Origin of the sequence: Cellulomonas sp. APG4 (genome assembly GCF_009996735.1) — a bacterium.
GTDB lineage: Bacteria > Actinomycetota > Actinomycetes > Actinomycetales > Cellulomonadaceae > Actinotalea.
On record NZ_JAACYI010000011.1, the window covers coordinates 57,672 to 113,648 of the forward strand.

At 73.6% G+C, this 55,977-nt stretch carries 56 protein-coding genes (2 of these 56 running past the window's edge); 15 read left to right on the top strand and 41 right to left on the bottom strand.

What is annotated here, in order from left to right; all coding sequences use genetic code 11:
• The 5 genes in view from GXB85_RS09805 to GXB85_RS09825 are tightly spaced (at most 59 nt apart) and all read right to left on the bottom strand, a layout consistent with a single transcriptional unit that may run on beyond the window.
• Window positions 1–268 carry the start of a Gfo/Idh/MocA family protein gene (locus GXB85_RS09805; RefSeq protein WP_161917467.1) on the bottom strand. 857 nt of this gene lie to the left of the window's left edge, so only the first 268 of its 1,125 coding nucleotides appear in the window; it begins with the start codon at window positions 266–268; its stop codon lies beyond the left edge, outside the window.
• A 39-nt stretch (window positions 269–307) separates the two neighbouring features.
• Window positions 308–961, bottom strand: a complete 654-nt coding sequence (locus GXB85_RS09810) for a hypothetical protein (RefSeq protein WP_161917468.1) — start codon at window positions 959–961, stop codon at window positions 308–310.
• Window positions 958–1,839, bottom strand: coding sequence for a carbohydrate ABC transporter permease (locus GXB85_RS09815; RefSeq protein WP_370524148.1), 882 nt, complete (start codon window positions 1,837–1,839; stop codon window positions 958–960). The genes GXB85_RS09810 and GXB85_RS09815 overlap by 4 nt, the downstream gene beginning before the upstream one ends.
• Window positions 1,840–1,898: 59 nt before the next feature.
• The gene (locus GXB85_RS09820) at window positions 1,899–2,834 is read right to left on the bottom strand and encodes a carbohydrate ABC transporter permease (protein ID WP_370524149.1); all 936 of its coding nucleotides are present in this window, start codon (window positions 2,832–2,834) and stop codon (window positions 1,899–1,901) included.
• A 46-nt stretch (window positions 2,835–2,880) separates the two neighbouring features.
• Complete coding sequence (locus tag GXB85_RS09825; protein ID WP_161917470.1) at window positions 2,881–4,194, bottom strand: ABC transporter substrate-binding protein; 1,314 nt, start codon at window positions 4,192–4,194, stop codon at window positions 2,881–2,883.
• Window positions 4,195–4,376: 182 nt separating this feature from the next.
• Between GXB85_RS09825 and GXB85_RS09830 the strand changes: the two genes are divergently transcribed.
• Genes GXB85_RS09830 through GXB85_RS09840 form a run of 3 tightly spaced genes read left to right on the top strand, consistent with a single transcriptional unit; the run spans window position 4,377 to window position 9,022 of the window.
• Window positions 4,377–5,588: an alpha-hydroxy acid oxidase gene (locus GXB85_RS09830; protein WP_161917471.1), complete on the top strand. Its 1,212-nt coding sequence runs from the start codon at window positions 4,377–4,379 to the stop codon at window positions 5,586–5,588.
• A gap of 57 nt (window positions 5,589–5,645) precedes the next feature.
• Window positions 5,646–6,974 carry an MFS transporter gene (locus GXB85_RS09835; protein WP_161917472.1) on the top strand — a complete coding sequence of 443 codons (1,329 nt, stop codon included), beginning with the start codon at window positions 5,646–5,648 and terminating at the stop codon, window positions 6,972–6,974.
• Complete coding sequence (locus GXB85_RS09840) at window positions 6,971–9,022, top strand: beta-galactosidase (RefSeq protein ID WP_161917473.1); 2,052 nt, start codon at window positions 6,971–6,973, stop codon at window positions 9,020–9,022. The genes GXB85_RS09835 and GXB85_RS09840 overlap by 4 nt, the downstream gene beginning before the upstream one ends.
• 69 nt (window positions 9,023–9,091) lie before the next feature.
• Here the strand turns inward: GXB85_RS09840 and GXB85_RS09845 are convergent, their stop codons facing one another.
• The 6 genes from GXB85_RS09845 to GXB85_RS09870 form a co-directional block, all read right to left on the bottom strand.
• On the bottom strand, window positions 9,092–9,436 hold the full coding sequence (locus GXB85_RS09845; RefSeq protein ID WP_161917474.1) for an L-rhamnose mutarotase: 345 nt from the start codon (window positions 9,434–9,436) through the stop codon (window positions 9,092–9,094).
• A gap of 254 nt (window positions 9,437–9,690) precedes the next feature.
• Window positions 9,691–10,428 (bottom strand): cupin domain-containing protein, encoded by a 738-nt coding sequence (locus GXB85_RS09850; RefSeq protein ID WP_161917475.1) that lies wholly within the window; start codon window positions 10,426–10,428, stop codon window positions 9,691–9,693.
• Window positions 10,425–11,363, bottom strand: coding sequence for a PmoA family protein (locus GXB85_RS09855; protein ID WP_161917476.1), 939 nt, complete (start codon window positions 11,361–11,363; stop codon window positions 10,425–10,427). Before GXB85_RS09855 ends, GXB85_RS09850 begins: the two co-directional genes overlap by 4 nt.
• Window positions 11,364–11,407: 44 nt before the next feature.
• Window positions 11,408–11,800: a DUF202 domain-containing protein gene (locus GXB85_RS09860; RefSeq protein ID WP_161917477.1), complete on the bottom strand. Its 393-nt coding sequence runs from the start codon at window positions 11,798–11,800 to the stop codon at window positions 11,408–11,410.
• Window positions 11,797–12,237 carry a DUF202 domain-containing protein gene (locus GXB85_RS09865; protein WP_161917478.1) on the bottom strand — a complete coding sequence of 147 codons (441 nt, stop codon included), beginning with the start codon at window positions 12,235–12,237 and terminating at the stop codon, window positions 11,797–11,799. Before GXB85_RS09865 ends, GXB85_RS09860 begins: the two co-directional genes overlap by 4 nt.
• Window positions 12,234–13,262, bottom strand: coding sequence for an aldo/keto reductase (locus GXB85_RS09870; protein WP_161917479.1), 1,029 nt, complete (start codon window positions 13,260–13,262; stop codon window positions 12,234–12,236). The genes GXB85_RS09865 and GXB85_RS09870 overlap by 4 nt, the downstream gene beginning before the upstream one ends.
• Window positions 13,263–13,482: 220 nt before the next feature.
• On the opposite strand from GXB85_RS09870, the gene GXB85_RS09875 reads away from it, so the two are divergent.
• Entirely contained in the window at window positions 13,483–15,030 is a 1,548-nt protein-coding gene (locus tag GXB85_RS09875; protein WP_370524136.1) for a GAF domain-containing protein, read from the top strand.
• Window positions 15,031–15,033: 3 nt separating this feature from the next.
• On the opposite strand, the gene GXB85_RS09880 is transcribed toward GXB85_RS09875, so the two are convergent.
• The 6 genes from GXB85_RS09880 to GXB85_RS09905 form a co-directional block, all read right to left on the bottom strand.
• Complete coding sequence (locus GXB85_RS09880) at window positions 15,034–15,765, bottom strand: DUF624 domain-containing protein (protein WP_161917481.1); 732 nt, start codon at window positions 15,763–15,765, stop codon at window positions 15,034–15,036.
• Between the two features lie 34 nt (window positions 15,766–15,799).
• The gene (locus tag GXB85_RS09885) at window positions 15,800–17,845 is read right to left on the bottom strand and encodes a beta-galactosidase (RefSeq protein WP_161917482.1); all 2,046 of its coding nucleotides are present in this window, start codon (window positions 17,843–17,845) and stop codon (window positions 15,800–15,802) included.
• Window positions 17,842–19,368 (bottom strand): xylan 1,4-beta-xylosidase, encoded by a 1,527-nt coding sequence (locus GXB85_RS09890; RefSeq protein ID WP_161917483.1) that lies wholly within the window; start codon window positions 19,366–19,368, stop codon window positions 17,842–17,844. The genes GXB85_RS09885 and GXB85_RS09890 overlap by 4 nt, the downstream gene beginning before the upstream one ends.
• A 72-nt stretch (window positions 19,369–19,440) precedes the next feature.
• Window positions 19,441–21,099, bottom strand: coding sequence for an extracellular solute-binding protein (locus tag GXB85_RS09895; RefSeq protein ID WP_161917484.1), 1,659 nt, complete (start codon window positions 21,097–21,099; stop codon window positions 19,441–19,443).
• A 93-nt stretch (window positions 21,100–21,192) separates the two neighbouring features.
• Window positions 21,193–22,158, bottom strand: a complete 966-nt coding sequence (locus GXB85_RS09900; protein ID WP_161917485.1) for a carbohydrate ABC transporter permease — start codon at window positions 22,156–22,158, stop codon at window positions 21,193–21,195.
• Window positions 22,155–23,153: a sugar ABC transporter permease gene (locus GXB85_RS09905; RefSeq protein WP_161917486.1), complete on the bottom strand. Its 999-nt coding sequence runs from the start codon at window positions 23,151–23,153 to the stop codon at window positions 22,155–22,157. Before GXB85_RS09905 ends, GXB85_RS09900 begins: the two co-directional genes overlap by 4 nt.
• Before the next feature lie 347 nt (window positions 23,154–23,500).
• Between GXB85_RS09905 and GXB85_RS09910 the strand changes: the two genes are divergently transcribed.
• A complete protein-coding gene (locus tag GXB85_RS09910) occupies window positions 23,501–23,956 on the top strand; it encodes a tRNA (cytidine(34)-2'-O)-methyltransferase (protein WP_202627807.1) in 456 nt (151 codons plus the stop codon).
• A gap of 4 nt (window positions 23,957–23,960) precedes the next feature.
• Here the strand turns inward: GXB85_RS09910 and GXB85_RS09915 are convergent, their stop codons facing one another.
• From GXB85_RS09915 to GXB85_RS09935, 5 genes are all read right to left on the bottom strand, one after another.
• Complete coding sequence (locus tag GXB85_RS09915; protein WP_161917487.1) at window positions 23,961–25,187, bottom strand: MFS transporter; 1,227 nt, start codon at window positions 25,185–25,187, stop codon at window positions 23,961–23,963.
• Window positions 25,188–25,199: 12 nt separating this feature from the next.
• Complete coding sequence (locus tag GXB85_RS09920; protein ID WP_161917488.1) at window positions 25,200–25,844, bottom strand: cysteine hydrolase family protein; 645 nt, start codon at window positions 25,842–25,844, stop codon at window positions 25,200–25,202.
• Between the two features lie 86 nt (window positions 25,845–25,930).
• On the bottom strand, window positions 25,931–26,971 hold the full coding sequence (locus GXB85_RS09925) for an ABC transporter substrate-binding protein (RefSeq protein ID WP_161917489.1): 1,041 nt from the start codon (window positions 26,969–26,971) through the stop codon (window positions 25,931–25,933).
• Between the two features lie 147 nt (window positions 26,972–27,118).
• A complete protein-coding gene (locus GXB85_RS09930) occupies window positions 27,119–28,009 on the bottom strand; it encodes an ABC transporter permease (protein WP_161917490.1) in 891 nt (296 codons plus the stop codon).
• Window positions 28,009–28,851, bottom strand: a complete 843-nt coding sequence (locus tag GXB85_RS09935; RefSeq protein WP_161917491.1) for an ABC transporter ATP-binding protein — start codon at window positions 28,849–28,851, stop codon at window positions 28,009–28,011. Before GXB85_RS09935 ends, GXB85_RS09930 begins: the two co-directional genes overlap by 1 nt.
• Window positions 28,852–29,033: 182 nt before the next feature.
• On the opposite strand from GXB85_RS09935, the gene GXB85_RS09940 reads away from it, so the two are divergent.
• On the top strand, window positions 29,034–29,714 hold the full coding sequence (locus GXB85_RS09940; protein ID WP_161917492.1) for a GntR family transcriptional regulator: 681 nt from the start codon (window positions 29,034–29,036) through the stop codon (window positions 29,712–29,714).
• 66 nt (window positions 29,715–29,780) lie between these two features.
• On the opposite strand, the gene GXB85_RS09945 is transcribed toward GXB85_RS09940, so the two are convergent.
• From GXB85_RS09945 to GXB85_RS09955, 3 genes are all read right to left on the bottom strand, one after another.
• A complete protein-coding gene (locus GXB85_RS09945) occupies window positions 29,781–31,358 on the bottom strand; it encodes a glycosyltransferase family 2 protein (protein ID WP_202627796.1) in 1,578 nt (525 codons plus the stop codon).
• A gap of 94 nt (window positions 31,359–31,452) precedes the next feature.
• Entirely contained in the window at window positions 31,453–32,988 is a 1,536-nt protein-coding gene (locus GXB85_RS09950; protein ID WP_161917493.1) for a serine hydrolase, read from the bottom strand.
• Between the two features lie 174 nt (window positions 32,989–33,162).
• On the bottom strand, window positions 33,163–35,706 hold the full coding sequence (locus tag GXB85_RS09955) for an ATP-dependent Clp protease ATP-binding subunit (RefSeq protein WP_161917494.1): 2,544 nt from the start codon (window positions 35,704–35,706) through the stop codon (window positions 33,163–33,165).
• A 194-nt stretch (window positions 35,707–35,900) separates the two neighbouring features.
• On the opposite strand from GXB85_RS09955, the gene GXB85_RS09960 reads away from it, so the two are divergent.
• Window positions 35,901–36,617, top strand: coding sequence for an ElyC/SanA/YdcF family protein (locus tag GXB85_RS09960; protein ID WP_161917495.1), 717 nt, complete (start codon window positions 35,901–35,903; stop codon window positions 36,615–36,617).
• A gap of 46 nt (window positions 36,618–36,663) precedes the next feature.
• Here GXB85_RS09960 and GXB85_RS09965 read toward each other — a convergent pair whose 3' ends face one another.
• Both GXB85_RS09965 and GXB85_RS09970 read right to left on the bottom strand, forming a co-directional pair.
• Window positions 36,664–37,575 (bottom strand): alpha/beta fold hydrolase, encoded by a 912-nt coding sequence (locus GXB85_RS09965; RefSeq protein WP_161917496.1) that lies wholly within the window; start codon window positions 37,573–37,575, stop codon window positions 36,664–36,666.
• Window positions 37,572–38,333: a TetR/AcrR family transcriptional regulator gene (locus tag GXB85_RS09970; protein ID WP_161917497.1), complete on the bottom strand. Its 762-nt coding sequence runs from the start codon at window positions 38,331–38,333 to the stop codon at window positions 37,572–37,574. The genes GXB85_RS09965 and GXB85_RS09970 overlap by 4 nt, the downstream gene beginning before the upstream one ends.
• A gap of 152 nt (window positions 38,334–38,485) precedes the next feature.
• On the opposite strand from GXB85_RS09970, the gene GXB85_RS09975 reads away from it, so the two are divergent.
• The gene (locus GXB85_RS09975; protein WP_161917498.1) at window positions 38,486–40,168 is read left to right on the top strand and encodes an HNH endonuclease signature motif containing protein; all 1,683 of its coding nucleotides are present in this window, start codon (window positions 38,486–38,488) and stop codon (window positions 40,166–40,168) included.
• On the opposite strand, the gene GXB85_RS09980 is transcribed toward GXB85_RS09975, so the two are convergent.
• The 5 genes from GXB85_RS09980 to GXB85_RS10000 form a co-directional block, all read right to left on the bottom strand.
• Window positions 40,139–40,384: a helix-turn-helix transcriptional regulator gene (locus GXB85_RS09980; RefSeq protein WP_237728143.1), complete on the bottom strand. Its 246-nt coding sequence runs from the start codon at window positions 40,382–40,384 to the stop codon at window positions 40,139–40,141. The genes GXB85_RS09975 and GXB85_RS09980 overlap by 30 nt on opposite strands.
• The gene (locus tag GXB85_RS09985; protein ID WP_161917499.1) at window positions 40,377–41,267 is read right to left on the bottom strand and encodes an ABC transporter permease; all 891 of its coding nucleotides are present in this window, start codon (window positions 41,265–41,267) and stop codon (window positions 40,377–40,379) included. The genes GXB85_RS09980 and GXB85_RS09985 overlap by 8 nt, the downstream gene beginning before the upstream one ends.
• Window positions 41,264–42,214, bottom strand: a complete 951-nt coding sequence (locus GXB85_RS09990; protein ID WP_202627797.1) for an ABC transporter ATP-binding protein — start codon at window positions 42,212–42,214, stop codon at window positions 41,264–41,266. Before GXB85_RS09990 ends, GXB85_RS09985 begins: the two co-directional genes overlap by 4 nt.
• A 147-nt stretch (window positions 42,215–42,361) precedes the next feature.
• Complete coding sequence (locus tag GXB85_RS09995; RefSeq protein ID WP_161917500.1) at window positions 42,362–42,889, bottom strand: O-acetyl-ADP-ribose deacetylase; 528 nt, start codon at window positions 42,887–42,889, stop codon at window positions 42,362–42,364.
• A gap of 41 nt (window positions 42,890–42,930) precedes the next feature.
• On the bottom strand, window positions 42,931–43,542 hold the full coding sequence (locus GXB85_RS10000; protein WP_161917501.1) for a hypothetical protein: 612 nt from the start codon (window positions 43,540–43,542) through the stop codon (window positions 42,931–42,933).
• A 163-nt stretch (window positions 43,543–43,705) separates the two neighbouring features.
• Here GXB85_RS10000 and GXB85_RS10005 point away from each other — a divergent pair, with 163 nt between their 5' ends.
• Window positions 43,706–44,563 carry an aldo/keto reductase gene (locus GXB85_RS10005; protein WP_161917502.1) on the top strand — a complete coding sequence of 286 codons (858 nt, stop codon included), beginning with the start codon at window positions 43,706–43,708 and terminating at the stop codon, window positions 44,561–44,563.
• Window positions 44,564–44,569: 6 nt separating this feature from the next.
• Here GXB85_RS10005 and dtd read toward each other — a convergent pair whose 3' ends face one another.
• Genes dtd through GXB85_RS10035 form a run of 6 tightly spaced genes read right to left on the bottom strand, consistent with a single transcriptional unit; the run spans window position 44,570 to window position 48,885 of the window.
• Complete coding sequence (gene dtd / locus GXB85_RS10010) at window positions 44,570–45,010, bottom strand: D-aminoacyl-tRNA deacylase (RefSeq protein WP_161917503.1); 441 nt, start codon at window positions 45,008–45,010, stop codon at window positions 44,570–44,572.
• The gene (locus tag GXB85_RS10015; protein ID WP_370524137.1) at window positions 45,007–46,038 is read right to left on the bottom strand and encodes an asparaginase; all 1,032 of its coding nucleotides are present in this window, start codon (window positions 46,036–46,038) and stop codon (window positions 45,007–45,009) included. Before GXB85_RS10015 ends, dtd begins: the two co-directional genes overlap by 4 nt.
• Window positions 46,035–46,361, bottom strand: a complete 327-nt coding sequence (locus tag GXB85_RS10020) for a DUF2516 family protein (RefSeq protein WP_161917504.1) — start codon at window positions 46,359–46,361, stop codon at window positions 46,035–46,037. The genes GXB85_RS10015 and GXB85_RS10020 overlap by 4 nt, the downstream gene beginning before the upstream one ends.
• A gap of 9 nt (window positions 46,362–46,370) precedes the next feature.
• Window positions 46,371–47,222: a GGDEF domain-containing protein gene (locus GXB85_RS18845; RefSeq protein WP_161917505.1), complete on the bottom strand. Its 852-nt coding sequence runs from the start codon at window positions 47,220–47,222 to the stop codon at window positions 46,371–46,373.
• The gene (locus GXB85_RS10030; protein ID WP_161917506.1) at window positions 47,219–48,337 is read right to left on the bottom strand and encodes a glycine cleavage T C-terminal barrel domain-containing protein; all 1,119 of its coding nucleotides are present in this window, start codon (window positions 48,335–48,337) and stop codon (window positions 47,219–47,221) included. Before GXB85_RS10030 ends, GXB85_RS18845 begins: the two co-directional genes overlap by 4 nt.
• Window positions 48,334–48,885: an FABP family protein gene (locus GXB85_RS10035; protein WP_161917507.1), complete on the bottom strand. Its 552-nt coding sequence runs from the start codon at window positions 48,883–48,885 to the stop codon at window positions 48,334–48,336. The genes GXB85_RS10030 and GXB85_RS10035 overlap by 4 nt, the downstream gene beginning before the upstream one ends.
• 141 nt (window positions 48,886–49,026) lie before the next feature.
• Between GXB85_RS10035 and GXB85_RS10040 the strand changes: the two genes are divergently transcribed.
• Complete coding sequence (locus GXB85_RS10040; RefSeq protein WP_161917508.1) at window positions 49,027–49,404, top strand: DsrE family protein; 378 nt, start codon at window positions 49,027–49,029, stop codon at window positions 49,402–49,404.
• 31 nt (window positions 49,405–49,435) lie between these two features.
• On the opposite strand, the gene GXB85_RS10045 is transcribed toward GXB85_RS10040, so the two are convergent.
• The gene (locus GXB85_RS10045) at window positions 49,436–50,170 is read right to left on the bottom strand and encodes a hypothetical protein (protein ID WP_161917509.1); all 735 of its coding nucleotides are present in this window, start codon (window positions 50,168–50,170) and stop codon (window positions 49,436–49,438) included.
• A 137-nt stretch (window positions 50,171–50,307) separates the two neighbouring features.
• On the opposite strand from GXB85_RS10045, the gene GXB85_RS10050 reads away from it, so the two are divergent.
• From GXB85_RS10050 to GXB85_RS10060, 3 genes are all read left to right on the top strand, one after another.
• Window positions 50,308–51,072 carry a response regulator transcription factor gene (locus GXB85_RS10050; protein ID WP_161917510.1) on the top strand — a complete coding sequence of 255 codons (765 nt, stop codon included), beginning with the start codon at window positions 50,308–50,310 and terminating at the stop codon, window positions 51,070–51,072.
• Between the two features lie 102 nt (window positions 51,073–51,174).
• Entirely contained in the window at window positions 51,175–52,488 is a 1,314-nt protein-coding gene (gene nhaA / locus GXB85_RS10055; RefSeq protein ID WP_370524138.1) for a Na+/H+ antiporter NhaA, read from the top strand.
• A 23-nt stretch (window positions 52,489–52,511) separates the two neighbouring features.
• Window positions 52,512–53,480, top strand: coding sequence for an alpha/beta fold hydrolase (locus GXB85_RS10060; RefSeq protein WP_161917511.1), 969 nt, complete (start codon window positions 52,512–52,514; stop codon window positions 53,478–53,480).
• On the opposite strand, the gene nth is transcribed toward GXB85_RS10060, so the two are convergent.
• Window positions 53,437–54,156, bottom strand: a complete 720-nt coding sequence (gene nth / locus GXB85_RS10065) for an endonuclease III (RefSeq protein ID WP_161917512.1) — start codon at window positions 54,154–54,156, stop codon at window positions 53,437–53,439. The two genes, GXB85_RS10060 and nth, sit on opposite strands and share 44 nt — an antisense overlap.
• A gap of 125 nt (window positions 54,157–54,281) precedes the next feature.
• Between nth and GXB85_RS10070 the strand changes: the two genes are divergently transcribed.
• Window positions 54,282–54,752 carry a hypothetical protein gene (locus GXB85_RS10070; protein WP_161917513.1) on the top strand — a complete coding sequence of 157 codons (471 nt, stop codon included), beginning with the start codon at window positions 54,282–54,284 and terminating at the stop codon, window positions 54,750–54,752.
• Between the two features lie 73 nt (window positions 54,753–54,825).
• Window positions 54,826–55,503, top strand: a complete 678-nt coding sequence (locus GXB85_RS10075) for a Crp/Fnr family transcriptional regulator (protein ID WP_161917514.1) — start codon at window positions 54,826–54,828, stop codon at window positions 55,501–55,503.
• 10 nt (window positions 55,504–55,513) lie between these two features.
• Here GXB85_RS10075 and GXB85_RS10080 read toward each other — a convergent pair whose 3' ends face one another.
• On the bottom strand, window positions 55,514–55,977 hold the 3' portion of the coding sequence (locus tag GXB85_RS10080; protein ID WP_161917515.1) for a RidA family protein. The gene runs 4 nt beyond the window's last position; 464 of the gene's 468 nt are visible here — the last part of the coding sequence; its start codon lies off the right edge, out of view; the stop codon is at window positions 55,514–55,516.

The window sequence follows — 55,977 nt, forward strand, 5'->3', positions numbered from 1 at the left end:
CGAGCGGCAGGTGGCTGCCCGGCGGGGTGCACACGTGCGCGAGGTCCGGGCGGCCTGCCAGCACCTCGGCGAGGTCGGTGCCCCACGCCGCGATGCCGTGCTTCTCGGCGAAGGCACGCGCACGCTCGGCGTCGAGGTCGACGGCGTGCGTCACCACGGCACGGTCGGCGTGCGCGGCGACGGCACCCGCGTGGGCACCCGCGATCGCGCCGGTGCCGACGACGACGGTCCGACGGCGGTCTCGGGCGGGGTTCGGGGCGTGCGTCATGGTCCTCCTCGGTGGGACGGGCTGCGGGCCAGCCTCTCGTCAGCGGGCGGCGTCGGCGAGCCGGGCCCTGCGCTCCTCGACGCCGAGCGCCGCGAGCGCGAGCAGCCCGGGGGCGATGAGCACGAGCGGCACGAGCATCCAGACCACCACCGCCACCACGCCGACGGCGGCCGCGAGCAGCACCGTGCCGACGGGGTCGCGCAGGCACGCCCGCACCGCTTCTCCGATCGCACTGCGCGCGGCGACGCCCGGCCGCCACGTGCCCGCGAGCCGCAGCGGCACCACGACGGCCGCCACGGCGACCAGGGCGCACACGCCCGAGACCACGGGCCCGCCCGGCAGTGCGCCGGTCGCGGCGAGCCACGCGTCGAACGCGAGGACGAGCAGCAGTGCAGGCACCGCAAGGCCCACGGCCCACAAGCCGCGCAGCGCGGTGACGAGCCGCCGGAGCAGCCCGCCGATCGAGTCTGTCTCGCCGGCGAGGTGCGCGCGCAGGTGCCCCGCACCGGCGGCGAGCGCGGGCACCGCCGTCACGACCGGGATGCTGGCCACCGCGAGCACCGCCCCGCTGAGCAGCACCTCCGCGAGCAGACCGACTGCTGCACCGCGTCGTGGCGCAGGCTGCGCGGGCACGACGTCGTCGTCCGCATGCGTCCCGGCCCCGCGTCCGGTCCACGCCGTCGTCGCGCTCATCCCTTGAGCCCCTGCGTCGCGACGCCCGCCACCAGGTAGCGCTGGAACACCAGGAAGAACAGCAGCACCGGGACCAGGGCCAGCACGGCCATGGCGATCTGCGCGCCGTAGTCCGAGGTCGAGGTCTGGTCCACGAAGATGCGCAGGGCGATCGGCAGCGGGTACAGGTCCGGGCTCTTGAGGTAGAGCAGCGGCCCGAAGAAGTCGTTCCAGCTCCAGATGAACGCGAAGATCGACGACGTGACGATCGCGGGCTTCATCAGCGGCAGCATGATCGCGGTGAAGATCCGCAGGTGCCCCGCGCCGTCGATGCGCGCGGCCTCGTCGAGCTCACGCGGCAGGTTGCGCATGAACTGCACCATGAGGAACACGAAGAACGCCTCGGCCGCGAGGAACTTGCCCAGCAGCAGCGGCACGTAGGTGTTCACCAGACCGAGGCTGTTGAAGACGATGTACTGCGGGATGATCACCACGTGGAAGGGCAGCAGGAGGGTCGCGATCATCAGCGCGAACCACACCTTGCGGCCCGGGAAGTCGATGCGCGCGAACGCGTAGGCGCTCACCGACGCCGACAGCACGATGCCGATCACGGACCCCGCGGCGAGCAGCGTCGAGTTCCAGACGAACGTCCAGAAGGACACGCCGCCGATGCCGTCGAGCGCCGTCGCGAAGTTCGCGAACGACGGGCTCTCGGGCCACAGGCTCACGTTGCCGACGATCTCCGACGTCGGCTTGAAGGCCGACATCAGCATCCACAGCGCCGGGTAGAGGATCACCGCGGTCACGGCGAGCACGAAGGTGTGGAAGAGCACCGAGCCCGCGCGTGACCTGGTGCGCGTCCGGCGCCGCAGCGCGCGACTCTGCTCGTGGGAGGGCAGCCCGGGGCCGGGCTCGGCCTGCAGGCCGCCGGCCGTGCCGACGACGGCGTGGTCGATGCTCACTTCGCCTCCCCGCTGTAGTGGACCCAGAACCGCGAGCTGCGGAAGAACAGCAGCGTGAGGAGCCCGACGACGACCACGAGCACCCAGGCCATCGCCGAGGCGTAGCCCATGCGGAAGTCCTGGAAGCCGCGCATGTACAGGTAGAGCGTGTAGAAGAGCGTCGAGCCCGCGGGCCCGCCCGTGCCGTCCGAGATGATGAACGCCGAGGCGAAGATCTGGAACGAGTGGATGGTCTCGAGCAGCAGATTGAAGAAGATCACGGGCGAGAGCATGGGCAGCGTGATCCGGAAGAACTTGCGCACCGGGCCGGCGCCGTCCACCGCCGCCGCCTCGTAGAGCTCGGTCGGCACCTGCTTGAGCCCCGCGAGGAAGATCACCATCGGGGCCCCGAACTGCCACACGGTGAGCAGGATGAACATCGGCATGGTCTTGCCCGGGTCGCCCACCCAGCCGCCCCAGTCGATCCCGATCCCCTGGCCGATCCGGTCCACCACGCCGCGGTCGATGAACATCGCCTTCCAGACGATCGCGATCGACACGCTCGCGCCGATGAGGGACGGCGCGTAGAAGACCGATCGGTACAGGCCCTGCCCGCGGCGGCTGTTGTTGAGCAGCATCGCGACCGCGAGCGCGGCGACCAGCTTGATCGGCGTGCCCAGGAGCACGTACGTCCCGGTCACCTTGGCGGACTGGAGGAAGCGCGGGTCCTCGAAGAGCATCCGGAAGTTGTCGAACCCCACGAGCTCGGGCGGGGCGAAGAGGTTGTAGTCGGTGAACGCGAGGTAGAGGGAGGCGAGCATCGGCCCGGCCGTGAGGCCGAAGAAGCCGATCAGCCAGGGCGTCAGGAAGGTGTACCCGGCCCGGGTCTCCGCCGCCCGCCGCCGCCGACGTGCGGCGGACGGCGGGACGGCGGAGCCACCCGTGCGGGTCACCGTGGTGGTGAGTGCCACGGAAGGTCCCGTCAGTCGAGTGGAGCGGTCACTGGGTCGCGAGCTGGGCCTCGGAGAACCACGACGACACGAACTCGTCGATGGTGATGGTCCCGTAGTTGAGCTCCTCGCCCAGGCGCTTGAACTCCGCCTCGATCGAGCCGAAGCCCTTGACCGGGATGGGCACGGGCTGGGTCACGTGCTCGGCGACCTCCTCCTCGTACGCGACCACGCGGGCGTCGATCGAGCCCTCCTCGAGCTCCATCGCCTCGCGCTGGGCCTCGTCCGCGGGCACGCCCTTGGAGGTGCCGAAGATGCGGCCCACCTCGGGCTCGGTGAGCAGGAAGTCGATCAGCGTCGCCGCTGCCTCGGGGTGCTCGGTGTTCGCGCCGGCCGCGAGCAGCATCGACGGCTTGAAGAACATCGCCTTCTCGCCGTCAGGGCCCGTGGGCATGGGCATCATCTGGATGTCCTCGGTGCCCGAGTCCGCCACGTAGCCGGCCAGGAAGTTGTCCCAGCTGAACTCGGCCGCGGCCTCGTTGACCGTGAAGCCGCCCAGCGGGAGCAGCTGGACCTGGCGATCGATCGGGTAGAAGTGCCCCGCCTCGCGCAGGTCGGCGCCCAGCTCGAGGAACTCACGCATGTCGTCCTCGGTGAAGCCGAACGAACCGTCGTCCTCGAAGGGCTGGATGCCCTGCTGCACGAGCCACTGCAGGAAGAACCAGAAGGTCGAGGTGTAGTCGGCGCTGCCGTGGATCGGCTCGCCGTTCTCGGCCGTCGCGCCCGCCTCGGAGACCTGGGCGACGAACGCGTTGAAGTCCTGCCAGTCGTAGTCCTCGGCCGGCGCCTCGACACCCGTCTGCTCGAGCAGGCCCGGGTTGTAGAAGAGGGCCAGCGTGTTGGTGCTCGTCGGGATCCCGATCTGCGCCCCGTCGATCACCCCCGACTCGACGAGGGCCTCGTCGAACCCGCTCAGGTCGATCTGCTCGCCGACGTACGGCGACAGGTCGAGCAGGTGGCCGTTCTCGGAGTACTCGCGCAGGTAGGACAGGTCGAACTGCATGACGTCGGGCAGCGAGCGTCCCGCTGCCTCGGTCGAGCGCGCCGTCCAGTAGCCGTCCCAGTCCTGGAACGTGGGCTGCACCGTGATGTTCGGGTGCTGCTCCTCGAAGAGGTCGATGGCCTCCTCGTAGCGGGACGCACGGTCGTCGTTGCCCCACCACGTCATGGTGAGAGTGACCTCCTCGTCCGACGACGAGCCGCCGCCCCCGCTGTCGGGGCCGTCCGCCCCGCTCGAGCAGGCGGTGAGGACGAGGGCGGTCGCGGCCGCGACCCCCACGCCCGTGAAGGTACGTCGCTGCATCTGTGAGCCTCCTTGCTCAGTGGCCGCCCGGTGGTGCGGGTCGGACCCGTGGGTAAGCGCATTCCCAGCGTGGAGATGTGCTGTGGTGCTTGTCGACGGGGTGCAGTGAAACGTTACAATACTGTTGTCCGGGTCACAATGGCCCCCGTCCCCACCACGTCCGAGACCGCAACGGAGCCCTCATGACCCAGCGCCAGCTGCCCCGGTGGTCCGAGCTGAGGCCGCTGCTGCGCGTGCGGCCGCTCGAGCTCGACCCCACCGAGCGCAGGCTCCAGCGGGCGCTGTCGGTGTGGGACCTGCGGCGCGCGGCGAAGCGACGTACCCCGCGCTCGGTCTTCGACTACACCGACGGCGCCGCCGAGGCCGAGCTGAGCCTGCGCCGCGCGCGCTCGCTCTTCCGGGACCTCGAGCTGCGCCCCTCGGTGCTCCAGGACGTCTCGTCGGTCGACCTGACCACGTCGGTGCTCGGCCGCCCCTCCGCGACCCCGTTCGCCTTCGCGCCCACCGGCTTCACGCGGATGATGCACCACGAGGGCGAGCGCGCCGTCGTGCGCGTCGCGCAGCGCCACGGCCTCCCGTACGCCCTGTCGACCATGGGCACCACGTCGATCGAGGACGTCGCCGCGGCCGCCCCCGACGCGCGCAAGTGGTTCCAGCTGTACGTGTGGAAGGACCGCGCCGCGGGCGAGGACCTCATGGCCCGCGCCAAGGCGGCCGGCTACGAGGCGCTCATGCTCACGGTCGACGTGCCCGTGGCCGGCGCGCGCCTGCGCGACGTGCGCAACGGCTTCTCGATCCCACCCGCGCTCACGGTGAAGACCGTGCTGGACACGGCGACCCACCCGGCGTGGTGGTTCAACCTGCTGACCACCGAGCCGCTGACCTTCGCGTCGCTGAGCCAGTGGGACGGGACCGTCGCCGAGCTCCTCGACAAGCTGTTCGACCCGAGCATGACCCTCGCGGACCTCGAGTGGCTGCGCGCCACCTGGGACGGCCCACTCATCATCAAGGGCGTCCAGACCGTCGCGGACGCGCGCCGCATGGCGCAGGCCGGGGCCGACGCGATCGTGCTCTCCAACCACGGCGGCCGCCAGCTCGACCGCGCGCCCGTGCCCCTGCGGCTGCTGCCCGACGTGGTCGAGGCCGTCGGCGACGACGTCGAGCTGTGGGCCGACACCGGGATCATGAGCGGCGCGGACGTCGTGGCCGCGCTCGCCCTGGGCGCCGACGCGACCCTGGTGGGCCGGGCCTACCTCTACGGGCTCATGGCCGGCGGCGAGCGGGGCGTCGAGCGCACGGTCGAGATCCTCGTGCGCGAGATCCGCCGCACGATGGCCCTGCTGGGCGTGAGCACGGTCGACGAGCTCGGCCCGCAGCACGTCCGCCTGCCCTGACCGCCGCCGCACGCGGGGCCGCACGCGCCCATCCGTCCGCACCACCCCGGGACCACCGTGACCGACACCGCGCTGCTGCGCCGGCCCGACTTCCGCCTGTTCGCCGGCGCCCAGCTGCTCGGGAGCACGGGCGTGTGGATGCTGCGCATGGCCATGGACTGGCTCGTGCTCGAGCTCACGGACTCGCCCGCGGCGGTCGGCGTCCTCGTGGCGCTGCAGTTCCTGCCCATGCTCGTGGTGGGGCCGCTCGCGGGCGTGCTCGTCGACCGGCACGACCGTCGGCGCCTCGTGCTCGCGGCGCAGGCGGCCTCGGTGCTGATCGCCGTCGTGCTCGCGGCCCTCACGCTGGGCGACGTCGTGCTCCTGTGGCACGTCTACGCGCTCGCGACCGTGCTCGGCGTGGTCGGCGCCATCGACACCCCTGGTCGGCAGGTGCTCGTGAACGAGGTGGTGGGCGACGGTCGGCTGCGCAGCGCGATCAGCCTCACCAACGCGATCTCCCAGGGCGGTGGGCTCGTGGGGCCGGCGGTCGCCGGGTTCGTGATCGCCGAGGTGGGCGAGGGCTGGTCGTTCGGCCTCAACGCCGTCGTCGGCCTGTGCGTCGTGGCGCTGCTGCTCGCGATCCGACCGCACCGGCTGCACGTCGTACCCCGCCTGCCGCGCGGCCCCGGCCAGGTGCGCGAGGGCTTCCGCTACGTGGCGGCCCGGTCGCACCTGCTCGCCGTCGTCGGCCTCGCGGGCCTCATGGGCGCGTTCGGCCTCAACGGCCCCGTGGTGTGGACGGCGTTCGCCGACGGCGTCTGGGCCACGGGGGCGTGGGGGTTCGGGCTGTACAACTCCGTCGCCGCCGTGGGCGCCGTCGCGGGTGCTCTGCTCGCCTCGCGGGCGCGGAGCCTGCGCGTGCGCGGGGTGGTGCTCGCCGCGGCGCTCTTCGGCGTCGCCGAGACGGTCGTGGCCGTCATGCCCACGCACGCGACGTTCCTGGTCGCGGTCGCCGCCGTGGGCGTGACGACGCTGCTCTTCCTGTCGAGCGCGATCACCTGGGTCCAGCTCACCGCGGACGCGCACGTGCGCGGTCGCGTGCTCGCGATCTACTCCCCCGTGCTGCTGGGCGGCCACGCGCTGGGCGGTCTCGTCCAGGGCGCGCTCGTCGAGCACCTCGGGGTGCGCGGTGGGCTCGTCGCGACGGGCGGGCTCGCGCTCGTGTCCACGGGGACCGTCGCCGCCTTCCTACGGCGTGAGCTGCGCCGCCGGCCCGCCGTGCCGCCCTCGACCCCGCTCGCCTCGACCGCGCACCCCGCCCCGTCCGACCTCGTTCCCACCCCGGCCCACCGGCCCGACAGCACCGCCCGCCAGCCCGACAGCACCACCGGAGGGACACCATGACCGAGCAGCCCACCCGTCCGGCCCCGGACGCACGACCCTGGCCCCTCGGGGTCGAGGGGATCGCGTACGGCGGCGACTACAACCCCGAGCAGTGGCCCGTCGCGACCCGCGTCGAGGACGTCGAGCTCATGCAGCGCGCAGGCGTCAACCTCGTGAGCGTCGGGATCTTCAGCTGGGCGATGCTCGAGCCGCGCGAGGGCGAGCTCGACTGGGGCTGGCTCGACGACGTGCTCGACCGCCTGCACGCCGGCGGGATCCGGGTCGCGCTCGCGACCGCCACCGCGTCCCCGCCGCCGTGGCTCACGCGCGCCCACCCCGAGGTGCTGCCCGAGCTCGCCGACGGGACCGTGCTGTGGCCCGGCGCGCGGCAGGCCTACTCCGTCTCCTCGCCCGTGTTCCGCGAGTACGCGGTGCGGATGACGCGGCGCATGGCCGAGCGCTACGGCTCGCACCCGGCGCTCGCGCTGTGGCACGTCGACAACGAGCTCGGCTGCCACGTGCCGCACGACTTCTCCGACGACGCCGCGGCCGCGTTCCGTCGCTGGCTCGAGCACCGCTACGGCACGGTCGAGGCGCTCGACGAGGCCTGGGGCACCGCCTTCTGGTCCCAGCGCTACTCGACGTTCGACGAGGTGCTGCCACCCCGTCAGGTGCCGGGCTTCGCGAACCCCACGCAGCAGCTCGACTTCGCGCGGTTCTCGTCCGACGAGCTGCTGACGCACTACCGCGCGCTGCGCGACGTGCTGCGCGAGGTCACCCCGCACGTGCCCACGACGACCAACCTCATGCTCTCCACGGGCACCAAGTGGATGGACTACTTCTCGTGGGCCGACGACCTCGACGTGGTGGCCAACGACCACTACGTGCGGGCGCACGACCCGGAGGGCCACGTCGAGCTCGCGTTCAGCGCCGACCTGAGCCGCGGCGTCGCGGACGGGCGGCCCTGGATCCTCATGGAGCACTCGACCTCGGCCGTCAACTGGCAGGAGCGCAACCGCGCCAAGGGGCCCGGGGAGATGCTGCGGAACTCCCTCGCGCACGTGGCCCGTGGCGCGGACGCGGTGATGTTCTTCCAGTGGCGGCAGTCCCGGGCCGGGGCCGAGAAGTTCCACTCGGCGATGCTGCCGCACGCGGGCACGGACACGGACGTGTGGCGCTCGACCGTGCGGCTCGGTGAGGTGCTGCGCGCGCTCGCACCCGTGCGCGGCAGCGAGGTGCGGGCCGACGTCGCGCTGTGCTTCGACTACCCCGCGTGGTGGGCCGCCGAGCTCGACTCGCACCCCACGCAGGCGCTGCGCTACACCGACGAGGTCATGGCCTGGTACCGCCAGCTCTGGCTCCGGGGCGTGACCGCCGACGTCGTGCGACCCGGCGCAGACCTCGGGGCCTACCGGCTCGTCGTCGTGCCGGTGCTGTACAGCGTGACCGACGCCGACGCCGCTCGGATCGCCGCCGCCGCCCGCGCCGGGGCGACCGTGGTGGTCACCTACTTCAGCGGGATCGTCGACGAGCACGACCACGTGCGCCTCGGCGGCTACCCGGGCGCGTTCCGGGAGCTGCTGGGCGTGCGCAGCGAGGAGATCTTCCCGCTGCTCGCCGCGGAGCGGGTCACGCTCGACGACGGCACCACCGCCGACCTCTGGACCGAGAAGACGCACCTCGAGGGCGCGGTCCCGGTCCGGACCTACGCCGACGGCGTCCTCGCGGGGCTGCCCGCGGTGACCCGGAACGACGTCGGGCAGGGGTCGGCCTGGTACGTCGCGACGCGACCCGACGAGCTGGGGCTCGCGCGGCTGGTCGACGAGCTGCTCGGCGAGGCCGGTGTGCTCCCGACCGTGCCGGCCCCGCCGCCAGGGGTCGAGGTGGTGCGGCGGAGGCGGACGGCCGAGGCGCCCGACGGCGCCGCGACGGGCTTCCTCTTCGTGCTCAACCACACCGCCGAGGCGGTTGAGGTCGCGGCCACCGGCACGGACCTGCTCACCGGCGCCGAGGCCCGCGGGAGCGTGCACGTGCCGGCGCACGGCGTCGCCGTCGTGCAGGAGGCCTGACCCGGTGGCGCCGCCGCAGGACCTCGCTCGCCGGTCGCGGGTGAGGTCCCGCGGAGCACGGCCCAGGCATCAGTCCAGCGCCGCGAGCTGGTCCTCGAGGTTGAAGACGAGCGGCAGCGGACGCATGCGCTCGTCAGGGCGCGCGCCGTCGAGCGCCTCGAAGTACGGCGCCGTCGTGGCCTGCCACCGACCGTTGACCTCGGTGCGCTCCATCGCGGCCTGCGCCGCGGCGAAGTCCTCGGTCTCGAGGTAGCCGACGAGCAGGCCGCTCGACCCGTCGAGGAACAGCGAGTAGTTGTGCCAGCCCGCGTCGCGCAGCGCGCGCAGCATCTCGGGCCACACCGTGGTGTGGTGCTCGCGGTACTCGTCGACCTTGTCCCTGCGCAACCTCAGCAGGAAGCAGATGCGCTGCACGGCACTCCTCGTCGAGCCTGGCCCGGGCCGGAGCAGGTGGGGTGCCCCGGCCCGGGACAGGGGCTCGGACGTCGTGGGGGGCGCTGAGCGCGACCGTCGCCGCAGGACTGCTCCGAGCCTAAGCGGGCCCGGCGCGACCGACCACCCCGGCGACGACGGACGCGTTCCCACCCGTCGATGAATCGTTTCATCAGAAACGTAGGCATCCTGCAGAGGTGCGTCAAGCCCGCGGGCAGCACGGTCGCCGCCGGGCGTCAGGCGAGGTCCCACGTGCGCAGGCGTCCGCACATGCCCCAGCGCTCGGGCCCGGGCGCCGCCGTGGTGCTCGCGATCGCGCCGTCCGCGAGGTGCGTGCCCGACGACGTGCTGAGGGTCGCGAGCGCCGCGTGCGTCGCCTCGACCGTGGGCTCCACGCGCTCGGCCCACAGCCCGCGCCACGCGTCGACCCGCGGGGCGACGAGCCGCGCGGCCGCGGCGTGCAGCGGCGCCAGGGCCTCGGGACCGTCGCGCTCGACCGCGGCGAGCATCTCGGCATAGCCCTCGAGGGCGAGGTCGCGGCGCCGGAGGGCCGCCTCGCCGACGGCGGCCTCACCGTGCTCGGCCGAGGGAAGCGTCGCGGCACGTGCGTACGCCTCGGGGTCCGCGAGCACCTCGGCCGGGAAGGTCAGCACGGCGTCGCCCGCCTCGGGCAGGCCCGCGTTCGACATGGCCACGACGAGCTCGAGCCCGCCGTGGTCCACCAGGCGGTGCACGACCCCGGGCGTGAACCACGCGACCACCCCGGGCTCGAGGGACGTCCGGGTCGCGCCGTCGGCGCCCAGCGTGTGCACCTCGCCGGCGCCCGCGACCACCACGTAGCCCTCGCTCGAGACCGTGTGCAGGTGCGGCGTCCCACCGCCCGCCGCGGCCCCGTCGGGCCGTCGCAGGTCGGGCACGGGCCAGTCGTACACCCGCAACCTGCTGACCGACGTGCCGCCCGGGAAGGGGATCACGCCGAGCCCTGCGCCGCGAGCGCCGCGCCGCCCAGGTCGGCGAGCGCGGCGGCCCGGTCCGGGTCCGCGGCGCGGTCGGCCACCACCACCGCGTACGCGAGCTCGAGCGTCGCGCCGTCGGGGAACGCGACCTCCTCGCTGAAGAACGGCGCGGGGTTGACGCACGCGAACGGGTCGGAGCGCACGAACCACTGCGGCGGGTGGTGCGGGTTCGCGTCGTCGTCCACGAAGAGCACGGTCGAGGCACGGCCCTCGGCGTGCTCGCCCGTGAAGCCCATCCACGGCGCGCGCTCACCGCGCAGCTCCTCGGTGCCGGCGCGCCCGGGGGCGAGCACCGTCCCGCCCGTGAAGGACATCGGCCCGCGCCAGAAGAGCCCGCCGTACCCCGCGTTCTCGCGCCCGTGCGTGGTGGGCGAGCCGATGTCGAGCGCCCCGCCGCTCACGTTGGTCAGCCGCGTGCGGAAGGTGAGCACCCACGCGTCGTCGGCCGGCACCGTCGCACCCAGCTCACGCCGCTCGCGCACGACGACGGGCCCGGTGCTGCCCTCGTGCTCGGCGCGCCACAGCAGGTCCTCGACCACGTGCGCCTCGCCGTCGCCGTCCACGCGCGCGAACGACTCGTGCAGCATCGAGCCGTTGTTCGGGAGCTGCCGGTACCCCTCGCCGCGCACGAACGTGGGCCCGCCCCAGAAGTTGTGCGGACCCACGTGCGGCAGCGAGAGCGAGATGCCCTTGTGCCACACGTGGTCCTCGGGCCGGAACACCGTGACGAGCTCACCGCCCAGCGTGCGCACGGGGTGCAGGTACGGCCGGGGCGACTCGAGCTGCACCTCACCGGGCGAGTGCACGTAGGTGGCGAGCGGCCGCCCGCGGTGCACCAGCTCGAGCGCGGTGTCGTCGAGGTGGTGGACCGCGAGCTCGGGTCCGTGCGTCATGGGTCCTCCGTCGTCGTCGGTGACGTGTCGACCCCAGCCTGCCGTCAGAGCCGCCCGAGCGCGACGGCGAGCGCGACGAGCCCGCCCGCGGTGGGCAGGAGCGCCGTGAGCAGCAGCAACCGCCCCCCGGGCATCACCGCACGGGGCACGAACCCGGGCCGGCGACCGGGCGCCGGGCGGCCCGTGAGCACCTCGTGCACCCGGCGGTACCGCGCGATGCTCGCAGCCAGCAGGCCCAGCCCGCACGCGGTCCCGAGCGCCGCGACCGCGACCGCCCCGACCTCGAGCCCGGGGGCCAGCAGCCGCGCGACGACGAGCGGGCCGATGGTCAGCGCGAGGGCCGTGCGGCGCCAGGAGAGCGCGGTGCGCTCGGGCTGCAGGCCGACGTCGAACGGACGGGCCTCGGCGGGTGCGCCGTCGGGCTGCGGACCGGTCACGGGACCAGCAGGCCCACGAGCACGAGGACCCCGGCGACCAGGGTGCCGAGGGCGAGCGGCGCTGCCATGCGGGGCGACGGGAGGGCCCGGCCCATGCGCAGCGCCTGCTCGACGCGCACCCAGCTCCACCAGGCCTGGAGAGGCAGCAGGGTGCCGAGCGCGAGGAAGATCAGTGACGCGGCCAGCCCCAGACCGCGCTGGACCGGGAGGTCGAGGGCCTCGAGGGCGATCCCCGCCGCGAGCAGCGCGAGCGACGTGCGGATCCAGGCGAGGAACGTGCGCTCGTTGGCGAGGGTGAAGCGCACGTCGGGCTCGTCCCCCCGCGCGAAGACCGAGCGCGGGAACCGCCGCCCGGGCGGCGGGGGCGCACCGTCCTCGGACGCTCCGGCCTCGGGCGTACCGTCCCCGGCAGGCGGGGTGCCCGGGGCCCCGCTCACCGGCCCGTGCCGTCGACGGCGTGCTCGTCGATCGCCCGCAGCTCGTCGTCGGTGAGCGGCGGCCCCGCGAGCGCACGCACGTTGTCCTCGAGCTGGGCCACGCTGCTCGCCCCGATGAGGGCCGACGTCACGCGCTCGTCCCGCAGCACCCAGGTGAGCGCGAGCTGCGCGAGGCTCTGGCCCCGGGCCGACGCGATCGCGTCGAGCGCACGCGCCCGGGCGAGGTACGTCTCGCTCACGTTCTCGGCGCTGATCCACCGGCCCTGGGCGGCGCGCGAGCCGGGCGGCACGTCGCCGCCCAGGTAGCGAGAGGTCAGCAGACCCTGCGCGAGCGGGCTGAACACGATCATCCCGATCCCGAGGTCACCCACGGCGTCGAGCAGGCACTCGGTCTCGCCCTCGGCGACCTGCTCGACGTGCCGGTTGAACATCGAGTAGCTGGGCTGGTGGATCAGCAGGGGCGTGCCCATCTCGGCGAGGATCCGCGCGGCCTCGCGCGTGCGCGACGGCGGGTAGTTCGAGACCCCCGCGTACAGGGCCTTGCCGCTCGTCACCGCGGTGTGCAGGGCACCCATCGTCTCCTCGAGGGGCACCGTGGGGTCCGGGCGGTGGGAGTAGAAGACGTCGACACGGTCCGTGCCCATGCGGCGCAGCGACTGGTCGAGCGACGACAGCAGGTACTTGCGCGACCCGCCGTCGCCGTATGGCCCGGGCCACATGTCGTACCCGGCCTTGGTCGAGATCACGAGCTCGTCGCGGTACGGGCGCAGGTCCGTCGCGAGGACCCGACCGAACACCTCCTCGGCCGCACCGGGTGGGGGGCCGTAGTTGTTGGCGAGGTCGATGTGCGTGATGCCGAGGTCGAACGCCCGCAGCAGGATCGCGCGCTGGACCCCGCTCGTGTGCTGGTCGCCGAAGTTGTTCCAGAGGCCGAGCGACAGGGCGGGCAGGTCGAGCCCGCTGCGACCGCTGCGCCGGTAGGCCATCGTGTCGTAGCGGTCCTCGGCGGCGGCGTAGGGCGTCATGGACGCCACGCTACCGACGCCGTCCGGCCGTTCGGGTGACGTGGCCGGTTCAGCGCGCGCCCCGGGCCCGCCGCTGCGATCCTGCTCGCGTACCCGCGGGGGTACGTCACCCGCTCGTGGGGACACTTCACCCGCCCGCGGCGTCACCTTCTCACCCTCGCCGCCGATGGGACGTGGACGGCATCCCCCGCTGCCTGCGCCCCCACCCCCAGGAGACCCCGTGTTCCGACGCCCTGCCCCCGCGCGCGACCACACCGCCGAGCTCACGGAGGCACGCGCCGACGTCGCCGCGGTGACCGCCGTCGTGACAGCCCTCGCCCGCACGTCGACCGTCGAGGAGGCCGTGGACGTCGCCCTCGGCACCATCCGGGACACCTTCGGCTGGGCGTACGGCTCGTACTGGCGGCTGGACCCGGAGGCCCAGGTGCTGCGGTTCGCTCAGGAGTCCGGCGACGCCGGGGCGGAGTTCCGCGAGGTCACCCGGAGCGCGTCGTTCGCCCGCGGCATCGGCCTCTCGGGCCGCACCTGGAAGGCGCGCGACCTCGTGTTCGTCGCCGACCTCGGCACCCTCACGGACTGCGTGCGCGCACCCGCGGCGCGCCGGGCGGGGGTGCGCTCGGGCGTGTGCCTGCCGATCGTGGAGGACGGTGCGGTCGTCGGGACCATGGACTTCTTCACCACCGGGACCATCGAGCCGAGTCCCGCGCGCCTCGACGCCCTGCGCAGCGTCGGCGTGCTCGTCTCGCAGGCCATCGCACGGCTGCGCGCCGCGTGCGTCCAGGCCGAGGCGGCCCAGGACGTCGCGGCGGTCGCGGCGGTGCTGCGGCAGGTGAGCGCCGCGACGACGCGCGAGCAGGCGCTGGCCGCGGCGCTCGACACGATCCGGTCCGGCTTCACGTGGGACTACGGCTCCTACTGGGCCGTGGACCAGGCCGACCGCGAGCTGCGCTTCGTGCAGGAGTCGGGCGACGCCGGGGCCGAGTTCCGCCGGGTGACCCGGGCCGCCTCGTTCCCCGAGGGCGTGGGCGTCGCGGGCCGCGCGTGGCAGGCACGGGACATGGTCGTCGTGCCGGACCTCGCCGAGGTCCACGACTGCGTGCGTGCCCCCGCCGCGCGGCGCGCGGGCGTGCGCTCGGGCGTGTGCCTCCCGATCGTCGTCGGCGGCGAGGTCGTGGGCACCATGGACTTCTTCGTGACCCGCTCGGTGACGCTGAGCCCGGGCAGGATCCAGGCGCTGCGCGACACGGCGTTCCTCGTCGGTCAGGCCCTCGAGCGGTTCGCCGCGGCCGACCGCCTCGCGACCGCGGGGCGCGAGCTGGTCGCGTCGATCGAGGAGGTCGAGCGCAACGTGCTCGTCGCGACGACGGTCGCGACCGAGGGGCAGCACCTCGCCGAGACCGTGAGCGCCGAGGTCGCGGGCCTCGGCACGGCGAGCAGCGAGATCGGCAAGGTCGCCCAGGTGATCCAGGGCATCGCCGCGCAGACCAACCTGCTCGCGCTCAACGCGACCATCGAGGCCGCACGCGCGGGCGAGGCGGGCCGCGGGTTCGCCGTCGTCGCGGGTGAGGTCAAGGAGCTCGCCAACGAGACCGCACGCGCCACGACCGACGTGACCACGCGCATCGCCGCGATCCAGACCCAGGTGGACCAGGTGGTCGGGTCGATCGACCGGATCCGCGAGACGGTCGACAGGATCAACGAGACGCAGACGCTCATCGGAGGCGTCCTGACCGAGCAGGTCGCGGTCACCAGGTCGATCGCGGGCTGATGCTCAGGCGGCCGGGGCGCCCTCGTCCCGGTCGCCCCCGGCCCCCGAGGACGCCGTCAGGAAGCGGGCCTCGACGTCCCGGACCATCGGCCGGGCGTTGCGCCACAGCCAGAAGGTCAGCAGCGAGGCGACGAACCCGAGCACGTAGTCCGAGACGAGCACCACCAGTCCGGCCGTGACGACCAGCAGCGACACCACGCCCAGGGTCACGAGGGGGCGCGAGAGCACGAAGTAGATCCCGAGCCGGGCGACGTCACGCGTGCGGAAGGCGAAGACCGACGCGAGCACCAGGGCGTGCGCGGTCCACAGCACGACGACGAGCGCGACCACCCCCAGCGCGATCCCGAGGCTCGATGGGAGCCCGACCGCGGCCAGGTTCGCGGCGTTCACGCCCAGCACGGTCAGCAGCGCGAGCGCGGGCACCCACAGGCGCAGCACGTCCAGCACGTTGAGCCGGTAGCCGCGCCAGAAGTGCCGCGCCGGGTGCTGGTCGGGCTCACGGTCGCGGTCCCGCCACGCGAACAGGGCGGCCGAGACCGCGGGCCCCACCGGCAGCAGCATCAGCGCGACGAGCGGCAGGTTGCTCGTGTCGGGGCGCAGCAGCATCAGCGGGAGCGCCCCCGGGAGGCTCGCGAGCACGACGAGCAGGTCGATCACGACGAACCAGTAGACGAGCCCCGTGGCCCGCCCGATCGGTCCGGCGGCCGGGTCGTCCCTGTCGCGCTCGAGGCTCATGCCGTCAGTGTCCCAGGGCTCGCACCCGCCGCGGTCACCCGCCCGCGCCGGCGCCGTCGACCTCGAGCACGAGGACGCGCGTGGGCTCGAGGTGCAGACGCTGCCCGACGGCGACCCGCTCACCCGTGAGCAGATCCGTCCCGTCGACGTGGGCCGTGACCTCGACGGCCGCGTCGCCGTGGTGGAGCACGAACTCGTAGCGCCGTCCGCCGACCTCGCGCACCGCGTGCTCGACGCCGGGGACGTCGGCGAACGGGCCCACGAGCCCGTGCCGCTCCAGCACGCGCCGCAGCACCCAGTCCGTCCCCGCCTGGTCGAGCACCGTGCCCACGTACCAGGCCTCGCCCGCGCCGAACCCGTGCCGCGTCACGGCCGCGGTGCCCGCGTAGAAGTCGCTGCCGTAGGTGCCGACCACGGCCGCACCCTCGGGCAGCACGAGGTCGTGCACGAGCGACGCCGCGCCCACCACCTCGGGCGCCCCGTCGGCGACGAGCCGCACCGGGTTCGTCTCGCCCGGCGGGCGGGCGTCGGTCTCGTCGACCCGCACGCCCACGAGGCGCGCGAGCGGCCCCGGGACGTCGGTGAGGAACGCGTTGTCGTCCTCGTCGACGCGGCCCGAGAGCACGGTCGTCACGACGGTGCCGCCCCGCTCGGCCACCTGCTCGAGCCGGGTAGCGAGGTCGCCCTTCACCATGTGCAGCAGCGGGGCGACGACGACGTCGTACCCCGTCAGGTCCGCGGTCACGGGCACGACGTCGACCTGGGCCCCGGCCTCCCACAGCGCGCGGTGGTACGAGATCAGCACCGGCGGGTACGCGAGGTGACGGTTGGGGCCGTCCGAGATCTCGACGGCCCACCACGAGTCCCAGTCGAACAGCAGCGCGACCCGCGCGGGGGTGCGGCCGCCCAGCAGCCGGTCCCCCGTGCGCTCGAGCTCAGCGCCCAGGCGCGCGGTCTCGGTGAACACCCGGGTGTCCGTGCGGCCCGCGTGGCCCAGCACCGCGCCGTGGTACTTCTCACAGGCCCCGCGGGACTGCCGCATCTGGAAGTACAGGACGGCATCGGCCCCGTGCGCGACCGCCTGCCACGACCAGAGCCCCAGCACGCCGGGGCGCTTGACCGGGTTCACGTCACGGCTCGCCGTCACCGACGGCGTCTGCTCCATGAGCCAGAACGGCTGCCCGCCCTTGAGCCCCCGCATCAGGGCGTGCGTGAGGGCCATGCGCGAGGCCGATCGCTCGTCGGGCGGGTAGTTGTCCCACGACGCGAAGTCGAGGTGCTCGGCCCACCGGTGGTAGTCGATCGGTCGGTACATCCCCATGAAGTTGGTCGTCACCGGGAGGTCGGAGTGCTCCCGGATCGCGGCCTTCTCCTCGCGGAACGTGCGCAGCAGGTTGTCCGAGGTGAACCGCAGGTAGTCGAGGGTGATGCCCTGGAACGCCGTGTGGTTCGGGCCGCGCCAGTGCTCCGAGAGCGCGTTCGGCGGCACCACCTGCTCCCAGTCGCTGAAGCGGTGCGACCAGAACGTGGCGTTCCACGCGTCGTTGAGCCGGTCGAGCGTCCCGTACCGCTCGCGCAGCCACACCCGGAACTCCGCGGCGCACACGTCGCAGTAGCAGGCGCCGCCGTACTCGTTGTTGACGTGCCAGGCGATCACGGCCGGGTGGTCGGCGAAGGCGGCGGCGACCCGGCCCGCGAGCGCGGCGGCCGAGCGCCGGTACACCGGCGAGCTGGGGCACGCGTTGTGGCGCTGGCCGTAGACGTGCCGCCGACCCTCGAAGTCGGTGCGGTTGACCTCGGGGTGCCGGTGCGCGAGCCACGGGGGCAGGGCGCCGGTGCCGGTCGCGAGGCACACCTGTCGCCCCTCGGCGTGCGCGCGGTCGAGGATCCGCTCGAGCACCGTGAGGTCGTAGGTGTCCTCGTCGGGCTGGGTCAGGGACCACGCGAAGACCCCCACCGTGAGCGTGTCGATGCGCGCGAGGTCGAAGGCCGCGTGGTCGGCCGCCCAGACCTCCTCGGGCCACTGCTCGGGGTTGTAGTCGCCCCCGTACGGGAGACGGGACGTGCGCGGCAGGCTCATCGGGCGGCGCCGTCGGCGTACCCGGGGATGCGGGTGTCGTCGGTCCACGGCGGCGTCTGGTCGCGCACCGCGTCGAGCTCGACGAGCGTCACCTCGTGGCGCGCCAGGTGGAGGTCGAGCACGACGCGACCCGCGCTCACCGCGTGGGTCGCGTGCTCGACGGCGGGGCGCGAGGCGAGCTCGAGCGCGTCGCGCTGCGCGTGCGACGGCGCGCCTGGGCGGCCCATGCCGCGCCACGCCGACCACGCGTTGCCGTCGTGCTCGTTGACGCGGCGACGCAGCGCGAACGCGCGCCCGTCGCCGTCGGCCGCGACCGGGACGGACAGCTGCACGCGGTGCCCGTCGGACGCCGTCGTCGGGGAGCCGTCCACGGGCTGCCACGCGAGCACGGTGACGCGGCCGTCGTCGTGCCGGGTCACGAGGTGGTCCTCGCCGCGGGCGAGGACGTGGGGCCCGGCCTGGGCCATGAACGCGTAGAGGTGGTAGGTCGGCTTGCGCAGCAGGCCGTGCGTGAGCAGGCCGAAGCCGCCGTGGAAGAGCCCCGGCGCCACGCCGAGCTCCTCGAACACGTCGCTGAGGGTCCAGTAGGCGAACGACTCGACGTGCTCGCCGCCCGCGGTGAGCACCGGCGCGAGGTAGGCCGCGTTGTAGGCGGTGTCGTGCACCGGGTTGTCCGGTCGGTAGGACGTGTTGAACTCGCTGATGTGCACCGGCAGCCCCGCGAGCGCGGTGCCCTCGAGGTGCCGGGCCGGCGCGGCGAACTGCTCGAGCAGGTCCTGCGGAGGGCGCAGGTCCTGGTAGACGCCGAACGGCACGGGCTGCGCGGGACCCGAGGTGTACGCGTGGCGGCTCACGAAGTCGACGGGGACGTCACGCGAGGTGACGTACTCCGCGAACGGCGCCCACCACTCGTCCGCCCCTGGCGAGAGGACGGGGCCGCCCACCTGGAGGCCCGCGTCCACGTCCTTGACCGCGCGCGCCGTGACCTCGTAGAGCCGCAGGTACTCGGCCTGGTCGGCGTCCTTCCAGAAGATGTCGAGGTTCGGCTCGTTCCAGACCTCGATCGGCCACGTGCGGACCTCCTCGAGGCCGTACCTGTCGACGAGGTGGCGCAGCGTCGCGCGGACGAGCTCGGCCCACTCGGCGTACGAGCGGGGCGGCGTGATGTTCCCCTTCCACCAGAACACCGTCTGGTCGCCCGAGGCGAGGTCGGCGGGCATGAACCCGAGCTCGAGGAAGGGCCGCACGCCCGCGGCGAGGTAGCGGTCCACCACCTCGTCGAGGTGGACGAACGTGTGCTGCACGCGCCGCTCGCCCTGCCACTCGTAGGCCCGGTGCACGGCCATGGCGTCGCTGAGCATGCCGTGGCCGCGGATCATCTCGAAGCCGATCTCGCGCGAGGCGAGCTCGAGCGCCTCGGAGTGGCCGCGGCGCAGGGACAGGTCCATGCGACCGGTCCCGACGCAACGGCGCCATGCGGACGAGAGCCGGGCGATCGGCTCGTTGGGCACCTGCACGTGCACGTGGTCTCCTCGGGAAGCGGTGGCCGGCCCGGCCGCGCGGGCGCGCGACCGGGCCGGTGCGACGGGCCTGGGTCAGGCGTTGTTCTCCTGGTAGCGGTCCGCCGCGGTGTTCATGATGTCCACGAAGGCCTGCATGTTCTGGCCCTCGAGCTCGCTCACGTAGGCGTCCCACTCGGACAGGTCACGCTGGCCGGTGATGAAGGCCAGGGTGTTCTGCTTGGTGTAGTCCGCGAGCGCGGTCTGGTACAGGCTCGCCTGCTCGCGCTCGATCTCGTCGAGCGGGGCCGGCGGGTCGAGCGGCGCCTGCTCCTTGCTCGCCATCGACTCCATCCACGCCTTCTCCTCGTCGGTGATGTGCGTCATCACGAGGTCGGTCGTGGAGCCGTGGGCGAGCGAGAAGACGCCGTTGAAGAAGCCCAGGTCGGACTGCAGGTGCGTGGTGCCCTCGGGGTTCTGGTGCAGGAACGTGATCTCGGGCAGCAGCGTGCGGTTGCCGTCGGCGTCGCGCTCGAAGGTCTCGCCCTCGATGCCCCAGCGCGCGAACTCCAGGCCCTCGTCGGAGTAGAACAGCCAGTCGAGGAACTGCAGCGTGGCGACGAAGTTCTCCTTCTCGGCCGCGTCCGAGGAGATCATGAAGCCGTTCTCGATGCGCATGCCGCCCATGACGTCACCCGCGGGGCCCTCGGGCACGCGGATCTTGTTGAGCTCGAAGGTGCCCTCGCCCAGGTTCTCGGCCATCGAGGTGCGGTGGCTCAGGATCTCCTGCGAGTTGGTCGTCATGGCGAACGACTGCTCGTTGATGAGCTTGGCGACCGCCTGGTCGTCCTCCTGCGTGAAGCTCTCCGGGTCGAGCAGACCGTCGGCCACGAGACCCGCGAAGTACTCGACGAGGGCCTTGTACTCGTCCGTGGCGCCCGCGTACACGTACTCGCCGGCCTCCTCGTCGTACGTCATGCCGTCGCCGTAGCCCCAGCCGGCGACCGTGCCGAAGGACGGCGCGGCGACGTTGAGCAGGGCGTCCCCCTTCCAGCGGTCCGACCACGCGTACTGCGTGCCCTGGTCCTCCTTGATCGCGGCCAGCACGTCGGCGAGGTCCTCCCAGGTCCGGGGCTCCTCGACACCGGCCTGCTCCATGAGGTCGGTGCGCAGGCCGATCGTGTAGTCGTACCGGAGCGCCTCGTACAGGCCCGGCAGCATGTAGTACTTGCCGTCCTCCTGGCGCAGCGTGTCGAGCTCGGCCGCGAGGTCCCACTTCTCGACCTTGTCCTGGAAGTGCGGCATGAGCTCGACGTAGTCGCTGATCGGGAGGATCGCGCCCGAGGCGACGAACTGCGCCTCCTGGCCGGGGTAGGTCACCGAGATCACGTCGGGCGCGTCGCCCGCACCGATGAGCACGCCCTTGCGCTGGTCCCAGTCGGACAGCGGAGCCGTGGTGATGTCGAACGTGACGTTGTTGCGCTCCTCGACCTCCTGGAAGAAGAGCCAGTCCTCGTCGAGCGGGTAGTTCGGGTGGTCGCGGTAGAGCAGCTCGATCGAGACCGGCTCGGTCGCGACGAACGTGTCGCCCACGCCGAAGTCGTCCATGGCGCCGACGTCCTTGCCGTCGAGCTCCTCGGCGTCGGGGCCGTCGACCGCGCCGCCCTCGCCGTCACCCGAGCCGCAGGCGACGAGGCCCAGGGCGAGGACTCCGGCGGTCGCGCCCGCGGCGAGGCGCTTCCGTGTGCTGAACATGACTGTCCCTTCGTTCGAACATCAGTGGTCGGTCTGGGATGTCGGGAGGCGCACGCGCGCCCGGTCACGCGGAGGGGGAAGGGGGCGCGGCCATCACCCCTTCACCGAGCCGAGCATCACGCCCGACACGAAGTACTTCTGGATGAAGGGGTAGAGCAGCACGATGGGCAGGACCGTGAGCACCATCGTCACCGACTGGATGTTCGAGGCCACCTGCGTCATGCCGTCGGCCCCCGTGCCCCCGGCCACCGACGTCGCGGTCGTGGCCCCCGCGATGAGGTTCCGCAGGTACACGGTCACCGGGTACAGCCGCGCGTCGTCGAGGTACAGGAAGGCCTGGAACCACGAGTTCCAGAACGTGACCGCGTAGAAGAGCACCATGGTCGCGATGACCGCCTTGCTGAGCGGGAGCACGATGCGCAGCAGCGTGCCGTAGGTGCTCAGCCCGTCGATCGAGGCGGCCTCCTCGAGCTCGTCGGGCATGTTCTCGAAGAACGCCTTCATCACGAGCAGGTTGAAGACGCTGATGGCGTTCGGGATGACGATCGCCCAGATCGTGTTGGTGAACCCGAGTGCGTTGATCAGCACGTAGTTCGGGATGAGCCCGCCGTTGAAGAACATCGTGAAGACGGCGACCAGGATGAAGAAGTTGCGGCCGCGCAGGTTCTTCTTGGAGATCGCGTAGGCGTACGTCGTGGTGAGGACCATCGCGATGGCCGTCGCGACCACCGTGTAGACCACGGTGTTCTGGTAGTTGCGCCAGAACAGGTCGTCGGCCATCACCGTCTTGTACGTCTCGATGTTGAAGCCCCGTGGGACGAGGTTGACCTGACCCGCGTTGATGAAGCCCTCGGAGCTGAACGACTGCGCGACGATGTTGACGAACGGGTAGAGCGTGATCGCCATGACCAGCAGCAGGACGATCACGTTGACCACGGTGAACACGCGGTAGCCGCGCGTGTCCTTGACCGTGGTGGGACGCGAGGTCGCGAGGCGGCGCGCAGCCCGCTGCGGGTCCGGCCGGCCGGTCGAGGTCGTCGTCGAGGACGTGTCGGTCACCACAGGCTCGTCCCCACGAGTCGGCGCGAGATCGCGTTGGCGGACAGGATGAGGGTCAGGCCGATCAGCGACTCGAAGAGGCCGATGGCCGTCGCGTAGCTGAAGTTCGACGAGAGGATGCCCACCCGGTACAGGTACGTCGAGATGACGTCGGCGGTCGGGTAGGTCAGCGGGTTGTAGAGCAGCAGGACCTTCTCGAAGCCCACCGCCATGAACGTGCCGATGTTGAGGATCAGCAGCGTCACCATCGTGGGGCGGATGCCCGGCAGGGTGATGTGCCAGGTCTGCTTCCAGCGGTTGGCCCCGTCGATGCGGGCGGCCTCGTACAGGTTGTGGTCGATCGTCGTCAGGGCCGCGAGGTAGAGGATCGTGCCCCAGCCGACGGTCTGCCACGCCTCCGAGCTGATGTAGATGGCGCGGAACCACTCGGCGCGCTGCATGAAGTTCACGGCGTCGCCGCCGAGCGCCTCGACCACCTGGTTGACCGTGCCCTGCAGCGAGAAGATCTGGAAGATCATCCCCGCGACGATCACGATCGACATGAAGTGCGGCAGGTACGAGACGGTCTGGACGAGCCGCTTGAACCAGCGCCGGCGCACCTCGTTGAGCAGCAGGGCGAGGATGATCGGCAGCGGGAAGACGACGAGCAGGCTGAGCCCGCCCAGGATCAGCGTGTTCTGGAAGACCTCCCAGAACTTCGCGTCGTTGATGAAGAGCTCGACGTAGCGCAGCCCCACCCACTCGTCGCCGAAGATGCTGCTCCCGGGCCGGAACCGGCGGAACGCGATGACGTTGCCCGCCATGGGCAGGTAGCGGAAGATCGCCAGGAACACGAGCGGCAGGACGAGCAACGAGTAGAGCTGCCAGTCGCGTCGCAGGGTGGTCCGCCATCCACGCCGCGGCCGGCCCGTCGTGAGGGCCGCTGCCGGGACGGCCCGGGAGGGCCCCTGGGGAGACCCGGTACCCGAGGCTGCGGGGCCTTCGAGCGCCGTCATCGCGGCTGGGTCCGCACTGGTCCTGCCATCGGTGGCCTCCGCCTCACGTCGTCGTGAGCGACCGAAACTTTCCCAGTTCCGATCGATATCTGTGCGGGGACAGTAGGACCGCCATACGGGTGACGTCAAGGCGTCGGCTCGAGCGTCACGCTTCTGTGACCTCGGAGGATACTGGCGTACGCCGGTTACCTGCGACGACGTTCGAAGTGTCCGGAAAGCCCTCTCCCGTGACTCAGCTCGTCAAAACTTTCGGTACTCGTATCATCGGAACGGTTCGACGGGCGGCTCCCCGGCCGGCCGGGCGCCGCCACACCCGGACGGCCTGGCAGACTCGCGGGGTGCTCCGCATGATGTTCTTCGAGCCCCGGATCGCGGGCAACACGGGCAGCGCGATCCGCCTCTCCGCGGTCACGGGCGCGCCGCTCCACCTCGTCGAGCCCCTGGGGTTCGACCTGTCCGAGCCCAAGCTGCGCCGCGCCGGCCTCGACTACCACGACCTCGCGCACGTGGTCGTGCACCCTGACCTGACGCACGCGCTCGACTCCCTGCAGGGCGCGCGCATCCTCGCGTTCACCACGCAGGCGACGCTGCGGCACACGGACGTCACGTACCGCGACGACGACGTGCTGCTCTTCGGCCCGGAGCCCACCGGGCTGCCCGACGAGGTGCTGGGCCACCCGCGCGTGACGCACACCGTGCGCATCCCGATGCTCGCCGGACGGCGCTCGCTCAACCTCGCGGCGAGCGCATCGATCGCCGTCTACGAGGCGTGGCGTCAGCGCGGCTTCGACGGGGCCGTCTGAGCTCTCACGCGCTCAGCACGGGAGCGGGGCTCTCGCGCGCCGCCGCGCGCTCGTGGCGTGCGAGCGTCACCGTGCTCGCCGCCGCCACCACCAGCACGAGGGCGCCCGTCGCGCCGATCGCTCCCGCGAGGCCGAGCACACCGGTCAGCAGGCCCACCGTCGCGGGGTTCGCGAGCTGGGCGCCCCGGTTCGCGGTCGAGCGCAGGCCCGACGCGAGACCGCGCTGGTGCGGCGGCGTCAGGTCGGCCATGAGCGAGAGCGTGAGCGGCTGCGCGAAGCCGAGCGCGAAGCCGTTGACCACCGCGAGCGCGGTGAGCACCGCGAGGTCACCCGGGACGAGGACCACCGCCACGACCGACGCCGTGCTCGTGACGAGCACGAGGCCGACCATCGTCGAGGCGCGCAGCCGCGCCATCGCGAGCGGGAAGAACGGGCGCGACGCGAAGCCTGCCGCGGCCGCGACGCTCAGCAGGGCACCGATCTGCCACTGCGGCAGTCCCGCGCCCGCGAGCAGCAGCGGGTGGTAGGCCGTGCGGACGTCGAGCACCACGAGTGCCGTGAAGCTCACCACCACGGTCGCGAGCACGGCGGGGTCGCGCATGAGACGCCAGGCGTCCGGGAACGCGTGCCGCAGGGCCCCGCGACCGAGGACGGGGACCGGCCTGGGCGCGATCCTCGTCGTCAGCGCGAGCACGACGAGCAGCACAGAGACGCCGGTGAAGGTCGCGAACGCGAGGCGTGGGCCGCCCGCGTCGGCGAGCGCACCACCCAGGCCGGGTCCGATCGCCTGACCGGCCGCGAGGAAGAGCGAGAAGGTCGCGATCCGGGCGTTGCGGTCCCGCGGGGACTCACCCGCCGCGCCGGGCAGCGTCGCGACGGTCTGGAGCGCGACCCACACGGCGAGCGTCCCGACGCCCACGAGCGCCTGGCTGGCGACGACCACGCCGAGGCTGCCGGGGAGCAGCAGCACCGCTCCCCCGCCGACCATGACGAGCCCGCCGCCCACCAGCAGGCGGCGCACGCCCCACCGGTCGGTGAGCGCCCCGAGCGGCACCGCCAGGAGGGTGGGCAGCACCGCGAACGACGCGAGCGCGAGGCTCGCCTCGGCCGCGGTGCCGCCCAGCTCGAGCACGTAGGGCCCGATGAGAGGGCGCAGCATGGTGTGCGCCGACCAGTACAGGACGCCGAGCACCGCGAGCCGCGCTGCGGAGGGGACGGACGCGGATGGCATCGGCGCCGTTCCTCAGGCGACCTGCGAGAGCGCGGACCAGCCCGCGCCGATCTCGTCGCTGCGCGCGACGAGCCCGAAGTACTTCTCGACGTTCTGCACGGTCATCGCGTGCGCGGCCTCCTCGTAGCTCGCGGCGCAGTCCTCGACCAGCGTGACGTGGAACTCCGCGAAGAGCCCGTCGCGCAGGGTCGACTCGACGCACACGTTGGTCGAGACGCCGGTCAGGAGCAGCGAGTCGACGCCGGCGGTGCGCAGCACCACCTCGAGATCGGTGCCCGCGAAGGCCGAGTAGCGGTGCTTGACGACGACGGGTTCGCCCTCCTGCGGCGCGACGCGGTAGAACTCCGCGCCCCACGACCCCGTGCGGCAGGTCTGGACCGGCCCGGATGCACCCGGCACCGGGTCGCCGCGCCGCCCGAGCCAGGCGGGCGAGTCGGTGGTCTCGTCGTGCGTGGTCTGGATGAACACGACGAGCACCCCGGCCGCGCGGGCCTCGTCGAGGAAGCGCTCGAGCCGCGGCACCATGGCCACGGCGGCCGTGGTGTCGCTGCCGCGCTGACCGCAGGCACCGGCCGGGTCGCAGAAGTCGTTCTGGACGTCGACGACGACGACGGCGGCCCTTCCGGGCGCGAAGCGGGACGGGACGGACGTGGACATGGCGGGTCCTCTCTGGGGTGGCTGCGGTCCGTCGGCTCGTGCACCGGCTGCGCGGCCCGGACCTGGCCGCGCAGCCGGACCTGCTCCTAGCCCTCCTCGGACACGAACTGGTTGTCGGCGATCACCTCGTAGGTCTGGGGCGCCGCCGAGTCGTCGAGGATGTCGCCGCTGCGGGCCACCTCGAGCGCGGTCTCGACCGCCTCCTGCGTGAGGTAGGTGCCGCCCCAGAGCTCGTCGGCGTAGGCCCGCTCGAGGGTGGCCTCGAGCACGTCGGGCTCCATCGTCGGGAACTGACGCGAGGCGAGGTCCGTCGCGTACGCACGGTCCTCCTCGATCGCGGCCTGGCCCTGCTCGAGCGCCGCCACGAACGCGGCCACGGTCTCGGGCTGCTCCTCGACCGTCGCGCGGGGCATCACGATCGCCGAGTAGGCGTACGGGCCGAGCAGGTCGAGCGGGTTGAGGAAGGGCTCGCCCCACAGGCCCTGCTGGATGCCGAGGCCCAGCTGCGGCTCGGCGACCACCGCGACCTCGGCCTGCCCCTGCGCGACGACCGACGGGATCGCGCTCGAGTCCTCGACCTCCATGAGCGTCACGTCGCTCTCCGGGTCCAGACCCTCCATCTGCAGGATGTGCCGCAGGATCGCGTTGGGCGTCCCGCCGTAGCGGCCCCCGACGATCGTCTTGCCCGCGAGGTACTCGCCGATGTCCGCGCCCGCCTCGGGCTCGGCACCCTCGGCCGCGACGAAGTACACGTTCCCGCGGTTGACGACGTTGGCCACGGCCACCAGGTCGGCGCCCTTGACGTTCGCGACGGCGCCGGACTCGGGCCCGCCGATGAACCCGGCGACCTCGCCCGCGAGCGTCGCGTTGACGTGGCCGCCGCCGGTGAGCGTGGTGACCTCGACCTCGAGCCCCTGCTCGGCGAAGTAGCCCTTGTCCTGCGCGGCGTACAGGGGCAGGTAGCCCACGCCGTGCACGGGTTCGGCGATGGTCAGCTCGACGAGCTCGGACGCCTCGGCCGGGGAGGCGTCGGGCTCGGCCGGCTCGGCGGCACCTCCCCCGCTGCTGCAGGCGGCGGCGAGCAGGACGACCGAGAACGCTGCGGCGGCCCGGAGTGTGGTCTTCATGGGGGTTCCTTCGCTGGGTGGACGGCGTGCGGGGACGCACGGGGTGGACGGCGTGCGAGGACGCACGGGGTGGACGGCGCACGGCGCGCGTGAGCCGGGTGGTGGCGCCCGCACACGGCGGTGCGGGGACGGGGACGTCGTCGGACGTCAGGCCTGGTGCGTGATGCCCTTGAGCAGGCGACGCTCGAACCACGAGACGACGACGTAGAGCAGCATCGACAGGATCGCGAGCGTGAAGACGCCCACCCAGATCAGCGCGATGTCGTAGGTCGATCCCGCGTACTGGATCATCCGACCGAGCCCGGCCGTCGAGCCGATGTACTCACCGACGATCGCCCCGGTGAGCGCGAGGCCGATCGCGACCCGCAGGCTCGAGGCGATCCACGGGAGCGTCGACGGCACCACGACCTTGGTGAAGACCTGCCAGCGCGAGGCGCCCAGCGAGTACATGAGCGTCGTCAGGTCCTTGTCCACCGCCTTGACCGCGGAGAACGTGTTCAGCACCTGGATGACGATCACGAGCGCGGTCGCCATGGCGACCTTGGACCCCATCCCGAGGCCGAGCACGAGCACCACGATCGGAGCGAGCGCGAGCTTGGGCATCGCCTCGAACGCGATAAACAGCGGCTCGGCGGTGAGCGCGTAGCGCCGCGACCACCAGAACGACAGCCCCACCGTCACGCCGCCCACGACGCCGATCACGAAGCCGAGCACCGTCGAGGTGAACGTGAACCGGGCGTTGGAGAGGATGTCGCCGTTGGCGAACGCGATGGTCGCGGTGTCCCAGATGCGGCTCGGCTGGCTCCAGAAGAAGGGGTCGACGAACCCGGCGCGCACGCCCGCCTCCCACAGGCCGAGCCCGAGGACGACGACGCCGAGGCGCAGGGCCCACACGGTCCAGGCGCTGGGTTCGCCGCGCTCGCGCCGACGGCGCACGGTCGGGCTGGTCGTGGCCCGCAGGGTCGCGAGCTCCTCGAGGCTGTCGGCGGACGTCTCGGGCCGGCGGTTGCGCACCGGGGGCGGGGCGAGCGCGGTCATCAGGCCACCTCCGCGAGAGGAGCGGCACTCGCGTGCGCCCCGTTGAGGAGCTCCCGGGCCTCGGCCTTGAGCCGCACGAACTCGGGGCTCGTGACGACCGACGGCTTGCGCGGCCGGTCGAGACCCACCTCGAACTCGGCGACGATGCGGCCGGGCCGCGCCGACATGACGAACACGCGGTCGGAGAGGTAGATCGCCTCGTCGATGTCGTGCGTGACGAACAGGACCGTCTTCTGGAAGTCGTCCCAGAGGTCGAGCAGCCACTCCTGCATCTGCTCGCGGGTCTGGGCGTCGAGCGCACCGAACGGCTCGTCGAGCAGGATGATGTCGCGGTTGAACAGGATGGTGCGCAGCAGCGCGGCGCGCTGGCGCATGCCGCCCGAGAGCTGGTGCGGGTAGCGGTTCTCGAAGCCGCCGAGCCCGTAGGTGGTCAGCAGCGGACGCGCGATCGCGTGGGCGGCGCGCTTGCGGACGCCGCTGATCTCGAGGCCGAGGACGACGTTCTCGAGGATGGTGCGCCACGGCAGCAGCAGGTCCTTCTGCAGCATGTACCCGACCAGTCCCTGCTGGCCCGAGCGGTCCACGCCGTCGATACGGATCCGCCCGCTGGTGGGCGTGTCGAGGCCCGCGATGAGGTTGAAGAGCGTGCTCTTGCCGCAGCCGCTCGGGCCGATGAGGGCGATGAACTCCCCCGGCCGCACGCTCAGGTTGGCGTCGACGAGCGCCTGCACGGTGCCGCCGTCGGGGCTCGGGAAGGTGCGGTGCACGCCGTCGATCGTGAGCTGGGCGCTGGAGCGTTCGGCGAGCCCTGAGGCCCCTGGGCGGGGTGGGGTGGTGACCACGGCATGCTCCTCCGGGGTGAGTTCTATAATCTATAGAGCATGTCTACGGGTCGGCTGTTTCCCGTCCGTTCGGCTGCCGTGAACAGCGTGTAACGGCGGTCGAGTGGCACGTGGGACGATGACCGCGCAGCACGAGCCATCGTCGGTGCCGCACGCGCGGCCGGGGGACCAGGAGCGAGCCGGTGGAGTTCGAGAGCGACGGGGCCGCCCCGCTGCGCACCGCCCACGAGTGGGTGCGAGCCCGTCTGCGGGACGCGATCTTCACGGGCGAGTACCCACCCGGGTCACGCCTGGTGCAGACCGAGATCGCCGAGCACCTCGGCACGAGCGTCACCCCGGTGCGCGAGGCGATGCGCGACCTCGTCAACGAGGGCCTCATCAGCGCGGACCCGCACCGCGCCGCCACGGTGCGCCCCATCGACGTCGACGACGCCATCGAGATCAACGAGCTGCGGCTCGTCCTCGAGCCCATGGCCGCGCGCCGGGCAGCCGGCCGCATCACGCCCGCCCGGCTCGACGAGCTGCGTCGCCTCGAGGCCGAGATGGAGTCGGCCGACGACAACACCTGGCTCGAGCTCAACCGCCGATTCCACCTGACGGTGATCGACGCGGCGGACTCCCCCCGGCTCGGCGCGATCCTGCTGAACCTGCGGCAGATCAGCACGTTCTACCTCGCCGCGTACGTGCGCACCACGGGCGTCGACCGCGGCAAGAGCGCTCGCGAGCACACGCGTCTCATCGCGGCGCTCGAGGCGGGCGACGGCGAGCTCGCCGAGCAGGTCATGGCCCAGCACCTCGCCGAGTCGGGGAGCCTCAAGGCCGGCCTGGACGCCGCGCTGCACGGCTCCGGCCGCACCACCTGAGGCGCCGCGCCGTCGTCGGCCCGGGTCGTGACGGCCGGGGCGTCGTCGCACCGCGTCGCCCCGGGCTCACTTCCAGCGGCGACGCGTCCCCGCGAGGTGCTGGGCGTATCCCGCGAGGGACGCCGTCGAGCACAGCACCTGGTAGCCGAGCAGGAACGCGAGGTACCCGAACCGGTTGCGCCGCACGCGCAGGTCGAGCGGGCCGAACACGTAGCGCGACTGGAACCGGCGCAGCCCGCCGTACACCAGCAGCGTCACCGGGAGCACGACGAGGGTCCAGACCGAGACGATCCACGGGAACCCGAGCGCGAAGAGCACCAGCCCGGGGAGCCAGATCAGCGCGTACCCGATGTCGAGCAACGGGATCAGCAGGTCGATCCCCGCGATGAACCGGGTGAGCACGCGGCGCTGCCGCCACGGCGGCACCGCGCGCAGGCCCTCGAACATGCCGCGCGCCCAGCGGGCACGCTGACGCATGAAGTGCCTCACCTGCTCGGGGGCGTCCGTGAACGCGACCGCGGTCGGCTCGAAGTAGACCCGCCGGCCCTCCTCCATGAGGCGCCACGTCACGACGATGTCCTCACCGATCGCGTCCGGCCAGCCGCCGATCCGTCGCACCTCGTCGGTCAGGTAGACCGAGAACGCGCCCTGGGCCACGAGCGTCGCCTGGTACAGGCCCTGCATGCGCTTCACCGCCGCGATGCCCAGGTAGTAGTCCCACTCCTGCATCCGCGTCAGCAGGTTGGCGCGCGAGTTGCGCACGAGCACGGTGCCCGCGACGGCCACCGTGTCCTGCGGGGCCGACTCGAGGCGCGACACCAGCCGGCGCAGCGCCTCGCGGTGCAGCAGGGTGTCGGCGTCCACGGTGACGACGTAGGGCGTGCGCACGTACGCGAGCGCGGTGTTGAGCGCGTTCGACTTGCCCGGACGCGACTCACGCACGACGAGCAGGTCCAGACCGAGCGTCTCGGCCGTCTCGCGCGCGACGCGCACCGTGCCGTCGGTGGACCCGTTGTCCGCGAGGATCACGCGCACCTCACCCGCGTAGTCCGTGCGCGCGAGGTTGATCAGCGTCCCGGCGATCCCGCGCTCCTCGTCGCGCGCCGCGACGATCACGGTGACCCCGGTGACGGGGTTCGCGACGCTGAGCGCCGGTTGCCTGTCGAGGACGAGGGATGCGGCCATGAACGCGACGATCCCGCCCGGCAGGTACGCCACGAGCACCACGACCACCCAGGTCAGCACCGGCCCGACGACGGGCACGAGCTCGTCGACCCAGGCCGCCGAGACCCAGACCGACGCGCCCACCCAGGCACCGGTGAACGCGACCGCCAGCAGGAACTTGACCCAGACCGGCACGTAGGGCCGCCGCGAGGTCGCGTCGGGTGCGCCGCCCTGGGCCGGACCGCGCTGGGTCGGGACACGCTGGATCGGGACGCGCGGCACCGGGACGCGCGGCACGACGTCGTCGCGGTGCACGTCGGGCGCGACGTCGTCACGGTGCACGTCGGGCGCGACGTCGTCGCGGTGCACGTCGGGCGCGACGTCGTCGCGGTGCACGTCGGGCACGACCTCGTCACGGTGCGCGGGCGCGCTCGAGGGGACGGCGGCGTCGGGGGTGCGCGCGCCGGAGTGGGGGCTCACACCGGATGAGACGCGCGGGCCGTCCGCTCATGGCGCAGGTCAGTGGGTGATGTGCACCACCTTCACCCGCGTGCGCCGCTCACCGCGGGTTCGCTCACCCTGCGGGGACCGCGCGGCCGGTGACCGTGGGCAGCTCCGCGGGGCCGTGGAACCGGACCGTGAAGCCGGGCTCGACCCGTACACCGTCGTCCCCGGTGGCGCCCGCGCCGGTGGGCACCGTCGTCCGCAGCACGAGGCACGACGGCGTGCGCACCCAGCGCACGTGCGTCTCGTGCACGCCGTCCGCCGTCCAGGCGCCCGCCAGCGCGACGGGGTGCTCCTCGCCGTCCACCCACGGGAGCGTCCCGGCGGCCCACGTCCCGTGCCCGACGGCGAGGCTGCGCGTCCCGGCCCGCGTGCGGAGCTCGAGCGCCGTCACCACGCCGTCCGCGTCCTGGGTCACCCGCACCTGCGCCACGCCCGCCGCAGGCTCGTCGAGCTCGAGCACGGCGGTCGAGAGGTCGGGAACGCGTTCCGGCGCGCGCGGACCCGCCTGCGGCGGCGCGAGGCGCAGGGCCCCGAGGCGCGCCGCGAGCATCTCGTCCGCGGAAGGCGAGCTCACGGCGGGCTCGCGCTCACCGGCCGAAGGCGAGCTCACGGCGGGCACGCGCACACCGGCGGGAGGCGCGCCGTCGGGGGGACCGAACGCCGGCAGCAGGTGCTCCCAGACCAGGTCGAGCACCCCCTGGAGGTCGGCCGTCCCCGAGGTGATCGCGACGACGCCGCGCTGGTCGGGCAGGAGGACCGAGAACTGCCCGAACGCGCCGTCCGCACGCACCGCTCCGTGCCGGCAGCGCCAGAAGCCGAAGCCGTAGCCCTGGGCCCAGTCCACGCCGTCGATGTGGGACGGCACCTGCTGGGCGAGCGCCTCGTGCACCCACTCCTCGGGGAGCACCTGCGCACCGTCCCACCGGCCGGCGTCCAGGTAGAGCTGGCCCAGGCACGCGAGGTCCTCGGTGGTCGCGCGCAGCCCGAAGCCGCCGTTGTCGTGACCCGACGGCGAGGTGTCCCACGTGAGCCCGGTCATCCCCAGCGGCTCGAGCAGCCGCGGGCGCAGGTAGTCGAGCATCCGCTCACCCGTCGCGCGCTGGACGGCGAGGCCCAGCAGGTACGTGCATGCCGACGAGTACGCGAACGACGTCCCGGGCTCGTTCGCGACCGGCAGGGCCATCGCGCCGCGGTCCCAGTCGGCGAGCTCGAACAGCCCCGCGTGGACGCCCTCGGGGTGACCGGAGGTCATCGTGAGCAGGTGCCGCAGGCGCATCCGCCGCAGACGTTCGTCGGGCTGCGCGGGCGCGAGGTCGCCCAGGTGGTCCAGCACCAGGTCGTCGAGGTCCAGCAGACCCTCGTCGCGTGCCAGGCCGAACGCCGTCGCGGCGAACGCCTTGGTGACCGAGAACATGTCGTGGAGCTCGTCCGGCCGGTACGGGTCCCACCACCCCTCGGCCACGACCGTCCCTTCGCGCAGCACCATGAGGCTGTGCAGCTCGGGACCGTCCTGCTCGACGGCGTCGAGGAAGCGGCCGATCGCGCGGGCGTCGACGCCCAGGTCACGGGGACGGGCGCGGGGCAGTCGACGTCGACCAGGCATGGGCCTCATCCTCGCACCCACGCCCCCGAGCGCATGCGGACCACGGGCGGCGTCGCGCCCGCCCCGCGCGACGACGTGCCCCCTGGGTGGCATGCAGCAGGGCCCGGGAGACGCGCTCCCGGGCCCTGCCGTCGTGCTGCGTGAGGGCCGTGGCCTCGGTGCTCGGCCGGTGTCTCAGCCCTCGGTGCCGGTGTCCTCACCCGTGGTGAGGGGCGGCATCGACGAGACCGCGACGCCCACCGGCTCGGCGGACTCGGGCGAGCCCTCCTTGCCGATGCCCCGGAAGATGAACTCCCCCAGCAGGCCCTCGCCCTGGGCGTCGACGATCACCGTCTGACCGGGCCGCAGCTCGCCGAAGAGGATCTTCTCCGAGAGCGAGTCCTCGATCTCGCGCTGGATCGCGCGGCGCAGCGGGCGCGCCCCGAGCACCGGGTCGTACCCCTTCTCGGCGAGCAGCTCCTTGGCCGCGGGCGTGAGCTCGATGCCCATGTCCTTGTCCTTCAGCCGTGCCTCGAGCCGCGCGATCATCAGGTCGACGATCTTGATGATCTCGTCCTGCGTGAGCTGCGGGAACACGACCACGTCGTCGACGCGGTTGAGGAACTCGGGGCGGAAGTGCTGCTTGAGCTCGTCGTTGACCTTGGCCTTCATCCGCTCGTAGGACGTCGACAGGTCGCCGCCGGCCTGGAAGCCGGTCTGGACGCCCTTGGCGATGTCCCGTGTGCCGAGGTTGGTGGTCATGATGATCACGGTGTTCTTGAAGTCGACCACGCGGCCCTGCGAGTCGGTCAGGCGACCGTCCTCGAGGATCTGCAGCAGCGAGTTGAAGATGTCCGCGTGGGCCTTCTCGACCTCGTCGAAGAGGACCACCGAGAACGGCCGACGGCGCACCTTCTCGGTGAGCTGACCGCCCTCGTCGTAGCCGACGTACCCGGGGGGCGAGCCGAACAGGCGCGAGACGGTGTGCTTCTCCGAGAACTCGGACATGTCGAGCTGGATCAGCGCGTCCTCGTCGCCGAAGAGGAACTCGGCGAGCGCCTTGGCGAGCTCGGTCTTCCCGACGCCCGTGGGCCCCGCGAAGATGAACGAACCACCGGGACGCTTCGGGTCCTTGAGTCCGGCCCGCGTGCGACGGATCGCCTGCGAGAGCGCCTTGATCGCGTCCTGCTGCCCGACGACGCGCTTGTGCAGCTCGTCCTCCATGTGCAGCAGCCGGCTCGACTCCTCCTCGGTGAGCTTGAACACCGGGATGCCCGTGGCCAGGGCCAGCACCTCGGCGATCAGCTCCTCGTCGACCTCGGCGACCGTGTCCAGGTCGCCCGACTTCCAGGCCTTCTCCTTCTCGGCCCGCTGCAGGCCCAGCTGCTTCTCGACGTCGCGCAGGCTCGCGGCCTTCTCGAAGTCCTGCTCGTCGATCGCGGACTCCTTGTCGCGACGCGCCTCGGCGATCTTCTCGTCGAGGTCGCGCAACTCGGGCGGCGCGGTCATGCGGCGGATGCGCAGGCGCGCACCTGCCTCGTCGATCAGGTCGATCGCCTTGTCGGGCAGGAACCTGTCGTTGACGTAGCGGTCCGCGAGCTGCGCGGCGGCCACGAGGGCGCCGTCGGTGATCGAGACGCGGTGGTGCGCCTCGTACCTGTCGCGCAGTCCCTTGAGGATCTCGATCGCGTGCTGGAGGTTCGGCTCGGCGACCTGGATCGGCTGGAAGCGCCGCTCGAGCGCCGCGTCCTTCTCGACGTGCTTGCGGTACTCCTCGAGCGTGGTCGCGCCGATGGTCTGCAGCTCGCCGCGCGCGAGCATCGGCTTGAGGATGCTCGCCGCGTCGATCGCGCCCTCGGCCGCACCCGCACCGACGAGCGTGTGGATCTCGTCGATGAACAGGATGATGTCGCCGCGCGTGCGGATCTCCTTGAGCACCTTCTTGAGGCGCTCCTCGAAGTCACCGCGGTAGCGCGAGCCGGCCACGAGGGCGCCCAGGTCCAGCGTGTAGAGCTGCTTGTCCTTGAGCGTCTCGGGGACGTCGCCGCGCACGATGTCCTGCGCGAGGCCCTCGACCACGGCCGTCTTGCCGACGCCGGGCTCGCCGATCAGCACGGGGTTGTTCTTGGTGCGGCGGGACAGCACCTGCATGACCCGCTCGATCTCCTTCTCGCGCCCGATCACCGGGTCGAGCTTGCCCTCGCGGGCCGCCTGCGTGAGGTTGCGCCCGAACTGGTCGAGCACGGCCGAGCCCGAGGGCTGGCCCTCCTGCGGGCCGCCGGCCGCGACGGGCTCCTTGCCCTGGTACCCCGAGAGCAGCTGGATGACCTGCTGACGCACGCGGTTGAGGTCAGCGCCCAGCTTGTTGAGCACCTGGGCGGCGACGCCCTCACCCTCACGGATGAGGCCGAGCAGGATGTGCTCGGTGCCGATGTAGTTGTGACCGAGCTGCAGCGCCTCGCGCAGCGAGAGCTCGAGCACCTTCTTGGCACGCGGCGTGAACGGGATGTGGCCCGACGGGGCCTGCTGGCCCTCGCCGATGATCTCCTGGACCTGCGAGCGCACGGCATCCAGGGAGATGCCGAGCGACTCGAGCGCCTTGGCCGCGACGCCCTCGCCCTCGTGGATCAGGCCGAGCAGGATGTGCTCGGTCCCGATGTAGTTGTGGTTGAGCATCCGCGCCTCTTCCTGGGCGAGGACGACCACCCGGCGGGCCCGGTCGGTGAATCTCTCGAACATGTGCGCTCCTTGCGGACGGTGTGCCCCGTGGGGGACGTCCCCGTCGGTCCTCGGCGTCGTCCTGCAAGGCTAACCGCGGGGTGGGCACGAGGCTGCCCGTGTTCGCCGCAGGCGTGATCGGGCCGGCACGGCCCCTCGTGCGCGCCCGGTGCGAACGACGCCCGCGGGGAGGTCCTGAGCCCTACGCTCACGGTGTGACGCAGGAGCACGCCCCCGCGCGCGGCGAGCCTGGGACCGCGGCGGGCCCGCCGGACCGCCGTCGGCGCCGCCGACCAGGCCGACGGACGGCGCTCCTCGTGCTTGCCGTGCTCGCGGCACCCGTCCTGCTGGTGCAGGGCGTCGGCCAGGCGGGTGTCGTCCCGGGTGCCGGAGCGGTCGAGCGGACGGACGTCGCGATCGTGCTCGGCGCGGGCCTCAGGCCCGACGGCAGCCCGTCGACCTTCCTGCGCAGGCGCCTGGACGCGGCCGCCGACCTCTATGCGCGCGGCACCGTCAGGGCGGTGCTGGTGAGCGGTGACCACTCGTCCGCGGACTACGACGAGCCGACGGCGATGCGCGACTGGCTCGTCGACCTGGGGGTGCCGGCCGAGCAGATCGTGCGCGACCACGCCGGGCTCGACACCCACGACACCTGTGTCCGCGCGCACGACGTCTTCGGGGCGCGGCGTGCCGTCGTGCTGACCCAGGACTACCACCTGCGCCGTGCGGTCTTCTCCTGCCGAGCCGCGGGGATCGACACCGTCGGTCTGGGCGTCTCGGCGGCGAGCGTCGAGCCGGTCAAGGCCGTCGTCTACCGCGTACGCGAGGTGCCGGCCTCGGCCAAGGCCGCGTGGGACGCCGTCGTCGGGCGCGCCCCCGTCCACCCGGGCTCACCGGAACCGGGCCTGCGGGACGCGCTCGCGGGCATCTGAGCGTCGCGCTCGGGGTTCCGCGCAGGACGCGCGCCCAGCGGTGGGCTCAGCTGGTGCGCGCGCCCTCGAGATGCGCCACGACGGCGCGGACGACGTCCTGGTCGGCGAGGATGCGGTGGTGGCCGAGGCCGTCGGTGCTCCTCAGCACGGCGTCGGGCCAGGTCCTCGCGACGGCGTCACCCACGCGGTGCGGCGTCTGACGGTCGCCGCGGTCGTGGAGCACGAGGGTGCGTGCCGCGACCGCGTCCCCGAGCGACTCGAGGTCGAAGTCGCCGAGCGAGCGCCCCGTGTAGGCCTCGAGGGTCGCCACCAGGTGCTCGCGCACCCGAGGGGTCGGTCGCAGCAACCGCGAGAAGTCGTCGAGCACCTCGGCGAACGCGTGGCTCGGCGCGACGAGCACGAGCCGCCCGACGGCGAGGCCGTCCGCGACCGCGCGTGCCGCCGCCATGGTGCCCATCGAGTGCGCGACGACGCCGACGGCCGGACCGTGGTGGTCGACCGCCACCTCGAGGGCCTCCATGAACTCCATCACGGTCCCGCGACCGCGTCCGAGCGTGCCCGCGTCGGCGTCCCCGTGGCTCGGTACGTCGATCGCGACGACCCGGTGGCCGGCCGCGACGAGAGGTTCGACGAACGCGCCGAGCTGGCCGCGCCAGCCACCCCAGCCGTGGAGCAGGTAGACCACGGGGCCGCTCCCCCACGTCTCCGTCACCGCGCTGCCGCCGCGTGGCACCTCGAGGCGGGCCACCTCGCCCGGGCCGGGACGCAGGTCCATCCGCCGCGCCGCGCCGACCGGCACCCGGCACCAGACGTCCAGCGCCAGGCGATCGGCGGCCTCGGGGGCGAGGGCGGCGAGCACGCGGAGCCGGGTGCGCAGGGTGAGCAGCTGGAGAGCGGCGACCGCGCGTCGGCGGGTGCGTCGCAGACGACGGCGGAGCGTGGGTGCGTCGGTGCTCATGGGGCCTCTCGGGTCGGGTGCTCGGTGGTGGCCGGCACGGCTCGGTCGTCGCGGGCCTCGGCGAGACGGACGGCCGGGACACCTCCGCGCGCGGCCCTCGAGGCGCCGTCGTCGGCCCGGACGTCGGCCCCCGGGACGTGCGGTCCTCGTGGGGCGGTCGAGGCGTCGTCGTCGACCCGGACGGAGTCGAGCAGGGCGTCGACGGTACGGCGCAGGCGCTGCTCGGCCTCGGCATCGGCGAGCAGGCGGTGCCGGTGGTAGAAGCCGAGCATGGCGCCGTAGAGGTCGGCCGCAAGCTGGCGCGGGTCGGCGTCGGGGCGCAGCTCCCCCGCGGCGACGGCGCCGGCGAAGACACGGGCGAGGGAGTCATCGAGCTCCTCGTGCAGCTCGACCAGGCGGTCGCGCACAGGGCCCGGCTGCTCGTCGAGCTCGACGCTCGCCTTGACGAACAGGCAACCGCCCGGCCGGCGCGTGAGCCCGCAGTGCAACCAGCGGTCGACGAGTGCGCGCACGCGGGCCTCACCCCGCGGGGCCGCGAGGGCCGGTCGCACGACGGCCGCGGCGAAGTCCTCGGCCGCGGCGTCGAGCACCGCGAGCTGCAGGGCCTGCTTCGAGCCGAAGTGCGCGAACATCCCGCTCTTGGACATCTCGACCTCGGTCGCGAGCGCGCCGATCGTCAGGCCCTCGAGCCCCACCTTGTAGGCGAGTGCGATCCCCTGCTGGAGGATCGCGTCGCGCGTCTGCCGACCTTTGCTCACGCCGAGAAAATAGCACGACCGTTCGTGCCTGATGTCACTCCAGACATGAGCCGTGGGCCGCCCGTCAGCATCCGGGATGTCGGTGGCCGTTCGTACACTTGTTCGACCGGCGGAGATCTGCGGAGGGACGGGAGGGGGACGGGAGGCAGGCGATGAGTGACGAGCCGTGCACCCTCGTGACCGAGCTCGACAGCCGCGCGCGTGCACTCGCGCACGCGTCCTCCGCCGCCGTCGACGGCGCCACGGCAGCCGCGCTCCATGCCCGGCTGCGCACCGTGACGGACCTGCTGGGCACGGTCATGGCGAGGCTGCTCGCGCGGGTCGAGGAGGACGGGCGGTGGGCGGCCTCGGGATCGGCCCGGACGTTCCCCGAGTGGGTCGCGCGCCAGGAGGGCTCGTCGCTCGCGGCCGCGCGTCGCTCGACGGCCCTGGGGAAGGCGCTCGACGACGCGTTGCCCGCGACGCGAGAGGCGCTCCTGGCCGGCACCGTCTCCCTCGAGCACGCCGAGGTGCTCGCGCAGGTCGCGCCCACCAGCGGACGGCGTCTGGCCGCACTGCGCGGCGACGACCCTCGACTCAACGAGGCGGCGCTCCTCGAGCGTGCGAGGTCCACGGGCGTCGACCGCTTCCGCCGCGAGGCGCGCAGGTGGGCCGCCGCCGTGGACGCCCAGGAGGCCGAGCGCGAGCACGAGCGCGCGGTGGCGGCCGAGCACCTCACGTTCAGCCCGCGTGACCACGGCATGGCCCTGACGGGCTTCCTGACGCACGAGAGCAGCGCGACCCTCCTCACCGCGCTCCGCGCCGTCACGGGTGTGCCCGCGGCCGACGACGAGCGCACGCACGCCCAGCGCGACGCCGCCGCCCTGACGGATCTCGCGCGCCTCACGCTGACGCGCGGGCTCGCCGGAGCAGGGGCGCAGGTGCGGCCGCAGGTCATGGTGCACGTGGACTACCCCACCTTCGAGCGCCTCTGCGAGCGGGCGGGAGTCGCCGACGACGGCGGTGCAGGTACGCACGGCGCGGCCGTATCGCCCCCGCTGCCGCCGGCGACGCTCGACTCGGGGGAACCGCTGCCGCCGTCGGTCCTCGCGCGTCTCGTGTGCGACTCCGACGTCGCGCGGGTCGTCTTCGGCCCGGAGGGCCAGGTGCTCGACGTCGGTCGCGCGCACCGCACCTTCACGGGCCACCTGCGCCGGGCCGTCGTGGCGCGTGACAGGAGCTGCCGCTATCCCGGCTGCGGTGCGCCGCCGCACCTGGGCGAGATCCACCACGTCCGGCAGTGGGCACGGGACCACGGGGACACCTCGGTCGCCAACGGGATCCTGCTCTGCTGGTACCACCACGACCTCGTGCACCGGCGGGGCCTTCACATCGCCTGGGAGCACGGTGCATGGCGGCTCACGCGCCATGACGGCACCCCGATCCGGGACGGCACGAGGGCCGGCGAGCGGTCGAATGCGAGTGCGCGGGGGTCCGAGGAGGTGCCACAGCCGGAACCGTCACCACCTGACGGGTCTCCACCATCGGAACCGCGAGCTGCTGCGACGCCACTGCGACGGCCGGGACCTGGCGGCGCGTCGCCCTCGGCACCGGTGCGCCAGGCGCCCCGGCGCCCGCCGGACGCCCGCCGGCGACGGGTCGCCTGGGCGCACCTGGACCCAGCCCTTCGCATCCGGGTGACCGCGGGCGCCCACCGGACACCCCTGCCCGTCGAACGCCACGGCGAGCCGTCGCGCAGTCCACGCGCGCGGCGATCCAGCCGACGCTCCCCGTGGCATAGCGTCCCCCGTGGCATAGCGAGGTCGTCAGGTGCCGAGGCGGGGGAACTCGCGTAGCGAGAAGACGACCTCGAGGGGGACCTCGAAGTACTCGGCGATGCGGAGGGCGAGGTGGAGGCTCGGGCTGTACTCACCGCGCTCGAGGTAGCCGACGGTCTGGTAGTGGACGTCGAGGGCCTCGGCGAGGTCACGTCGCGAGATGCGCCGTTCGGCGCGCAGCATCGCGATGCGGTTGTGGACGACCTCGCCGCCAGCACTCGCACGCTCAGCCAAGTCGCTGCATCCGTTCCTGCCTGCGGGCCTCGACGGCCGAGCCCGACTCCCGGCGCGCCATCCTACGGAGCACGCGCGGCGCGAGGAGCATGCCCAGGGCGCCCCACGCGCCGAGCACGCCGATCGCCTCGAGCAGCCGCCACTCGCCGCCCACCTCGACCACCGCGGCGTCGTCGGGCAGGAAGGCCCAGCGCAGCCCGTGCCCGAGCCAGTAGATCGGGAAGACCTGGGCGACGCCCTGCACCCAGCCCCACATCGCCGAGATCGGGAAGAACACGCCCGAGATCGCGCTGAGCCCGAACACCGGTAGCAGGCCCCACGTCGTCACCTGCGACGGCTTGCGGGCGACCGCACCCATGACGATGCCGAGCGGCAGCGCGGCGGCGAGCCCGAGGAGGAGCAGCGCGGCGACGCCGAACCACCCGACCGCGCCACGGTGCATGAGGCGGTCGGCGAAGAACGCCGTCGGGATCACGACGATCACCAGCATCGGCAGCATGCCGAGGCTCTGCAGCACCACCTGGCCCGTGACGTAGCCGCGGATGCCGTGCGGCGCCGCCTTCGCGCGCAGCAGGGTGCCGTCCTCCTTCTCGGTGACCAGGGCGAAGGCCGGGCCCACCACGCCACCGAACACCACCATCGTCGCGAGGATCCCCGCGAGGGCGAACTGCGGCACCGTCAGCCCCACGGGTTCGATGACCTCACGGCGGTTGAGGAAGAGGTAGACGACGATGCCGACACCCCAGAAGACGTAGAACGAGATGTCCTCGGGGTTGCGCAGGCTGATGCGGAACTCCCGGAGCCCGCGCCGCGCACCCACCTTGACGGCGTGGAGGCCCCGTCCCCGGTCGTCGTGCGACTGCGCCTCGGTCGTCGTGCTCATCTCGTCGCCTCCCCGCCCGTGCCGGCCACGTCCGCGGGTCTCGCGAACCCCGAGCCCGGGTCTGGTGATGACCCGGTCTCGTGCTGGTGGACCAGCTGCATGTACGTGTCCTCGAGCGAGGCGCGGCGCACCTCGAGGTCGGCGATCTCGTCACCGTGCTGGACGAACAGGCTGCGGACGAACGCCGTGGCGTCGTCGGCGGCGTGGACGAACCGCTGCCCGTCGCGGCTCCACCGCACCTCCGCGCGCGCCCGCACCTGACGCGTGAGCGCATCGGCCGACCCGTCGGCCACGATCCGGCCGCCGGCCAGCACGAGGATGCGATCCGCGAGCTTCTCCGCCTCCGCGAGGTCGTGGGTGGTCAGCACGACGGTCGTGTCCTCGAGGTCGACGAGGCCGTGCACGAGGTCGTGGAAGTCGCGCCGCGCCTCGGGGTCGAAGCCCGCGGTCGGCTCGTCGAGGAACAGCAGCTCGGGACGCCCCACGATGCCGATCGCCACGTCGAGGCGCCGGCGCTGCCCGCCCGAGAGCCGCATCAGCATCTGGTCGGCCGAGTCCGTGAGGCCCACGCGGTCGATCAGCTCGTCGACGTCCCGCGGGCGCGGTCGCTCGGCCGTGCCGTACGGCGCGTAGTACTCGCCGAGGTGGGCCAGCAGCTCGCGTACGCGCCACCGCCGGTGGTCACGCCAGGACTGCAGCACGATCCCGATCCCGGCCCGCCACTCCTCGGAGGCCCGCGCAGGGTCCTCACCGAGCACGCGCACGTCACCACCCGACCGCTCACGAAACCCCTCGAGGATCTCGATCGTCGTCGTCTTGCCCGCCCCGTTGGGTCCGAGCAGGGTGATCACCTCTCCGCGGCGCACCTCGAGGTCGACCCCGTCGAGCACGTCGCGGGACCCGTAACGCATGCGGAGGTCCCGCACCGCGATGACCGTCTCAGCCATGCCGCTCCCACCTCCGCACCCACCGTCAGACGCTCGCTCGCCTGACAGTCACCCTTCGTCACGATGTAGTATGTGTACTACATACAATCGCACAGGAGCAAGAGACGCGGACGGGTCGTCTCGGGCGCACCCGAGCGCCAGTGGCCGTCAGTCCCCGCGGGCGAGGACCTCCTCGAACGCACGCAGGGCCGCCGCACCCACGAGCACGAACCGGACGAGGTCCAGACCCGTCCCGCGACCGTCGCGCCACTCGTGCACGGCGCCGACGGCGACGTCGGCCACCTCACCGACGTCCCAGCCGTAGGCCCCCGCGCTCACCGCGGGGAAGGCCACGCTCCTGGCGCCCACGTGCGCCGCGACGTCGAGCGAACGGGTGAAGCACGACGCGAGCACGGCCGGATCGGCCTGCCCCGCGTGGCGGTTGGGTCCGACCGTGTGGATGACCCAGGTGGCCGCCAGCTCCCCTGCACCGGTCGCGACCGCCTCGCCCGCCGGCAGACCGCCAGGGAGCACGTCGCGACGCAGGGCCCGACACTCGGCCAGCAATGCGGGGCCCGCAGCCGCGTGGATCGCACCGTCCACGCCCCCGCCCCCCAGCAGGGACGAGTTCGCGGCGTTGACCACCGCGTCCACACGCTGCGTCGTGATGTCGCCCGGGACCGCCTCGATGCGCATGCCACCAGGGTGCCCCGCGACGCGCCGACGGACCACCGCCGTCAGTCCGCCGCGCGCCCGGCCTCACCGACGGCTCGCCGCCCGGCGGCACGGTCCGAGGACGCGCCGCCGCTCGTGGGCCCGGCGTCGGCTCGCACGGCCTTGCGCGGCCGCGGCACCGCCCGGAGCGCGCCGAGCAGGAGCACGCCGCCCAACCCGGCGACGCCGAGCCAGAGAGGCGCTGCCCCGGAACCCTCGCTCGCCACGTCCGACGCGTTCGTCACGGCGCCGCCGACGTCGGTCAGCAGCCAGAGCCCCGGCGCGTCGGAGGAGGTCACGACACGCACGTCGCGGAGCTCGTCGAAGGACGGCGCGGCGGCGTGCGGCAGGGTGTGCCGGAACTCGAGGTCACGGCCGTCCTGCGTGCGAACGACGCCCGTGACGGCGGTCGTCTCGCGCAACCGGGTGCCCCGCAGTGCCGTGCTCGTGCTGCGCTCAGCCGTCATGACGACGGCGTCGGTGCGCTCGGGCGCCCGGTCGAGCAGCAGCGCCTCGACCTCGCGCGCGTGAGCGGCGGCGGCCTCCCGCTGCGACAGGTGGACCGTCACGGCGCCCGCGGTCAGGGCCGCGGCGAGGACGACGCGGATCACGTAGCCGACCCACCGCGTGCGCACACGGGGGACGCTAGTGCGGGACCGGGTCCGGACCGCGCGTCGTCCGGGCAGCGGACGGGGCGGACGTGCCCGCGACCCCACGCGCTCGGCTTGCCGCGCTCGGCTTGCCGCGCGCGGCGCGCAGGAGGAGGCTCGGTGTCGAATCGTTGCGAAGGGAGCAGTCATGCAGCAGCGCACCATCGGGGGACGCACGGTCTCGGCCATCGGGCTGGGCGGCATGCCCATGTCGATCGAGGGGCGGCCCGACGAGGCCCGCTCGCTGCAGACGATCCACGCCGCGCTGGACGCCGGCGTGACGCTGATCGACACCGCCGACAGCTACCACCGCGACCCCACGGACGTGGGCCACAACGAGATCCTGATCGCCAAGGCGCTGCGCCTCGCGGGCAAGGGGCCCGACGACGTGCTCGTCGCGACCAAGGGCGGTCACCGTCGCCCGGGTGACGGCACCTGGACCAAGCAGGGCGACGCCGCGTACCTGAAGAAGGCCTGCGAGGCCTCGCTCCAGCGGCTCGACGTCGAGGCGATCGGCCTCTACCAGTTCCACCGGCCCGATCCCGAGGTCCCGTACGAGGAGTCGGTGGGCGCGATCCGCGACCTCCTCGACGAGGGCAAGATCCTCATGGCCGGCATCTCGAACGCGAACCCTGAGCAGATCCGCCTCGCGCAGGACGTGCTCGGCGGACGCCTCGTCTCGGTGCAGAACCAGTTCTCGCCGGCGTTCCGCAGCAGCGAGCCCGAGCTCGAGCTGTGCGCCGAGCTGGGCCTCGCCTTCCTGCCGTGGAGCCCGCTCGGCGGGATCGCGAAGGCCGGCGACCTGGGCGGCCGGCACGCGGCGTTCGCCGAGGTCGCGGCCGAGCGCGGCGTCAGCCCGCAGCAGGTGTGCCTCGCATGGGAGCTCGCCAAGGCCGACGTCGTGATCCCGATCCCGGGCGCGAGCCGGCCCGAGAGCATCCAGGACTCGGTGCAGGCCGCCGGGCTCCAGCTCACACCCGAGGAGCTCGCGCGCCTCGACGGGTGACGCCGCTCAGGCCTCGAGCAGCAGCGTGACCGGGCCGTCGTTGACCAGCTCGACGGACATGTGCGCACCGAACTCCCCGGTCGCGACCGTGAGCCCACGTTCGCGGAGCGCCGCGACGACGGCGTCGACCAGGGGCTCCGCGACCGGCCGGGGCGCTGCGGCGTTCCACGTCGGCCGACGCCCCTTGCGCGTGTCCCCGTAGAGGGTGAACTGGCTCACGACGAGCACGGGCGCACCCGCGTCGACGGCCGAGAGCTCGCCGTCGAGCACCCGGAGCTCGGCGACCTTGCGCGCGATCGTCGCGACCTGGTCGGGCCCGTCGTCGTGCGTGACGCCGAGGAGCACGAGCAGGCCCTGGCCGGCCGCGGTCGCGCCGTCGACCTGCCCGACGACGGCGCCGTCGACGGTCACCGAGGCGCGCGTGACGCGCTGCACCACGGCCCTCATGCCCGGCCTCCCTGCTGCTCGCCCCGCGCGTCCGGCACTCCCGGCACCACCTGCCCGCGCGGCGCATCCAGCACGGCGCGCACGTGGCCGACGGGCACGCCGTGGCCGAGCACCGGGACGTGGCCGACGTCCGCGAGCCGGTCGCGCACCGCCGCGTCGCCGAGCAGGAGTCCGAGCGCCGCCGTCATGATCGGGGCCCGCGCACGGCTCGCGCCGTCGGCCACCTTGAGCCCGACCGCACCGCCGTCGGGAAGGCCTGCGGCGTAGACACCCTCGGCCCCGTCCTTGGCGACCAGGCCCGGCACGGCGCGCATGAGCTCGGTCACGTCGCGCCCCGGTCCGCCGACGAGGTCCGGCCGCGTCGTCATCGCCCGTGCGACGCGGGCCTCGGGCGAGCCCGGGCGCGCCGCCGGAGCCGCGGCGATCCGTGCGAACGCGCGCGCGAGGCCGCGCGTGGTGCTCGACAGCAGGGGTGCCCCGCAGCCGTCGACGGTCACGTGCTCGACCGGGACCGCGGTGAGCTCGGCGACCGTGGCCCGCACGGCCTGCTGCAGCGGGTGGTCGGGGTCGAGGTAGCCGTCGGTCGCCCACCCGGCGGCCACGCACGTCGCGAGCATGGCCGCGTGCTTGCCCGAGCAGTTCTGAGCGAGTGGGCTCGGCTCACGACCGGCACGCCACCACGCGCGGGCCGCCTCGGCGTCGAGCGGCGCGTCGGGGGTGTTGCGCAGGTGCGTCTCGTCGAGGCCGACGCGCGCCAGCACGCCCCGGACGACCTCGAGGTGCTGCGCGGTGCCCGAGTGGCTCGCGCACGCGAGTGCGAGGCCCTCGTCGTCGATCTCGAGACCCGCGCGCAGCAGCGCGAGCGCCTGCACGGGCTTGAGCGTGGACCGCGGCCACACCACTGCGTCCGGGGAGCCCGCCTCGAGCACCGCGCCTCCGCCGGCGTCGAGCACGACCAGGTGGCCGCGGTGCTCCGACTCGACGAGGTCGCCCCGCACCACCTCGGCGAGCAGGGCCGGTGCGCTCACCAGCCGCCGCCCCGCGGGCCGGGGCGCCCACGGCCCGAGTAGGGAGCGACCGCGGGGCGCACGTCGACGAGGTAGACCGAGGCCGCGACGGCCGCGATCAGCACGAGGAAGCCGAGCGGGGCGTCGAACGGAGGGAGGGCGACGAACGCCACCGCGGTCGCGACGCCCAGGATCGCGCCCCAGAAGCCCTTGGTGCGCTTGCCCGCGCTCACGAACGCCTGGGCCGGGCGTCGCAGCAGGTCGATCAGGGCGACCACGCACAGCACGAACACCAGCAGGTACAGCAGCAGGAACACGATCGCCTGGGCGTTGAAGAGGAACACGGGGTGAGCCTACGACGCCGGGTCGTGGCCGGGCCCGCGGCGTCGCGCCGCCTCGAGCCGCTCGCGCGCGATCGCCTGCAACCGGTCGAGGTCGCGGTGCCCGCTCGCGGTGTGCGCGACCCCGAAGGTCACCGTCACGGCGAGCGGCCCCTCGGCGTCCGGCACGGGGCTGTCGCGGACGCGCCGACGCAACGCCTCTCCCCGCAGCGCGACCGCCTCGGGACCGACCCCCGGCATGAGCACCGCGAGCTGGCCCCCGCCCAGGCGGGCGACCGTGTCGTCCGGGCGCACGGCAGCGCGCAGCACCCCGGCGACGTGCGTGAGCGCGGCCTCGGCGGCATCGCGGCCGTGCAGGTCCACGATCTCGGCGACGTGGTCGAGCTCCGCCACCAGGAGCCCGGTCCCGGGCCCGCCGTCCGGCGACCCCGCGGGCTCGTCCGGCGTGGCGAGGGCGCGCCGCGCCGCGTCCTCGAGCCCGCGCGGACCGACGGTGCCGGGGACGGGACGCGTCGCGTCGTCCGCCGTCGTCCGTCCGGCGAGCACCGACCCGAGCAGGGCGAGCACCACGAGGCCGACGACGACGTCGGTCACGGACCGAGCGGCGACGCCGTCGGCGGCACGGACCGCGAGCGCGACGAGCACCAGGGCCGCGGCCCCGACCACCACCCAGGTGCGCGACGAGCGCAGGAGCGCGCCGGCCAGCACCACGGGGACGACGACGGCGAGCCACAGGGCCCCGCGCTGGGCGGCGCCCGGGACGCCCAGCCCGACGGCGAGCACACCGAGCAGCCCGAGGAGCCCCACCGCGAGTCCGGCGCCCGTCGCCGTGCCTGCGGCGTCGCGCGGGCGCCCGGCGCTCACCGCTCGGGCGGACGCGCGGGTGCGAGGCCGCGAGCCACGGGTGGGCGCGGGGCGGGGCGGTCGACCGAGACCCCCTCGCCCGGCACCACGACCTCCTGCGCCGCCGCGACGTCGCCGCCGTCGCAGGCCACGAGCAGCTCCGCCGTGACGTCGGCGCTGCGCTTGACGACCGCGAGCGCGACGGGGCCGAGCTCGTGGTGCCGCGCGACGCTCGTCACGGCCCCGACGGTGCGCCCGGCGAGCGTCACCTCCGCACCCGCGACGGGCAGCAGGTGACCCGAGCCGTCGAGGTGGAGCATCACGAGCCGGCGCGGGGGCCGCCCGAGGTTGTGCACCCGGGCGATGGTCTCCTGGCCGCGGTAGCAGCCCTTGTGCAGGTGGACGGCGGTGCGCAGCCAGTCGAGCTCGTGCGGAACGGTGCGGTGGTCGACCTCGGTGGCCGCCCGCGGCCGCCAGGCGGCGACCCGCGCGGCCTCGCTCGCCCACGTCCCGACGAGGCGCCACCCGGCGTCCTCGCGCACGCGCACGGCCGCGTCGAGATCGTCACGCGGCACGAGCACGAGCCGCCAGGCGCGCTCCGTGCCCGGGTGGTCCTCGGCGGGCGGGCCGTAGCGGGTTCCGCCCGGGAGCACGCGCGGCCACGGGTCGGTCCAGGTCACGGGCTCGCCGTCGGCGCCCTCGGCCGCGACGGCCTCACCGAGCGCGGCCCATCGGTCGCTCACGTCCTCGACCTCGACGCGCATCATGAAGCGCATCGAGTCGAGCCAGGTCGCGAGCAGGGAGGCCGAGGGGCCCTCCGTCACGAGCCAGGTGGTCGAGCCGTCGTCGACCACGCCCGCCGCGTGCTCGACGTGGCCGTGCGGGCTCAGCACGAGCGTCTCGGTCGAGGTGCGCGGCGCGAGCCCGGCGAGGTCCTGCGAGGTGATCGAGTGCAGCCAGGTCAGCCGGTCGGGCCCCGTCACGGTCACCACGCCCAGGTGGGACTGGTCGACGACGGCGGCGCCGCGCGCGAGGGCGCGCTGCTCGGCCGTCGGGTCGCCGTAGTGCCACGCGACCCCCTCGTCGGGGCCGGTCGCGGCGACGGCGCCGTGGCGCGCGAGCAGCGGGCTGGTCACTGCTCGACCCGGGACATGCGCGCGGAGGCGTAGGACTGGAGGGGCTCCCCGAACGCCGCGAGGTCCCACGTCCACATGAGCTCGCCGCGCACGAGGCCCAGCAGCCGGGTCGCCGCGCTCACCTCGGCAGCGTCGGGCGTGCGCGCCACGAGGTCGCTCACGAGGTCGATCCGGCCGTTGCCGGTCATGCCGGCGTAGAGCGTCAGGTGTCCCGCGGGGTCGACGAGCAGCAGCTCGACCGGGTGCCTGTCGGCCGGCAGGTCGTCCGGACGCTCGGGCGGCACGCGCCAGTAGCCCGACTCGGTCGCCCACACCGGGTTGTCCTGCGACTCGTCCCCCGCGGCGACGGCGTCCTCCGCGGGCGCCAGCCGCAGCGTGCTCTGCCAGCGCAGGTAGGGGCCGCCGTCGTGGTCCACCACGACGTCCGCCACGACGCGGGTCTCGGGGATGTTCGGGTACACGACGACCCCCTCGCCCTGCCAGCGGCCGACGAGCCAGGCGAGCGGGTAGACCTCGGGTGCGAGCCCCTCGGGCAGGGAGAACGGCATCGGCTACCGCTGTCCCTTGAAGAGCTTGTAGACGACGTAGACGGCGAACCACCCGATCGTCAGGGCGGACGCGACGAGCAGTCCGATGAAGAAGATCTCAAGCGCGGCCATGCGCCGATCCTACGTGCCTAGGCTGCGACCATGCCGACGCCCGCCGCACCCCGTCCGCTCGTCGTCAAGACCACCTCGGGGCTCGACCGCCCCGAGGCGTGCAACCAGGCCTTCACCGTCGCCGCGACCGCCGTCGTCGCGGGGAGCGAGGTGAGCCTGTGGCTGACGGGAGAGGCCGCGTGGCTCGCCGTCCCCGGCCGTGCGGCCGAGCTCGAGCTGGCGCACGCGGCCCCGCTCCCGGACCTGCTCGAGACCGTGCTCGCGGCGGGCACCGTCACCGTGTGCACGCAGTGCGCGGTGCGGCGCGGGCTCACCGAGGCGGATCTGGTGCCGGGCGTGCGCATCGCGGGCGCGAGCGTCTTCGTCGAGGAGTCGCTGCGGCCCGACGCCCAGGCTCTCGTCTACTGAGCGGGCACGACGCCTTCCCGGCCGAGCGGGCTCAGCCGACGAGCACCCGACCCACCACGTACACGACGAACCCGCTCACGGAGACGGGCAGGGTGAGCGCGGCGAGGGCCGCGAGGGGTCTGGTGCGCGCCGGGGTGCTGTCGTAGAGCACGTGCAGGGCCGCGACGAGGATCCCCGCCGCGAGACCGAGCACCGCCCCGGGCAGCACGTCGAGCCGCGGCATGACGGCGGCGACCACGGCGCCGCCCGCGGTGCCGGCGCCCGCCGTGACCCCGGCACCCCACCAGCCGCCCAGCGGCACCGCGGACACCGCGGCTGCGATCGCGAGCGCGACCGCACCGCTCACGACGAGGGAGCTGCCCCCCGGGGCACGGCCCGCGGCGACCCAGCCCGCGGCGGCCGTCGCGACGAGCACGCCCGTCACGGTGCCGGTCACCGACTCCACCAGACGCAGCCGCCCGTCCTGCCGCGCGAGCTCGTTGACGAACGCGAGCAGCACGCCGAGCGCGAGCACCACCGGCAGGTCGCGCAGCAGCGGGTCCCCACGCGTCGCCGCGACGGCGAGCACCCCACCCGCGCCTGCGAGCGCGATGACGACGGCGGACCCGAGGGGGCTCGGCAGGCCCAGCAGCACCGCCCAGCCGCCCGCGAGCAGCAGCGTGAGCACGACCCCCGCGGCCACGAGCGGGAGGTCGCCGAAGTAGGCGGCGGCCGCGACGAGGGTCGCGAGCGCCGCCGTGATCACGGCCCGGGTCGAGACGTCCATCAGCGGGCTCCCGGGGCGCGCGTCGGGCGGGTCGGGGCAGGGGTCGGCACGGGGAGGAGTCTCGCAGATCAGCGCGCTGCCACGGGCACGGCGCCCGCGGCGGTACCGTGAGGCGACGTCGGCAGGAGGGCGGACCCGTGGCAGACCTGTTGCTGCTCACCCCCACCGCGGGAGGCTCCGCACAGGTGCTCCCGGCTCTCGGCCTGCTCGCGCACCGGGTGCGCGTGCTCCCCGTCGAGCCGTCGGCGCTCCTCGACGCCCCCGAGTCCGACGTGCTGCTGCTCGACGCGCGTCGCGACCTCGCGGCGGCGCGCTCGACCTGCCGCCTGCTGCGCGCGACCGGCCTGACCGTCCCGCTCGTGCTCGTCCTCACCGAGGGCGGCCTCACCGTGGTGACCGCGGAGTGGGGTGCCGCCGACATCCTGCTCGAGCACGCCTCGCCCGCGGAGGTCGAGGCCCGCCTGCGGCTCGTCATGGAGCGCTCGGGTGAGGAGGACGCCGCCGCGGTCGAGGAGATCTCGAGCGGCGACCTCACGATCGACGCGGGCGGCTACACCGCCCGCCTGCGCGGGCGACCCCTCGACCTCACCTACAAGGAGTTCGAGCTGCTCAAGTACCTCGCCCAGCACCCCGGGCGGGTCTTCACGCGGGCCCAGCTGCTCCAGGAGGTCTGGGGCTACGACTACTTCGGCGGCACGCGCACCGTGGACGTCCACGTGCGGCGCCTGCGCGCGAAGCTCGGCCCCGAGCACGAGCAGCTCATCGGGACCGTCCGCAACGTCGGGTACCGGTTCGACCCGCCGCGGGACCGGCGCGGGACGGTCGAGGACGAGGTGCTGCTCGGGACGGTCGACGCCGGCCGCCCCACCCCGGGCGAGAGCAGGGACGACGAGACCGCCTGACCGGTCGCCTCGTCGCACACCGCTCGCACCCGTACCCTGGTCCCCGGTGTGCCGGGAAGCCTGGTCGGCAGCTCGCCTGCCCCTGCCCCGAAGGAGCCGCCCGTGTCCCACGAGCCCCGCACGTCCGACGAGCCCACCGGGACGCCCCCGGCGGACCACCGCCCCCCGCCCGAGGCGCCCTCGCGCCCCGGCCTGTTCAGCCGGCTCACCGCGGGCGGCGAGTCGAACTTCCTCGACACGCTGCGCGGCGAGACCACGGGCGGCCTGCTGCTGCTGCTCGGCACCGTCGTCGCGCTCGTGTGGGCGAACTCACCCGTGCGCGAGTCGTACAGCGCGATGCGCGAGATCGTCGTCGGGCCCGAGGGTCTGCACCTGGACCTGACGCTCGCCCACTGGGCCACCGACGGGCTGCTGGCCATCTTCTTCTTCGTCGTCGGGCTCGAGCTCAAGCGCGAGATCGTCGTCGGTGAGCTGCGGCGCCCGACCACCGCGATGCTCCCGATCTTCGCCGCCGTCGGCGGCATGGCCGTCCCGGCGCTGTTCTACGTGCTGCTCAACCAGGGCGCCGACGGCGACCTGGGCGGCTGGGCCGTGCCGACCGCCACCGACATCGCGTTCGCGGTGACCGTGCTCGCGGTGTTCGGCCGAGGGCTGCCCAACGCGCTGCGCGCGTTCCTGCTCACGCTCGCCGTGGTGGACGACCTGCTCGCGATCGTGGTCATCGCGGTGTTCTACAGCGACAGCATCGACCTCGGCTGGCTCGCCGCCTCGCTCGTCGCGGTGGCCGTGTTCGGCCTCGCCGTCCGGCGGCGCTGGACCTCGCCGTTCCTGCTCATCCCGCTGGGTGTGGTCGCGTGGGCGCTCATGCACGCGTCGGGCGTGCACGCGACCATCGCCGGGGTGCTCCTGGGCCTCACGGTGCCGGCCATCGGCCGCGCGGGTGAGCACGAGAGCCTCGCGTCGCACTTCGAGCACCTGTGGCGCCCCGTCTCGGCCGGTCTCGCGGTCCCCGTGTTCGCGCTCTTCGCCGCGGGTGTCGCGCTCGACCCGGAGTCGCTCGCGGCCGCGGCGGGTGACCCCGTCGCCCAGGGCGTGGTGCTCGGCCTCGTGCTGGGCAAGCCGCTCGGCATCACCGTGGTGACGTGGATCGTGTCGAAGGTCACCCGGACCCCCTTGAGTGCGGGCGTGCGGTGGGCCGACGTCGTCGCGGTGGGCTTCGTCGCCGGCATCGGCTTCACCGTGTCGCTGCTGATCGGCGAGCTCGCCTTCGGCACGGGCACCGACCGTGACGACCACGTGCGCGCGGGCATCCTCGTCGCGTCCGTGCTGGCCGCGGCGGTGGGCGCGGGCATGCTCCGCTGGCGCGGGGCCCACCACCGACGTCGCGCGGCTGCGGTGACCGAGCCCGGGGCCTGACCGGTCGGCGGTAGGTTCGCGGGGTGACCGATCAGTCCGCCGTCCTGCTCGACGGCCCGTGGCGGCACCGGTTCGTCGCCGCCAACGGGGCTCGCTTCCACGTCGCGGAGGCGGGGGCGGCGACCGAGGGTGCCGCGAACCCCCTCGTCGTGCTGCTCCACGGCTTCCCCCAGCACTGGTGGGCGTGGCGGGCCCAGCTGCCCGCACTCGCGGCGGCCGGCTACCACGTCGCGGCCATGGACCTGCGCGGCACGGGCGCCTCGGACAAGCCGCCGCGCGGCTACGACGTGCCGACCCTCGCCCGGGACGTCGCAGGGGTCATCCGCTCGCTCGGTGCGCAGGACGCCGTCGTCGTGGGTCACGGCATCGGCGGGGCGGTCGCGTGGTCGATGCCCGCGCTCGCGCCACGGGTCACACGGGCCGTCGCCGCGCTCGCGGCACCGCACCCGCTGCGGCTCCACACCGCTGCGCTCGCGCGCACCACGCTGCGCGGCTCGGCCCTGCGCCGGCTGGCCTTCGTCCAGCTCCCCTGGTTCCCCGAGCGCCGCATGACACGCGGCGACCTGACGACGCGCGTGCTCCGCGAGTGGGCGGCACCCGGGTGGCCGCCTCCCGAGGTCGCCGAGCAGTACCGCGTCGCGGCCCAGGTGCCGTTCGCCGCGCACAGCCAGGCCGAGGCGCTGCGCTGGCTCGTGCGGTCGACACCGCGGGTCGACGGCCGGCGCTGGCTCGCCGCGCTGCGCGTACCCGTCGAGGTGCCGGTGCTCCAGCTGCACGGCTCACGCGACCGGTGCCTCCCGCTCGGGGCGGCGCGTACGCCCGTGGGCGCCCCGCACCGGTTCGAGGTCGTCGAGGGGGCCGGGCACTACCTCGCCGAGGAGGCTCCCGAGCGCGTCAACGACCTGCTGCGGGACTGGCTCGACGGGCTGCCTGCGACGCCCTCGCGGCTCAGCCCGCCGCAGGCCCCCGAGCAGGGACCGGACCAGGCCTGACGAGCCGTGCGGCGGCCTCCGGGTCGGTCTCGCCGATGCCCGACGACGGGCACAGGCGCGCCACGGGGCACGCGCCGCACGCCGGTCGCCTGGCGTGGCACGTGCGCCGCCCGTGGATGATCAGGCGGTGGGAGAACATGGTCCAGCCGCGCTTCGGGATCAGGGCGCACAGCTCGGTCTCGATCCGCACCGGGTCCTCCTCGACCGTGAGGCCGAGGCGCCGCGCGACCCGTCCCACGTGCGTGTCGACCGGCAGGCCGGGCACGTCGAAGGCGTTCCCCAGGACGACGTTCGCCGTCTTGCGGCCCACACCCGGAAGCGTCACGAGGTCCGCCATCCGCGCCGGGACCTGCGCGTCGAAGCGCTCGACGAGCGCCTGCGCGAGCGCGAGGAGCGACGCCGCCTTCGCCCGGAAGAAGCCCGTGGGCCGCACGACGTCCTCGAGGGCGACGCGTTCGGCTCCGGCGAGCTCGACGGGGCCCGGCCAGCGCGAGAACAGCTCGGGCGTCACCTGGTTGACCCGCACGTCCGTCGTCTGCGCCGAGAGCACCGTCGCGACCAGCAGCTCGAAGGGCGTGCGGAAGTCCAGCTCGCAGCCCGCGTCGGGATAGCGCTCACCCAGCAGGCGGTCGATCCGGCGTGCGCGACGGGTGCGTGCGAGCACGGTCTCGACCATGCCGCCCACCGTAGGCCCGATGGGGTGAACCTCGCGCCCGAGCGCTCAAGGGCGGCCCGTCCGGCGTCGATCACCGGGTGTCGGCCGCACCAGGCGGCCCGCACGGAGGGGAGAACGGAGGCGTCATGCTGACCGACCTGTCCGAGCCCCTGAGCCGGAGCCGGGCGGCGCGGTCCGACCGCCGCTCGCTGCGCGCCGAGAAGGCCCAGCTCCAGCACTGGCGTCGCCTGCTCCGCGCCCGCCTCGACCTCGCCGTCGGCACCTTCGCGCCCCCCGAGCCCCTCGGCTCCGTGGACTGGGAGACGCTCCCCGACGCCCACCACGACCTGCCCGACGGCGCCGCGCTCGCCGCGGCCGTGAGCGTCGGTGCGGCCGGCGACCAGGTCGAGCTCATGACCCGCCTGCGCGATCTCGACCGCTCGCTGGCCGCGTACGGCCGCGCGCTCGACGACGCGCTCGAGACCTCGACCACGCACGTCGTGCAGGACCTCGCGCTGCACGCCGGCGACCCGCGACGCGCGAGCACCGAGAACGACCCCCGGGCGGCCGTCAGCACCCCGCCGCCGGCGCTCACGGGGACCGACGCCGGTCGCTGACCCCGCGCTCTTGCGGCAGGATGGGGACGGGCGCCCGCTCCGTGGCGCCCCCGTACGACGAAGGACGGGATGCGTGGACGACGACGTGGTCCTCTCGGCGCCGCTGTTCGCGTCGATCGACGAGACGGCGGCCCATGCCCTGTTCGCGACGATGACTCCGGTCACCCTCGCCCGCGGGCAGGCGATCTTCTCCGAAGGTGAGCCGGGCGACCGTCTCTACGTGATCGGCTCGGGCAAGATGAAGCTCGGGCGCCGCTCGAACGACGGCCGCGAGAACCTCCTCGCAGTTCTCGGCCCGGCCGAGATGTTCGGCGAGCTCTCGCTGTTCGACCCGGGACCGCGTACCGCGACCGCGAGCGCCGTCTCGGACGCCGTCCTCTACGAGCTCGGTCACGACGAGCTGATCGCGTGGCTCGAGGAGCACCCCGCGGTCGCCAAGCACCTGCTCGAGGCCCTCGCTCGGCGGCTGCGCCGCACCAACGAGGCGCTCGCGGACCTGGTCTTCTCCGACGTGCCCGGTCGCGTGGCCAAGGCCCTGCTGGACCTGTCGCGCCGCTTCGGCGAGCCGACGGCCGACGGCCTGCGGGTCGCGCACGACCTCACGCAGGAGGAGCTCGCCCAGCTCGTCGGCGCCTCACGTGAGACCGTGAACAAGGCGCTCGCCGACTTCGCGGGTCGCGGCTGGGTGCGTCGTGAGGGTCGCGCCGTGGTGCTGCTGGACGTCGAACGTCTCGAGCGCCGCGCGCGCTGAGACCGGACGGTCAGCGCAGCTCGACGACCAGCTCGATCTCCACGGGTGCGTCGAGCGGGAGCACCGCGACACCCACGGCGCTCCGGGCGTGCACCCCGGCCTCGCCGAACAGCTGGCCCAGCAGCTCGCTCGCCCCGTTGACCACCCCGGGCTGCCCCGTGAACGCGGGGTCGCTCGCGACGAAGCCCACCACCTTGATCACGCGCCGGATGCGCTCGAGGCCGCCCGCCTGCTCGGCGATCGCGGCGAGGGCGTTGAGGGTCGCCGTCCGCGCGAGCTCGGTCGCGCGCGCCGGCGTGACGAGCCCGTCGCCCTCGCCGACCTTCCCGGTCGTCGGCAGCGCGCCGTCGACCATGGGCAGCTGACCCGACGTCCACACCTGGTTCCCCACGCGCACGGCAGGTACGTACGCCGCCACGGGCGCGGCCACCGGGGGCAGGGTCAGGCCGAGCTCACCGAGCCGGTGCGTGACGC

What these genes read in the sequence shown, in the direction of transcription:
- GXB85_RS09810 (WP_161917468.1), bottom strand. Translation starts at nt 961, where the DNA reads ATGAGCGCGACGACGGCGTGGACCGGACGCGGGGCCGGGACGCATGCG.
- GXB85_RS09825 (WP_161917470.1), bottom strand. Translation starts at nt 4,194, where the DNA reads ATGCAGCGACGTACCTTCACGGGCGTGGGGGTCGCGGCCGCGACCGCC.
- GXB85_RS09830 (WP_161917471.1), top strand. Translation starts at nt 4,377, where the DNA reads ATGACCCAGCGCCAGCTGCCCCGGTGGTCCGAGCTGAGGCCGCTGCTG.
- GXB85_RS09840 (WP_161917473.1), top strand. Translation starts at nt 6,971, where the DNA reads ATGACCGAGCAGCCCACCCGTCCGGCCCCGGACGCACGACCCTGGCCC.
- GXB85_RS09855 (WP_161917476.1), bottom strand. Translation starts at nt 11,363, where the DNA reads ATGACGCACGGACCCGAGCTCGCGGTCCACCACCTCGACGACACCGCG.
- GXB85_RS09870 (WP_161917479.1), bottom strand. Translation starts at nt 13,262, where the DNA reads ATGACGCCCTACGCCGCCGCCGAGGACCGCTACGACACGATGGCCTAC.
- GXB85_RS09880 (WP_161917481.1), bottom strand. Translation starts at nt 15,765, where the DNA reads ATGAGCCTCGAGCGCGACAGGGACGACCCGGCCGCCGGACCGATCGGG.
- GXB85_RS09885 (WP_161917482.1), bottom strand. Translation starts at nt 17,845, where the DNA reads ATGAGCCTGCCGCGCACGTCCCGTCTCCCGTACGGGGGCGACTACAAC.
- GXB85_RS09895 (WP_161917484.1), bottom strand. Translation starts at nt 21,099, where the DNA reads ATGTTCAGCACACGGAAGCGCCTCGCCGCGGGCGCGACCGCCGGAGTC.
- GXB85_RS09905 (WP_161917486.1), bottom strand. Translation starts at nt 23,153, where the DNA reads ATGACGGCGCTCGAAGGCCCCGCAGCCTCGGGTACCGGGTCTCCCCAG.
- GXB85_RS09910 (WP_202627807.1), top strand. Translation starts at nt 23,501, where the DNA reads ATGATGTTCTTCGAGCCCCGGATCGCGGGCAACACGGGCAGCGCGATC.
- GXB85_RS09915 (WP_161917487.1), bottom strand. Translation starts at nt 25,187, where the DNA reads ATGCCATCCGCGTCCGTCCCCTCCGCAGCGCGGCTCGCGGTGCTCGGC.
- GXB85_RS09920 (WP_161917488.1), bottom strand. Translation starts at nt 25,844, where the DNA reads ATGTCCACGTCCGTCCCGTCCCGCTTCGCGCCCGGAAGGGCCGCCGTC.
- GXB85_RS09925 (WP_161917489.1), bottom strand. Translation starts at nt 26,971, where the DNA reads ATGAAGACCACACTCCGGGCCGCCGCAGCGTTCTCGGTCGTCCTGCTC.
- GXB85_RS09930 (WP_161917490.1), bottom strand. Translation starts at nt 28,009, where the DNA reads ATGACCGCGCTCGCCCCGCCCCCGGTGCGCAACCGCCGGCCCGAGACG.
- GXB85_RS09950 (WP_161917493.1), bottom strand. Translation starts at nt 32,988, where the DNA reads ATGCCTGGTCGACGTCGACTGCCCCGCGCCCGTCCCCGTGACCTGGGC.
- GXB85_RS09955 (WP_161917494.1), bottom strand. Translation starts at nt 35,706, where the DNA reads ATGTTCGAGAGATTCACCGACCGGGCCCGCCGGGTGGTCGTCCTCGCC.
- GXB85_RS09965 (WP_161917496.1), bottom strand. Translation starts at nt 37,575, where the DNA reads ATGAGCACCGACGCACCCACGCTCCGCCGTCGTCTGCGACGCACCCGC.
- GXB85_RS09975 (WP_161917498.1), top strand. Translation starts at nt 38,486, where the DNA reads ATGAGTGACGAGCCGTGCACCCTCGTGACCGAGCTCGACAGCCGCGCG.
- GXB85_RS09985 (WP_161917499.1), bottom strand. Translation starts at nt 41,267, where the DNA reads ATGAGCACGACGACCGAGGCGCAGTCGCACGACGACCGGGGACGGGGC.
- GXB85_RS09990 (WP_202627797.1), bottom strand. Translation starts at nt 42,214, where the DNA reads ATGGCTGAGACGGTCATCGCGGTGCGGGACCTCCGCATGCGTTACGGG.
- GXB85_RS09995 (WP_161917500.1), bottom strand. Translation starts at nt 42,889, where the DNA reads ATGCGCATCGAGGCGGTCCCGGGCGACATCACGACGCAGCGTGTGGAC.
- GXB85_RS10005 (WP_161917502.1), top strand. Translation starts at nt 43,706, where the DNA reads ATGCAGCAGCGCACCATCGGGGGACGCACGGTCTCGGCCATCGGGCTG.
- dtd (WP_161917503.1), bottom strand. Translation starts at nt 45,010, where the DNA reads ATGAGGGCCGTGGTGCAGCGCGTCACGCGCGCCTCGGTGACCGTCGAC.
- GXB85_RS10035 (WP_161917507.1), bottom strand. Translation starts at nt 48,885, where the DNA reads ATGCCGTTCTCCCTGCCCGAGGGGCTCGCACCCGAGGTCTACCCGCTC.
- GXB85_RS10040 (WP_161917508.1), top strand. Translation starts at nt 49,027, where the DNA reads ATGCCGACGCCCGCCGCACCCCGTCCGCTCGTCGTCAAGACCACCTCG.
- GXB85_RS10045 (WP_161917509.1), bottom strand. Translation starts at nt 50,170, where the DNA reads ATGGACGTCTCGACCCGGGCCGTGATCACGGCGGCGCTCGCGACCCTC.
- nth (WP_161917512.1), bottom strand. Translation starts at nt 54,156, where the DNA reads ATGGTCGAGACCGTGCTCGCACGCACCCGTCGCGCACGCCGGATCGAC.
- GXB85_RS10070 (WP_161917513.1), top strand. Translation starts at nt 54,282, where the DNA reads ATGCTGACCGACCTGTCCGAGCCCCTGAGCCGGAGCCGGGCGGCGCGG.